Consider the following 57,671-nt stretch of genomic DNA (forward strand, 5'->3'; position numbering starts at 1 on the left):
GACTTCCTTGGTAATAAGCGAGAACGTCTGGGTGGACATCCAGGCGTTTTTTTAATGTGTTTACAACGTTTGATCCTTAGGATGTAAATTTTTTCATTTGACCAGATTTGTAATAAAAATTAAACTATTTTTTAGTCGATTAATGAACGGGTGATGCACTGTTCACCGTGCTCCCACTTTTTGTAAGATAAATTAACGTTTAACCCAAATCGAAATAGGTAAAGTAAATAGTAATTATTTACAAAAAGATGAAGTAATCAAAGTTGGAGAGGGGTTAGAAAATGGGTTTCTTAGAAAATATTCTCGGGTACCTTAATGACGCGATGTGGGGCTACATACTGATCGCCGTCCTGATTGGATTGGGGCTGTGGTTCTCCATACAGACGCGTTTCGTTCAATTCAGGTATATTCCTGAAATGTTTCGCGTCCTGTTCGATAAAAGGGCGATTACCGCGGAAGGCAGGAAAGGTACATCACCATTCCAGGCATTCACAATCAGTACAGCGTCCCGTGTCGGTACTGGTAACCTTGCTGGTGTTGCATCAGCAATCGCAATCGGTGGACCGGGTGCGGTATTCTGGATGTGGATCGTGGCACTTGTAGGTGGTGCTACAAGCTTTATCGAAAGTACATTGGCGCAGGTATATAAAATTCCTGAAAAGAATCAGTACCGTGGTGGACCGGCCTACTACATGGAAAAAGGCCTGAAAAACCGCAAACTGGGTATCGCGTTTGCGATTACGATCATTTTCACCTATGGTCTTGTTTTCAGTTCTGTACAGTCTAATACGATCCGATTGGCTTTTGAGAAGTCGTTTGATACAGACAAATGGGTGATGGCTGCGATTCTTACCGTCATCGTCGCCCTGGTCATCTTTGGAGGCCTGAAACGTATTGCGGAAGTGACTCAGTATATCATTCCGATCATGGCAATTTTCTATATCATTCTTGCGGGTTATATTCTGTCATTGAATTTTGGAGCACTTCCGGAAATCTTCGGAATGATCTTCCAGAATGCATTCGGCTTTAATCAGGCTGCAGGTGGTACGTTTGGTGCTGCCATCATGATGGGGATCAAGCGTGGGTTGTTCTCCAACGAAGCTGGTATGGGTAGTGCGCCGAACGCGGCTGCAACTTCAGAGGTCACCCACCCGGTAAAACAGGGATTGATCCAGACGCTTGGTGTATTCACCGATACACTTCTGATTTGTAGTGCGACAGCATTGATCATCATCTCTTCTGGAGAATGGATCAATAACGGCGATATGGATGGAATCCAGCTGACTCAGACAGCATTTGAAGCACAGCTTGGTGAATGGGCAGTGATTTTCATTGCTGTAGCGATTTTCCTATTCGCATTCAGTTCCATTATTGGAAACTACTATTATGGTGAAACAAACCTTGAATTCATTAAGAGTACGAAATCAGGACTAGCCATCTATCGTATTGCAGTACTATTGATGGTCATCTTCGGAGCAGTTGCTCAGTTCAACCTTGTATGGGCACTGGCCGATCTGACGATGGGAATCATGGCATTGATCAACTTGTATGCCATCACCAGATTGTCCAAAGTCGCTTATTTAACGATGAAAGACTATAGCAAGCAGAAAAAAGCCGGCAAGGATCCAGAATTCTATCAGGACCATCTGCCGGGTGTAGAGGGAATGGAATACTGGAGAAGAGACCAGACATCCATGAAGGAAGACAGTTAAGGAATAAAAGAGATACGCAACCTCAAATCCGCTATCATTAGGCGGATTTGAGGTTTTTTTGATACACTGAAGAAGGTTCACAATCAAGGATAGGAATGATGGCTATGAGTATTCTTCAAGTGGAGAATCTGACAAAGAGTTATGGAGAAAAGACGTTATTCAATCAATTGACTTTTACTATAGATGAACGACAGCGTATCGGTCTGATCGGTGTAAATGGCACAGGGAAATCTACGCTACTGAAAGTTCTGGCAGGTCTTGATTCTGCTGAAGCAGGGGAAATGAAGCATGCCAAGGACTTTCGAGTGGAATACCTGCCGCAGGATCCGGTAATGGATGCTGAGCGGACTGTGCTTGAACATATCTACTATGGGGATTCGGAAATCATGGTAGCATTGAGGGATTATGAAAAGGCTCAGAGTGCACTGGAAAAGAACCCGGACAGCGAGCAGACCCAGCAGCAATTATTGTCCATGCAGGCGAAAATGGATGAACTGGATGCGTGGGAAGCAAACACGGTTGCAAAATCAGTCCTCATGAAATTAGGCATTGGCACATTTGAGGCCAAGATCGGTGAGTTGTCAGGGGGACAGCGAAAGCGGGTGGCAATCGCCAAAGCACTGATCCAACCGGCGAATATTCTCATCTTGGATGAGCCGACGAACCATTTGGACAATGAAACCATTGAATGGCTGGAAGAATACCTCAGTCAATATGATGGTGCGCTGATTGTCGTTACACACGACCGTTACTTCCTCAACCGGGTGACGAATAAAATCTACGAACTCGATCAAGGGAATTTGTATATCTATGATGGCAATTACGAAATGTTCCTTGAGAAAAAAGCGGAGAGGGAAGAGCAGGAACGCCTTTCGGAAGAGAAGCGTCAAAATACGCTAAGACGGGAGCTTGCCTGGCTGCGTCGTGGGGCGAAAGCGCGAACCACTAAACAAAAAGCTCGCAAGCAGCGTGTAGAAGCTTTGCAAGATGAGAGTGGCCCTGCAGCGAGTCAAAACATGGACATCGCAATCGGATCTGCAAGGTTGGGGAAAAAAGTTATCGAATTAGATGGCGTTTCCAAATCGTTGGATGGGAAGTCACTGCTGGAGGACTTCAGCTACCTTGTTGTACCGGAAGAGCGTTTAGGCATCATTGGGGCGAATGGCAGCGGGAAGACGACATTGCTGAACATCATTGCCGGCCGTCAGGCACCAGATGCAGGTCATGTTGAAATGGGTGAAACGGTAAAAATCGGTTATTACACCCAGGATCATGAAGAACTTGATGGGAATTTGAAAGTCGTGGAATACATCAAGGAAACAGCAGAAGTGATTCATACGGCAAATGGAGATGTGATTACTGCAGAACAGATGCTGGAACGCTTCCTGTTCCCACGCCATCAGCAATGGACGTACATCCGGAAACTTTCCGGTGGAGAACGCAGACGTCTGTATTTATTGAAGGTGTTGATGGAAGAACCGAATGTCCTCTTGCTGGATGAGCCTACGAATGATTTGGACACAGAGACGCTAGGTGTGCTTGAAGAATATTTGGATCATTTCCCAGGTGTCGTCATCACGGTTTCGCACGACAGGTACTTCCTTGATCGCACAGTAGATCGCCTGATCGCCTTTGAAGGAGATGGACACACTCGCAGGTTCTTCGGTAATTACAGCGAATACATGGACGAGAAAAAGAAACTTGAAGCGCTCGAGAAGCAACAGAAACAAGAAGTCCAGCGTGCCGAACCCGCTCATAAGCAACGTAAGAAACAGCGGAAGCTATCCTATAAAGAGCAAAAAGAATGGGATGGGATTGAGGATGAAATCATGGCACTGGAAGCTCGTCTGGAAGAGCTGCAGGCAGAAATCGGTGAAGCTGGCAGTGACCTTGGAAAGGTTCAGGAACTGTACAAAGAACAAGAACGCGTGGAGAACGAACTCGAAGCGACAATGGAACGGTGGGAGGAGCTGGCTCAGCTGGTCGAGGAAATCGAACAGGAAAAGGAGAGTCGCCGGTAAAAGCGGCTTGGTCGCCGGAAAACTGGGAAACTCGCCGGTAAACAGAAAAAGTAGCCGGAAAATCGTAGAAGTCGCCGATAAGTACGAAAACTCGCCGGAAAAAGGATGGCCCATGCAATCATGGGTTTTCCTTTGTTTAATTTTTGAAATTGTGAAATAATATTGAGAGGAAAAACACGAACTGGAGGAATGAAGATGCCACAACAGCAAATGTTAGAAAAATATGCAGAGTTAGCTTTGAAGACCGGAGTGAATTTGCAAAAAGATCAAATGCTCATGATCAACTCAACGATAGAAGGAGCAGACTTCACTCGGATCGTTGTACAAAAAGCATATGAAATGGGTGCGAAGAAGGTACATATCAACTGGAGCGATGATGCGATTACGCGCCTGAAATATGAACATGAAACAAAAGAAGTACTTTCAGATGTAGAAGATTGGAAAGTCGCGATGTACGACTATTTCGCGGAAGGTGGAGCGGCGGTTCTATCCGTCCGTTCAACAGACCCTGATTTGCTTCAAGGGATTGATGGAGAGAAAATCGCAGCAGCGAACAAGGCTGGTTCCATGGCGATGAAAAACTTCCGCGCCTATACGATGAACGATCGCATTCAATGGTCGATCGTTTCGATTCCGATCACTGCTTGGGCCCAAAAGATTTTCCCAGATGCGAGCGAAGAAGAAGCAATCTCCAACCTATGGGAACAAATCTTCAAGATTGTCCGTGTCGACAAAGAAGATCCTATCGCAGCATGGGAAGAGCACAACTCTGTTCTTTACCAGGCGAAGGAATTCCTCAACAAGAAAAAGTACAACAAACTGATTTTCACAGCACCTGGAACTGAATTGGAAGTTGACCTTCCTGAGGGCCATATCTGGAAAGGTGGCGCTTCTGAAACCGTAGAAGGCGGTGTGGCGTTCAATCCGAACATGCCTACCGAAGAAGTGTTTACAGCTCCGCATAAATATGGAGTCAATGGTACGGTTTCAAGCACAAAACCGTTGAACTATGGAGGTAACCTGATCGATAACTTCTCCCTGACTTTCAAAGAAGGGAAAGTAGTCGACTTCAAAGCAGAGCAGGGAGAAGAAACGTTGAAACACCTGCTTGATACAGATGAAGGTGCACGTCGTCTAGGAGAGCTTGCACTGGTGCCGCATGAATCACCAATTTCCCAGTCAGGACTGATTTTCTATAATACGTTGTTTGACGAAAATGCTTCCTGTCACCTTGCGCTAGGGAAAGCATATCCGAACAACCTCGAAGGCGGGTCTGATATGAACGAAGAACAACTGGATCAGCACGGAGTGAACGACAGTCTGACACACGTCGACTTCATGATGGGTTCAGGCGAACTCGACATCGATGGTGTATTGGGAGACGGTTCAAAAGAAGCAGTCATGCGCAATGGCAGCTGGGCTATAACATTTGATTGAACGTTTGATCAATACGAAAAGGACCTCTTTTGAGGTTCTTTTTTTGCTTTGGGGGGATCTGGCGATTTCCGGGTGTTTACTGGCGATATGCAGGATTAATCTGTTGAAAATCTGTATAAACTGGCGCAAACCCACTTTAATCTGGCAAATAGCCATTTGTTTCATTTTTATGAGGAGGGGGAACAGCTATTAAAAGGGATAAAAGGAGAGATGTGTCATGCAACGTCCAGAGAATGAACTATTCGGGCAAAGTGGTAACCCAAATGATTTCGGTAAGTGCAGCAATTGCGGGAAATTCCTGCAATCCAAACGAGAGAAGAAAGTAATGCTGTGCAGCGAATGTCAGGAAGCTCGCGACCAAGCACAATACAATAAAGAATGAACCGAAGAATGCTGCGAAATAGGCAGCATTCTTTTATTACCTCATTGAAAAGAGGGCAGTGTATGGCGTTTGATTATGACATCGATTTTGACAATACGGATTTCAGAAAGCACCCGGAAAAATACCGCGTCGGCCGTGGAGAGCAGGGAGTACTGCTGGTTGAACCATATAAGAGCGAAATTCTTCCGCATTGGCGATTCAAGACTCCGGAAATCGCAAAAGAATCCTCTGAAAAGATATATGAGTTGTATCAGCAATACAAGGAGAAAGACGACTTTGTGGGGATGGACATGGCCCGGAAATTCATGCAGATGGGCTATACGAGGTCACGGCGCTATGCCAATTATAAAGGCGGTAAGAAATATGATAAGGTTGGGAACATCAATGAAAGGGAGATTGATGATGAAAAAGCGGAGTCCGCAAGTATTTTCGAGGAAAAGTGGAAAGTCATCCGTAATGATGAAACGTATTTGAAAATGAAAAAGAACCATCAGAAAACATATGGATAAAAGAAAGCACCCATGTTCCGGTGCTTTCTGAATTAATCATGTTTTCTCAGCATCGCTCGTACTGGACTGCCATCTGCTTCTTCCATTTTCAATGGAAAAGCGATCAGTTCATAGTTGCCAGGCTGCACTTCATCCAGCAGTAATCCTTCCAAAATCAGTACGTCATTGGCATATAAGGAGTGATGTGCAGCTAATTCCTTGCTCGTTTCTGGATCGACGGAAGGTGTGTCCACGCCTATCAGATTAATTCCATTCTCTTTCAGGAATGGTCCCAGGTCATCCCCTAAAACAGTGTAGTCTTGTGGAAACTGCGTGCGATCCTTCCAGCTGTTCGACTGGACGATCACCTTCGAGACGTCTGCCAGATCATACTCCTGTAAATCACTTGCTGCAACCACCTGTTTACCTTCCATATTGACGACCAATGCTTCTCCGATAAAGCGTTCAGGAGGTAGTTCAGCAATCTTTTTTCCGTCATTGTCATAATGGAAAGGTGCATCGACATGTGTGCCAGTGTGGTTGCTCATTGAGATGTTCCCCACATTGACAGAACCCGTGTCTTCCATTGTCCACGTAAGTCCGTAACGGTAAGGCTCATCTCCTGGCCAAGGGGGAGTCTGTTCGTTCAACATCATTGTGATATCAATCAATTTCATGCTGCATCCTCCTTTACGCGATGATTCCACGTTCGTTTTTATAATTTTTATAGAGCTTGTTTTCCATGATTTCTTTCAGGCGTACTACCATGTCAAAGATATCCTCATAGGAAGTATAGAGTGCGATTGGTGCCAACCGGATTACATTCGGTGAGCGGAAATCAGGAATTACATTTTTTGCTTTCAGCGCTTTACATATGCTTGCTGCCTCATCATGTTCCAGGCTGACATGACCACCACGACGCTCATCATGGCGCGGGTTTGCGATCGTGAAACCATAGGAATCAAGCTCCTGTTCAATCAGTTTCATCATGAAGTTCGTCTGAGCGAGTGATTTTTTGCGAATGTTCTCGATGCCTGCTTCAAGAAATATCTCCAATGATCCCAGCAACGGCGCAGAACTCAAGATGTGCGGTGTGCCGATTTGAAACGCACTTGCCGTTTCGGCAGGTGTCAATGTATGGTCCATATCGAACTGTTTGTCTTTTCTCGAACTGAACCAGCCAGCGAGACCAGGGCTTGTCCCTAAATGTCTTTCATGGACGAATAAACCTCCGACTCCACCTGGACCACTATTCAAATATTTATACGTACACCATACCGCAAAGTCGACGCCCCAGTCGTGCAGCTGATGTGGGAGTGCACCGATAGAATGAGCAAGGTCGAACCCCACGATAATCCCCTTCTCATGGGCAGCTTCGGTGATTTTTTTCATATCAAGTAACTGACCACTGCGATAAAGCACAGAAGGAAGCAGAACCAGTGCTACATCATCTGCTAAGTGATCGATGATTGTGTCTTCGTTAAGTGTCCGGCCGTCTTCGCTTTGAACTTGGATCAGATGTTCAGCAGGATCAAATCTGTGCAGCTGCAGCTGACTTTTCAATGCATAGATGTCGGAAGGGAAGTTAAGGGCGTCCGCAACGATCTTCGTTCGGTTTCCTTCCGGGCGGTAAAAGGTTGCGATCAGTTGATGCAGGTTCGTCGTAATCGAGCCTGTATTGATGACTTCTTCAGGGGATGCGCCAACGAGTGGTGCAGTAGATTCCCCGATTTTTTCCGACATATAATACCATGGCTGTTCGCCGTCCATCCAACCTTCAATTCCGTGCTGCTTCCAGTCTTCAAGGGACGTCAGCAAAGTTCGTTCTGCTCGTTTTGATAGGAGGCCGAGCGAATTCCCGTCCATGTACAGCAAATCTTCTTTTATGTAAAATTCCTCTTTATATTGTGCAAGCTTATCCTGACTGTCGAGTTTCTGTGCATCATTTTTAGATAGTACTGAATGTTCCATCAAATCCCCTCCTCTGTTCATTATATCCCTCCTAAACGAGGACTCCAAGTTTTTCAATGAATCTTCCGGAATGCGTATGGTAAGCTGAAGGGAGTTCAAGGAGGGAGAGGGATGGAGATACTCTTTTTGATAGGATTGGGGCTTGCTTTGATTGCTTCAATGGGAGCATGGGTCAATACGCATATACATAACAAAAGAAGACCCGTTCACATTCGCTTGAATGAATCGGGTCTCCTTATAATAGTTATTGATTTTTCGTCAACACTGCACGGATCGTCCGGTAGGAAATCGCTTCAGGAAGTGCTTCCTTCAACGGTTTCAGCTTATCATCGTCCATCTCTTTGTAAGTGGATAATATAAGCGTTTCCGTGTCCTCATCAAACCACTCCGACCAGTCCACGTCTTTTCCTTCACTTGCGGCTTTGAAGATGTGATTTTCAATCGTCATGACGTTCATCCCGCGTTCTTCCGCGATCTCTTCGATTGATTGTCCTTGTTTCCAAGTTTCATAAGTGAGGAGGTGGCTAGGGTGCTGATCCTTTTCTGTCTTCTTTTTAAATGAAGAAGGGGCAGCAAGCCCTTTCGTCGGCATTGCATCAGAGTGGTCCTTCCAAAGCGAAATCCGCTCGAGGAACTTTGCACCATATTGGTCATATTTCTTTTCACCGACACCTTTGATTCGGAGCATATCCTCCTTCTCTTCAGGCAGATATCGGGCGAAGTCTTTCAGTGTCGCATCGGAGAAAATGACATAAGGCGGAAGTTCATGCTGAGCTGCTATATTCTTACGGAATTCCCTCAGTTCATCGAATAGCTCCTCATGATAGTCTACCGTTGTAACTGTATGGGTAGCTTCGACCTTCATCCATACGTTGCGCTTCCCAGTCAGCACTTCCAATGACTTCGGTGTCAACTGCAATGACGGGAACTTGCCTTGTCCTGGATTCAGCAGGTCTTCAGCAGTAAGGAAGTGGATGAAGCTGCTGATTTCTTTTTCAGTGTACTGACCCATCAGCCCATACGTACTCAATTGGTCAAAACGGAACTCCTTCACACGCTTATCGGATGAACCTTTCAACACTTTAGCGGTCATACCGGCGCCGAAGCGTTCACCCATCCGCTTCACGCAGGACAGCACCATTTGCGCTTCCTTCGTCATGTCTTCCTTTTCACCTTCATACTGGCAGTTGGAGCACTTTCCGCATACTTCCCGTTCGGTCTGGTCGTGGAAGTAATCGAGAATGTATTCCTGGAGGCAACGGTGGGTGTGGCAGTAATTCACCATCGCCTGCAGCTTCTCATATTCGACCGCTTTTTTATCTTCTGCCATCTCGGATTGCTCGATCAAATATTTCTGCAGACCGACATCCTGTCCTGAGAAAAGCAGGATACACTCACTCGGTTCTCCATCACGTCCTGCACGACCGGCCTCCTGATAATACGATTCGATGTTCATCGGGACTGCATAGTGGAGTACATACCTGACATTACTTTTATCAATCCCCATCCCGAATGCATTGGTGGCAACCATGATCGTCGTCTTATCCTGGATGAAATCGTTCTGGGCCTGTTTTCGTTCGAGTTCATTCAAGCCTGCATGATACTTACCGGCCTGAAATCCTTTCCTGATTAGAAACTGGTGAATGTAGTCGACATCTTTTCGTGTTGCAGCGTAGATGATCCCGGATTCACTGCTTCTTTCTTTCACATAGCGGCTGAGAAAATCACGCTTGTCCTGACCCTTTACAATACGAAAGGCGAGGTTGTTCCTGGCGAATCCGGTATTGACGACCGCATCATCCTGCACATGGATCAGTCGTTGGATATCTGTAATCACTTCCGTCGTAGCGGTAGCTGTCAATGCCATCACGACAGGGAGGTTGTTCAGTTTATTCAGTGTCGGCACAATCGAGCGATAACTCGGACGGAAGTCATGGCCCCATTGTGAAATACAATGTGCTTCATCAAAAGCGATCAATGATAGCTTGATCGATTGAATAGCCTGTAGAAAAAAGCCGGAATCAAAGCGCTCTGGTGCAACATAGACGAAGGAATAGCGGTTTCGTTTCATATCCTGCAGCCGCTGCCGTTGTTCTTCATTACTTAATGAGCTGTTTATATAGGTTGCAGGAACACCAAGGGCAGTCAAGGCATCCACCTGGTCTTTCATTAAAGAGATTAAAGGGGAGATGATGATTGCTGTTCCATCCATCACCATGCCGGGAATTTGATAACAGATGGATTTTCCTCCACCGGTCGGCATTACGGCAAGTGTGTTCTGCTTATTCATTGCGTGGGATATGACCTGTTCCTGTCCAGGTCTGAAAGAAGGGTATCCGAAATAGTGCTGTAATTGTTGTCTTGCCTGTTCAATCATAAGGATTCTCCTTTGCTTTTCATTATTATATGGTATCACGATTAAAGCCGATGAAATAGATGGAATCTATTTGTTATTTAAGCTTTTTCATAGTATAACTATGGTATAGATAGATTTGAGAAATTTCTGACTACTTTCATTTATTTAGGGAATACACACACTATATTCTAAAATGGGGAGAGGTCCTATGTTGAAAGATTATCAAATCGGTTCATTTTTTGATGAGATGATGAAAGACAGTGATCAACCGAAAGCCCACTACCATCGCTTCCACCAACTGCTTCACCAATTTTCCATCGAACAATTGAAAGAGAAAAACGAGACTGCCCAGCTGAGCTTCCTCAGACAGGGAATCACCTTCACCGTCTATCACGACACCGTCGGCACAGAACGGACGATGCCGTTTGATTTCATACCGATCATCCTTCCTTCAGAAAAATGGCAGAAAATCGAAAAAGGGATCAAACAACGTGTAAAAGCGTTGAACATGTTCTTAGAAGATGTTTATGGAGAACAGAAGATTGTTGAAGACGGCGTCATCCCGAGAGATTTGATCGAACAAAATCCTTATTATTACAAGGAACAAGCCTCCGGTTATTCCATTCCTCATGATAACCACATCTTCCTTGCGGGGATTGACCTAATCCGTGATGAACATGGCGAATATCGAGTTTTGGAAGATAATTTGCGTAATCCTTCTGGGATGTCGTATGTGTTCCAAAATCGATATGTGATGCGTCAGGTTTATCCGGAATTGTTCTTCAAACATTCGATTCGTACCTTGGAGCAACAGCTTTCCGAGCTTCATGCAGCACTTATTTCCCATGTGCCGAAAAACTCAAAGAATCCACATCACCCTTGTGCGGTACTTTTGACACCGGGAGCCTATAACTCCGCCTATTACGACCATGTCTTCCTCGCACAGCAAATGGGAATCGAACTTGTAGAGGGGAGGGACCTCGTTGTCGAAGAGGATGTCGTCTATATGAAAACGATCCGTGGATTGAAGCGGATCGACATCATCTATCGCAGAATCGATGATGACTTCCTCGATCCAGAAGCCTTCCGTCCGGATTCCGCTTTGGGGGTCAAAGGTCTGTTGAGAGCTTATAAAAAAGGGAATGTAGCAATTTTGAACGGAATCGGGAATGGTGTTGCGGATGACAAAGCAATGTATGCCTATGTACCGAAGATGATCGAATATTACCTAGGCGAGTCTCCAATCATACCTAACGTGGAAACCTATTTCCTGAGAGATGCGGATCAGTTGGATTACGTATTGGAGCATTTAGAAGAACTTGTTGTTAAAAATGTCGGGGCTTCCGGTGGGTATGACATGCTGATCGGTCCTCATGCCTCTGCAGAAGAAATTGAGATTTTCCGAGAAAAAATCATCGAAAATCCGAAGCAATACATTGCGCAGCCTACCATCAAGCTGTCGCGTGCACCATCCTTTCAGAGCGATCGTTTCTATCCATGTCATGTCGACCTACGTATTTTTGTCATGAGTGGCGAAGACAGCCACGTCTTGCCCGGCGGGCTTTCGAGGGTTGCTTTGAAAGAAGGATCGCTCGTCGTCAACTCATCACAAGGCGGCGGCGGGAAGGATACATGGGTGTTACAGGAAGGGGGAGATGGGCATGCTTAGTCGTGTAGCGGATGCACTATATTGGATGGCGAGGAACCTGGAACGAGCAGAGAACAACTCCCGGGTATTGTCGGTTCAGCTCATCAGTATGCTGGAGGCGGATGAAGCGACGATGCTGGATCAGGACTGGGAGGAAATCATCGAAATTTCAGCATCTCTTGCTGATTATCATACCCGTTACGGGAAGCTTGAGGCAACGGATATCATCCAATATTTAGCTTTTTCGGGGTCGAATATGAACTCCGTTGTCAACTGCATGACCTACGCAAGGGAAAACGCCAAGGCGACCAGGGACATGATTCCCGAGCAGTTGTGGGAGGTCATCAATGGGTACTACCTGGACTTGGCCGCAGTACGAAAAGAAAATGCAACAATTCAGGAAGTGCAGCAGTTCCTTAATGATACGAATCACACATCAATGGCGGCGCAGGGAGTTGTCGAATCTACAATGACACGTGGTGTCCCTTACACCTTCATTAAAATAGGAAAGTGGATGGAACGTGCAGAAAAGACTGCCCGTATCCTGAATGTCGTTTGTGAAAAGGCATTGAAGGAGAACGATACGAATAAGGAGATGCACTTTTATAATTGGCTTACCGCACTTCGGATGGTGAATGGTCATGATGCATACATCAAAGAAAACCCGCCGACGATGCATTCGAAGGATGTTTTAGCGTTCATCATCAGTGAAGCTACTTTTCCGAGATCCATCAAGTACTGCATGGACCATGTGATGGAAGCGATTGAGAACCTGGAAAGAGGGAAAGTGAGTCATTATTCCGAGCAATTATTCGAGGAGTTATCTTCTATTCATCAGACGTTTTCTGAAATGGATATTGGAGAACTTTCCTTGCAGGAACTGATGGCGTTTCTGGATCGTTTTCAGAACCAGTGCTTGGAGGTCAGCAGGATCTTTTCTGAAACCTATTATTTGATCGAACCTCTTGAGATGAGGTAAGTCACCAAGGGAGACGGAGGAAAAGCAGTATGAAGTATCAGATTGAACATACGAATATTTTCCATTATGAAAATTTCGTCGATCAGAGCATGAACCATATCCGGTTGAAACCAAGAACAGATGAATGTCAGCGCCTTTTATACTATTGGACGACGATTACACCTGCTTCTGTTACGAAGGAGCATACCGACTTATGGGGCAATAACGTCGAGACATTTTTCATTCCGGAAAAGCACCATCATTTGACCGTAACGACAAATGCCACGGTCAGCATCCAGAAGAGTCCATTGATTCACATGATCCAGTACACTGATGAAATGAAGGAAATCTTTCACTCGGAACTGTTCAAAGGTCATTATCTAGCTTATTTAAACGAAACACCATATACCTTCCTTTATAAAAGTCAGATCAAGGATATCGTCGAAGCAGTCGGAAACCCCGAGGACCCTGTGCGTTTTCCGATTGACCTGATGGCATATATCCATCAATCAGTCGGGTATGATACGATTGCAACGCATGTGAATACGAAAGCATACGAATCATGGCCACTAAAAAAAGGCGTATGCCAGGATTATGCCCATGTCATGCTTGGAGTGCTTCGGGCCCAGGGAATCCCTGCCCGATATGTCAGCGGCTATTTGTACGTTGGAGAAAGTTCTGCGCTTATCGGTGATGCAGCTACCCATGCATGGGTGGAAGTGATGATACCGGGAATTGGGTGGGTAGGTCTCGATCCGACGAATAACGTGGAAGCGCTCGAAAATCATATCCGGATTGGAACCGGACGGGACTATGCCGATGTAAGCCCACTGCAAGGAGTGTACCGCGGCGGTAAGCATACCCTCGATGTCAAAGTCAGTGTCAAGCTGCTGCAGCAATAAATGGTGTAGGGAGTACCGGCGACTTTTTTGGGTTTCCGGCAACTTTTCCGGTTTATCGGCGAGTATCGTGATTTTCCGGCGACTTTGTGTCGAATACCGGCGCCATTACGGATTTTCCGGCGACCAGCCGAAGCATAAGAAGCCAGGAAAGGAATTGCCCTTTCCTGGCTTCTTTTCAATTACTTTCTACAGTTTTTGGCTGAAGGAACAAGTGGAACATTCCGCCGACCAAAGCTCCTACGAACGCGGGAACAATCCAACCCAGTCCCACACCGAAGAATGGCAATTGAGCCATCATCGGCTCATAGGCAGTCATATCGATTCCGAATGCAGCCAAGCCATCATAGATGCTTACAAAGGCTGTCGTAAGAATTGCTCCACGGTAAACGTAAGGAGAACCATTGAACAGACGATGCGCAAACGTAAGAATGATCAGGACAATTGCAATTGGATAGATGAACACAAGCACCGGTACAGAATAGGCGATGATCTGGTTCAATCCGATATTTGCAATGGAAAAGCTTATTAAAGTAATAACGGTGATGACAAGACGATATGATAATGCAGGGAAAATTTCATGGAAGAACTGGCCACACGCAACCGTCAGTCCGACACAGGTCGTAAAGCATGCGAGTGCAACAATGATTCCTAATAGAAGCGTGCCAGGCTGTCCATACATCAATGATGCAGCACTGGAGAGAATTTCTCCTCCATTTGCATATTCTCCATTGGTTGCCATCTTGGCACCGATCCATCCGATTGATGCATATACGGTGGTCAATCCGATTGCCGTGACTGCTCCAACTTTCAATGTGAACTTCGTCATTTGCTTAGGATCACTGACGCCGCGATCCTTCAATGCTTGGATGACGATGATACCGAACGCCAATGCTGCAATGGCATCCATCGTCAAGTACCCTTCAAGAAAACCGGTAAAGAAAGGGGAGGACTCGTATTTTTCTGTCGGTGCCTGCAGGGAACCATCAAGGAAAAAGAAGCTTCCGATCACAAGACCTATTATTGCCAGCAAAAGTGCTGGTGTAAGGAACTGACCGACGCGGTCCACAAGCTTCGATGGGTTCAGACTCACCCAGAAGACCAAAAGGAAAAAGATGATCGAATAGATCAGCAACGTGCCAGTGGAAACATCAGTGAAAGGGACAACACCCATTTCATAAGCGACATTAGCAGCTCTCGGAATTCCGAAAAATGGTCCGATTGCTAAATATACGATAGAAGTAAAGATGATTCCGAATAATGGGTGGACCCTGCTTCCTAATTCTACTGCCCCATTCTTAACGAATGAGATAGCAGCAACTGTAATCACCGGGATGCCTACACCGGTCAATACGAACCCGGCGATCGCTGCCCAATAGGAAGTACCTGCTTCTATGCCAAGAAACGGGGGATAGATTAAGTTTCCTGCCCCGAAAAATAACGCAAATAACATGAATCCGATAATCACTGTATCTTTCGTTCTCATATGTTTTCCTCCTCTGTCAAATGATGGATGAGCAAATAAAAAAGCCCATCCCTAAATCAAGGGACGAGCACTGCTCGCGTTACCACCCTAGTTCAGACAATACGTCTGCACTCTGTTCACATCACGTGTGCATTGATAACGGGATACCGCCCGTTCTGGTCTACTGAAATTCAACCGGAAATCTCGGAGCTGATCATTCAAGGATCACAGCTGTTGGCTCGCACCATCCGCCAATTCTCTGATGTCTGATTCGATACTTGAAAAGGCTCGTCATCGATGTATTTGAAAGGATTGTTATGTGAAATTACCTTCGTAATCGTATCAATGTCAAAAAATTTTGTCAACGGAATTTTTTAAAATTTTCGATGTTAGTAATTCCCATATAGGAAACGCTTACAAATAAAGAGCATTATAACAGTTGAATATTCAGTGAACAATATAGTTTACATTCTATAGGGTGACAGATAGAATGATTCTATATCCATGGAAAATACGTGAAAAAAGCTATATATACAACGTTAAAGGGAGTTGTCACATGATCGATTCCATCTTGTTAGTATTCATGATCATCGGCCTTTTGGGGATTGGTTCGCAGTGGGTTGCCTGGAGGTACCGTTTGCCTGCAATCGTCATCATGTCCATTGCCGGGCTATTGGCTGGTCCCATCTTGGGATTCTTCAACCCTGAACAGGACTTCGGTGATTTATATAAACCGATCATATCCATGGCAGTCGCCATCATCCTTTTTGAGGGGAGTTTGAACCTCAACTTCAAGGAGATTAAGGGACTTGGTCGTCCGGTGTTCCGGATTGTGACATTGGGCGCATTCATCAGCTGGATCCTTGGTTCGCTTGCAGCACACTATGTTGCAGGCTTGTCATGGCCGGTCGCTTTCGTCATCGGGGGCTTGTTCATCGTTACAGGTCCGACGGTCATCCTGCCGCTATTACGACAGGCAAAATTGAAACCTCGTCCTGCAAAGATTTTAAAATGGGAAGGGATCATCGTAGATCCGATCGGTGCGTTATTAGCCGTGTTCGCTTATGAAATCATTGTATTTCTGATGGGAACCGAGCTGAACCCATCTGTCCTGATCCTTTTCTTCCTTGCTTCCGCGTTTGCAGTCCTCCTTGGATGGGCTTGCGGTAAAGGGGTTGGATGGATGTTTGAGGTCGGCTATGTGCCGGAGTTCCTCAAATCACCATTTGTATTTGTCGTGGTCATCGCATGTTTTACAATTGCAGATGAAGTCACGCACGAAACAGGACTGCTTTCTGTCACAGCGATGGGGATGACCCTTGCGAATATGCGCGTCTCTTCTGTTGCAGAAATGCGTCATTTCAAAGAAAATATCTCATTATTACTTATTTCCACCATCTTTGTCATGTTGACCGCTTCATTGACTTGGGACACATTGATGGAGATATTCAATCTTGAAATCATCGGCTTCGTGTTATTGATGCTGTTCTTTGTAAGGCCATTATCCATCTGGCTTTCCACAATCGGAACCGACTTGAGAAAATCTGAAAAGCTGCTTGTAGGCTGGATTGCACCAAGAGGAATAGTCGCACTCGCTGTTTCCAGTTATTTTGCTGCGGTACTGTTGGAGGAAGGGTTTGAAGACGCATCGATTCTGACTTCACTTACTTTCGCACTGGTGTTCTTTACTGTTGTAGCACATGGATTTTCGATTGAATGGCTGGCGAAAAAACTCAATCTTTCAATGGAGGGGCCACCTGGAGTAGTAATTACAGGAGGGAGTACCTTGTCAGCTGAGCTTGGCAAGACGTTTAAGGAAATCGATGTACCAGTCGTCATTGCTGATTCTTCATGGGAGCGACTGCATAAGGTCAGAGGTGTAGGCATCAAATCCTACCATGGAGAGATATTATCCGAACAAACCGACTATCACCTAGACTTGACGCCTTATGAATATTTGATTGCTGCTACCGAATACGATTCTTATAATGCACTCGTATGTACGACCTTCATTCCTGAATTCGGAAGGAATAACTTGTATCAGCTTAGTCTGCAGAACCGCCAGGGTGACGACCTTGGAGATATGGGCCACACTATCGGCGGCAGGATCTTGTTCAATGAAGCTGCTACTTGGGAAAGCCTTAACCAGAAAATTGAAAATGGTTATGTTTTCCGTAAAACGAACATTACAGCACAGTACACATTCAAGGACCATGAAAAGAATATGGATGAAGAAACCATTCTGTTGTTTGTGAAAAAGCCGTCCAACAAACTGCAATTCTTCACGACGGAGATGAGCCCTCGAGTAGAAGAGGGGGACATCATCGTCAGTCTGATGCCACCAAGCAAGGAATTTGGCAGGATTCAGGAAAAATTGGAAGAACAGCGGAATAACCACTCATAACAAAGAAAAAGCGGACCTTCGGAAGGTCCGCTTTTTTACACTTTAAGAAAGTTTAACTTTATTAAAGGAATAAAGTATAAGAAAATACTAAGGCTTTCGCCATAAGTACTAGGCGACAAGCCAAGTTTTATAATCGCTTATTCTTTTTTGGCAAGCTCTTCATTCAACTCTTTCAGCTGCTGTTCCATCCTTGCCAGTTGTGCTTCAGCTTTGGCAACGTTCCCGCCAGCCGCTTCAAGCTTATCTAAATCTCCCTGAATCCGGATATAATCGAATTTCAATTCTGCAATTTCATCTTTCAGTTCCTGCTTTGTCATGCGATCACCTCGAAAAAAATCTATTGTAGTACTTCCTTTCATTGTGATATAGTAATTTCAATTTATCAAGTGGAGGGGGAGGTAATATGAAAATTATTGTTCACGAAGATCCTGTAGCCTTTTTGAGAAAAGTCGAGCCGATGCTACTGGAGGAAGAAGCATTGAATAATCTTCCGTTAGGTATTGTTGGCAGAATGAGGGACTCAGCGGGAGGGGCACATTTACTGACGGTGGAAGATGAAGGTGAAGTCGTCTTCATGGCGATGCAGACACCTAATCACAATTGGATTTTACCAGCAGGTAATGGAAATGCGGAGGCTGTAGAGAGGTTAGCAGACTACATTCACGAACATAGCTTTGAAGTGCCGGGAGTCATTGGTGATGAGGCTTCAGCTGGGCTGTTTGCAACCAAATGGAATAAGCTCTCCGGACAAGAGCCGCAACTACATATGAACCAGCTTATCTACAAACTTACGGCACTTAAGAGTCCATTGAAAGCACCGGGGTTTCTTCGGGTGGCTGCACCAGCAGACAAAGCATTGATCATCAATTGGCTCGATTTATTCGGAGTGGAGACAGGTGAAATCTCCATCAGAGAAAATGCCGATGAAATGGCTGAACGAATGATCGATCAACAGACGATGCATCTCTGGGTCGTGAAAGGGGAACCAGTGTCCATGGTCAATCAGTCAAGAAGTACGAAGCATGGTGCGACGATCAATGCTGTCTATACCCCTGATAAACATAAACGGAAGGGTTATGCCTCCAATGCAGTCCATGCCCTGACAGAGAAGCTGCTCAATCAAGGCTATGCCTTCTGCAGTCTCTACACCGATGCTGCGAATCCTACATCCAACTCGATTTACTCCAAAATCGGTTACGAACCAATCGGAAAATCCATCGTTTATCGGTTCTGATTCCAAGTCTTGTCTATACTAAAGGTTTTGGAATAGTGGTAATTTTAGTTTTCAAGGGGATAAATTTGGTGTAGCGTAGTAAATATACGAAGACTCCAGCGGGAATAGCACGAGTCCGAAGACCCCACAGGGAAGCGTTTTTTGCTTCCTGAGGAGGCTGAGGCCGTGCCCGCGGAAAGCGGAGTATATTGACGAAGCGAAATTTTTCTATATGAAAGACCCGATCAAATTCGACTGAATTGATCATGTCTTATTTGAATTACTATTCTTTTTTAATCCTTTAGTTTAGTGGCTCCCATTTTTCCGTCTGCTTTCTGAAATCATTCAGCGTCAGGAAGAAAACTAGGATGAACAAAGCACTTGAAAGCTTGAACAAGGTTGCCGTTTCAACAAAGTTATAAACAAAACCGAGCAGGAACGCACTCAGGCCAATTCCAAGATCGATGGAAGAATAAAACATACCATTTGCGATTCCACTGCGTGCTGTAGTTGTTTTTGAGATGACCCACGCTTGGAATGCAGGCATCATCGAACCGAATCCTAAGCCGAACAATGCTCCTGCAATCACTAGATCCAAGTTGCTGTCGGCGAGCGCCAGCACCCACATGGCAATGAAAGTAAGTGTTGTACAAGCCATGATCAATTTCCAAGGACCGTGACGATCGAAATATTTCCCTGTCATCGGACGGGAAGCGGTAGCGAGTAATGCATTGAACAGGTAGAAAAGGTAGGTGCCTTCCAGCCCTTGTTCATTTCCGAAAATGACGATGTAGGTCACAATCGCTCCGTATCCAAAGGTCGCAAAGAACGTGACCATCGCAGGATACCAGCTTCTTTTTTCAATCAACGAACCCATAAATGAAAAGCGCTGCGGGCTTTTCCTGTTTTCAAGGACGCTTTCCGGGGTGTGGAACTTGGTTAACGAGAACATTCCGAGTGCGATGATTCCAAGCGCCGCCGATACCCAAATCAGCGTATTGAAGGTGTAATTTTGATAAATATAGATTCCGAGACTCGGTGCAATGATCATCCCTACCGTTACGGAAAGACTGAAGTATCCCATTCCTTCTCCAACACGACGGCGGGGCACAATGTCCACTGCTGCAGTTCCGTTCGAAGTTGTACTCCATCCCCAGGCAAGACCATGTGCGAACCGAAGAATCAGAAGAATGACGACAACTTGGGTGAACGGGTAAAGCACTGTCATGACAAGTAAGGAAAAGGATCCGATCATTACCATCCATTTCCTCGCTTGCGTCATCAGAATATGACCGATGAAAGGCCGGATCAGGATGGCAGCAATTGAAAACAATGTAGTGACAAGCCCAATTTGAACCTTACTAGCACCGATGGATTCGATGTAGGGTGGAAGGTTCGGTAAGATCATTTGAAAACTCATGAATGTGAACAGATTGGCAAGTAACAAAAAGATGAACGGCCACGTCCAAAGTTTCGGTTTTTGTAGTTCCATATATGTTTCTCCTTTGATGACAACTCTAATAAACTCTCATCATTCTATCAGACCAATGCATTCCAAACCATTAAACGGCTTGAAACAGAAAAGGTGCGTCACGGAAAGGTAACGCACCTGAATTCTATGCTTCCTGATGTTTGCGGTTCTGCCATTCATGATAAAAGTGGCTGACAATCGTCTTGAACACTGCATAAGCCGGGATGACAAACAGTAGTCCAAGAAAGCCTGCAATGCTTCCAGCCGCCAGGATCAAAGTAATGATCGTCAACGGATGGATGCTTAAAGCCTTCCCCATGACGTTCGGAGAAATGAAATTCCCTTCGATTTGCTGGGCGACGACCATGATTATGACCACATATACGGCCATGATTGGTTCTTGGAAAAGCGCAACAAGGATTGCCGGAATCACCGCCAGGAATGGACCAATAAATGGAATGATATTTGTCACCATCGCAAAAAGTGCCAAGGTCAGTGCATAGTCAAGTTGAATGATCAGATAGCCCACTAAAAGCAGCACACCTACAAAGAAGCTGACGAGCAGCTGCCCCTGTATGAAAGACTTTAACGTATGGTCGACAGCTTTTGCTAAACGCTCGAAGCTGTTACCTACCTTATCACTCAAATACTGACGGATGAATGGGACAAGCTTTTCTCCATCTTTCAATAGGAAAAATAAGAAAAATGGAATCAGTACCAGTGCAAATACAAATCCGACCAGCTGGCTGATGAACATGATGATCATGGATGTAGCATCCTGAGCATACTTTTCTACATTGTTCATGATGTTATCGACATTCACTGATTCGGTTATCTGTGAAGGGATGATATTCTGGTTGCTTTGCCAATACACAATCAGGTTCTGGACGGCATCCACCATTTTCGGAAGATTATCGATCAGTCGAGAGAATTGCTGTTGTGCAATCGGTGCAATGAAATTCGCTATGATGAATCCGACAAGGACTAAGAGTAGGAAGACTCCCAGTATTGCTGCAAGTCGTGGAACTTTATAACGTTCTAGAAAATACATGACAGGTCTTGTGATGTAGTATAGGATCCCCGCGCCTATCATCGGAACTGCAACTGCACCAATGTAGGCCCACAGTGGGTCAAAAATGAAGTCGATGGCCGAAAGCAGATAAATGAACAATGCGATCAGAATGGCCATGACCAATAGTTGAAACGAACGCTTATGTACCAAAAACAACACACACCTTTTTTAAGAATTTATCACTCTTTGTAATACTGAATTCAATTAATAAAGGAATTCGACCTCTTTAATAGAATTATATACCAAAAAGCTAAGTGGGGAGAGAGAAATGATGCAATTTTTATACCGTTTGGAACTATTACCCGAATTTGCGGATGAGACAACATGGTCAGCTAAAGAAGAGGAAGTTGTGGGAGATCATTTTAACTATTTAAAATCGTTGAATGAAAAAGGGACAGTGGCTCTTGCTGGTCGCACGCTTGTGGAAGGGGACGGGAAGTTCGGCATCGTCATCCTCCAAGCGGAAACAGAGGAGGAAGCCAACGAAATTATGGAAAATGATCCTGCTGTTTCAGGAAGGCTGATGCAGGCGACACTTTATCCATTCCAGATCGCTCTTTCATAAAATGTGGAAAAACACGCATATTTTTTTTCTGAATGGGAATACCAAAAGTATAGCAGCTATCAAATGAATAGTACGTCATGTGGTGGGTTCACATTTTTATTGACTTTCCCGACCATCATGGTATGATGATTTCAATCATATTTCCTTACTTAAAGGGGAGTAGCTTGGAACAGTAAAGTCGTCATTTCGGGAATTTCCCCGGCTTTACTGGCAACGGATGTTGTAAGCGAGACCTTTACCACCGTGGTAAAGGTCTGTTTTTTTGGTCTTTACCGTGCAGGTGGAGACCATTTTTTATTTTCGAAGGAGAGAGAACGAATGGATGCACAACTGTTATTGGAATACGGATGGGTCTTGATTGTACTCGTAGGATTGGAAGGGATATTGGCAGCAGACAATGCCCTCGTCCTGGCGATCATGGTCAAACATTTGCCGGAAGAAAAACGAAAAAAAGCACTTTTCTATGGACTATTCGGAGCTTTTGTCTTAAGGTTTGGATCCTTATTCATCATTTCCTTCCTCGTCGACGTCTGGCAGGTGCAGGCGATCGGAGCAGCATACCTGTTGTTCATCTCGATCAAGCACTTGTGGGACAAATGGCGTAAAGGGGATAAAGGGCATGAAGATGAAGAAAAAGAAGAAGGAGATGGTCCAGGATTCTGGACTACCGTTTTCAAGGTCGAACTTGCTGACCTTGCATTCGCAGTCGACTCGATCCTTGCCGCAGTAGCACTTGCGGTTGCATTGCCTGAAACAGCATTACCTAATGTAGGAAGTCTTGATGGCGGACAGTTTGCGGTAGTGTTGGCAGGTGGTATGATTGGAATCATCATCATGCGTTATGCAGCGAACATTTTCGTCAACTTGTTGAAAACCCGTCCCGGGCTTGAAGTTGCTGCATTCGTCATCGTCGGATGGGTTGGTGTGAAACTGCTAGTCCAAGTATTGGCACACCCGAATGTCCAAGTGCTGGATGAGCATTTCTCCCATTCAGCAGGATGGAAAATCACCTTCTACGTAATTCTTGTATTGATTGCATTAGGTGGCTGGTTCCTATCTCCTAAAAAAGAAGTGGAACAAGAAACTAATAGCTGATCAAAGAAGTCGTGCCGAACAGGCACGGCTTTTTTTATTCTTAGTAGGTACTTGGCGACACTGCAGTTTTTTAAATGCAGGAACAATGTCAGTAAAGGGAGAATGTATTTAGTAAACAGAGGAGGGAATACGATGAAACAAGAAACGATAAATAATTACCGTCAATTAGAGAACTGGCTGAGTGAATTGAAGCAAATCCCTGAAAAGGAATTCTACGCTCCGATGGAGGAAGGAAAATGGTCGTTGGCAGCATTAGTTTCCCACTTTAAATATTGGGATGACTTCGTCCTGCAGTATCGCCTTAAACCAATTGTTGAGAATCGCCCGATTGAAGATGTTCGTGTGACGGAAAAGGAAATGAATGAGAAGGCAGAGGCGCATGCGCATAGTGGGATTGATCAAGATGCGCTTGTTGACGAGGTCATCGCTAAAAGACATGAAGTGGTCGGACTGCTGGAGGAGATCACTGAAGATAAATTTGGTGAGCCTGTCTCGTTGGGGGACCGTTCCATTACAGTCAAAGAATATATCGATGGCCTGACTGAACATGATGACCATCATCGAAAGCAAGTGGAAAGCATCACTAGTGTATCGTAAATTGGTTTGCAATGTTCGAGTAAGGGAAAACTATAGGAAATAAAGGGGTGGAGGTGTTAAAGGATGGGGAAAGCTGTAGATAATCCTGCTCAACAGTTCCATTACATCAAAAATCGTATTAAGATGCTGAACCAGGTTGTGGAAACGATGGATGAAGAGATTAGTGAAGATGATTTTGACAGACTGCTTGATATGATCGGTCAGCTTCATCAAAAGATGGAGCGCTTTAAAAAGGATTGGAATGGTTCGTGAAGAAGTCCAGGGCTTTTCTTGCCATTGTGTGGCTGGCTTTTATCGGGTATGCGGTATGGTTTTCGCCGGAAGGGAATGGGCCATACTTAAAGCAGCTGCTGTCAATGGATTCTCCAGACCCATTACTTCTTGCAGTTTTCAGCCTATTAGGGGTATTCCCTATGCTGTATGCCTCATTGTTGCTTCGGATGGATAATGGGGCAGTACCTGCATGGCCTTTTGTCGCTGGATCCTTTTTCTTAGGAGCATTTGCACTCCTTCCTTACTACATAATAGCCTCAGATCAGCCGAAACGAACATTGCGGACGCCATCATGGTTGTTGACTATCATTACAAGCAGCGTATTTCTAGGACTCCTTACGTTAGCAGTTCTGGCTCTGGTCGGTTATGGAGTGACGACTGAAAGTTTCGTTGTTTATCAGGAAGCTTTCCAGACATCCCAGTTTGTCCATATCATGACGATTGATTTTTTTGTGTTGTACCTTCTGTCGATTTATGGAGCTTACTTTCATGTACAGCAGAGCGGCCAAAGGGCAGCTTCACCATTTCTTGCAATCATCCCTATTCTTGGTCTGATCGGTTACTTGTTCCTCCAAAATAGAAAGAACAACGAATAAAAACTCGCCGACAGGGCGAGTTTTTATTTTTAATCCTGTTTCAAGTAACGTTCGTCCTTCAGGAACAATCTCCAGAAGAAAATGAAAGCTGGCACAAGAATGGTCAGCCCTACACCATAAGCAACGAGCAGGGAGTAGAACATTGATGGATTCGTGAACCCTGCATTAGCTGTCAGATGAGGATAAATCATATAAGGAAGGTGAGCAGATCCGTACGCGTAGATTGCGAACCCGTATTGCAGGATGACGAAAACTACGGCATAGCGAAAAAGTCCGCGATTACCGGATGAATCTTTGAGGAACAATGCGAGATAACCTAATACGAAAAGAATGAATGACATTCCGAATCCATAACTGTTGGCTTTCACATTGTCCAGGAACCATGAGGCTTCAGGCACCAAAGTGAAAAGGGTGATGACTGCAATGACAATGGTGATCGGTCCCAGCCATATGGCGTGCTTCCGGTACGTAGCTGTCGCTGTCTTATCTCCGGATGCATGCGCATAATCAGCCAGGAATAAAGCAGATAGGAACAGCTCGGTACATAATCCGAACAGGATATGCGAGTAGGTGGTGAAACTTGTTAGAAGCTTACCGTACAACAAATTTGGAGTATCGACTTCCATGATGATGAATCCACCAAGCGTAACCGGCAGGATGCTGACGAGCAATGCCGGAATCAGCAGTCCGGTAATTCCTGAGATGATCTGGAGCAGACGTCCGAACCGTTTAACGGAATGGGAAAACACCATGAATGTCGTACGGATGGTCAGCAGGATCAACCCTAAACCGATCGGTAGGATGAAGAGCACACCAAGCATCGACGCTGCAAATGGGAAGAAGCTGAATAACGCGACGACAAATAGGACAAGGAAGACATTCGTCACTTCCCACGTCGGTGAGAGGAAGCGGTTGGCAATCAAGGAAGCACGCGAATTGTCCTTACCTCCATAAATCATCCCCCAAAATCCAGCCCCAAAGTCGAGGGAGCCCAACATGGCGTAGATATAAAGGAAAGTCCACAAGATCGTAATTGCAATAATCGATTCCTGCATCCCATCACACCTCCTTCAAATCTGCCATTACAGGATTCCGCTTGAAATAGAACCGCATCACGAAACTTGTGATGAACAGCAGTACGACATATAGAATCAAAAACAAGAAGAATAGAATGCCGACGTGCTCAGAAGTGGTAGCAGCTTCTGTAGTCCTTAATACATTCGTGATCGTCCATGGCTGCCTTCCGATGCAGCTGAAGCACCACCCTGCTTCAATCGCGATGATTGCAAGTGGACCTCCGCTGGTCAAGGCACCGAGCATCCATGGCTTGAAGGCTTTCTTCAGCAAAAATCTCCACGCAAGCAGGAAGAAGGAATAGAGTAACAATAGCGTTCCAATGCCGACCATGACGTTAAAGAGTGTGTGAATGAATAATGGCGGCCAGTCCTCTTCAGGGAATTCATTCAATCCCTTTACTTCGGTATCAAAACTATTTCCTGCAAGAAAGCTCAATGCCCACGGGATTTCAATAGCGAACTTCACTTCCTGGGTCTCCCGGTCGGTGAATCCTCCGATTGCCAACGGGGCATGTGTCTGAGTTTCGAATAACCCTTCTGCTGCTGCAAGCTTTCGAGGGAGGTATTCGTGCAGCATTTGAGCGGTCTCATGCCCGTTGATTGCTGTAGCAAGAGACATGGTACTTCCAAGGATGAGTGAAAGGATCAACCCTTTCATATGATATGCTCTTTCTTCCTCCGTTTTGTTTCTCTTCAATAGCTTGAATGCAGCAACAGACGCAATGACGAATGCGCCAGTCATATATGCCGACAAGGTGACGTGCATCGCAGTAATGAAGAAGCTCGGATTGAAAAACGCGTCCCAGGGCCGAACATCCACTATCTGTCCATCTACGACTCGGAAGCCATCAGGTGTATTCATCCATGCATGCGCATCGGTGATCAGGATGGCTGAACCTACTGCCCCGAGTGCCACGAAGAATATACTGATGATACGCAATACTGGGGAGAGGCGGTCGGCAGCATATAAATAGATGGACATGAACACTGCCTCGATCAGAAATGCGAAAATTTCAATCTGAAAAGGCAATGAAATGACCTGGCCGACAATTTCCATGAAGCCTGGCCAAAGAAGTGACATCAATACACCAACAATGGTGCCTGATGCGATGGATACGGCAATAAGGATGGCGAAGCCTTTTGTGATCCTGCGTGCCATTACTGCATAGTGTCGATCTTTTGTGATTAGATGCATGATTTCACACAGGATGATGATCAATGGTAAGCCAACCCCAAGCGTTGCGTATATGATATGAAAGCCAAGTGAAGTACCGAATAAAGCACGTGCAAGCATAACTGTATCCATTTCCATCACCTCCGTAAAATTCCTTTTTTAGTAACCCCCTAACATGGCGATTCTATTCATCAGATAGTGATCTTTGAAGGGAGGAAAACATCTAAAAATCAGATTTTCTGCATGCAAAAGGCACAGAGCAAATACTCTGTGCCTGGTTCAATCTTTTATCAGTCTTTTTGTATCCGTTCATAGGATCTTAACTGGTCGATTGCTTCAAGCGTTAGGATGGCCGACCATTCCATTTTTGCTTTTTCCCAATCCTCCTTGTAATCGTTCCATTCCCACGTTGGTTCGATGCAATGGGATTCTTTCAGGCGATCAGCCAGGAAGTCAAGATTCTTATTGATTTCCTCTACTGGGATGCCAAGCAACGATTCACCAGGATGTTGAATGAACTTCATTGGACTCGGTACGTAATCCTTCCATGCTTCCTGATCGTATCTTATTTGCTGCTTTACTGCACGTTCCAATTGCTCGTCAATTGTTGGAGAGCGAAGCTCAGGATGGAGTCGGAAAAAACGAAGGTAACAGTAGATTTCATGCTCGGATTCGAATGTTTGTAAATTCATTAAGTGATTTAGTGCAATGCGTTCCAATTCATCGATCGGAAGCTCTGTCACCATGTTCTTATAGCGCAGAAGGTAGCCGATGATCTCTGCAGAAGGATTCCCCCAATGAGCATCAATCCATGACATCCCATTTTCATGTACTGTCCACCAAAATGCGTGAGGATAGTCATTGACCTCAGGTGGTACAGCATACCAGCCGCTGCGATCAGCATGGAAACTTCGTTCAAGGTAGCGGATTGCCTCTTTGATCATTATCCGAGCGGAAGGGAGATGGTCATGATGGATAAGGGTTTGCAGTGCCACAGATGTTGCTAGTGGAGACGAAGCTGGCAGCCGGAAATCAGGTTCCAGTCCATGGCCGAACCCACCATCTTCATTTTGATAGCTTGCTAATGCACGGATGATTTCTTCTTCCCTTTCTCCGTGAAGCAGATGCTTCGCTTTCATTTTCTCTAAGGTTCGTCCCTCTTTGATAATGAATTGGAGACTTGCGTGATAGTCTTCTTCGGGTAGTACCTTCATTCGACAACCTCCTTCAAGTCATTAAGGATAATTTCGTGGAAAATGCTAAAATTCCTACCTCAAATGCAAACCATTTCGAAAATCGAGTGCTTTTCTTTAAAATAGAGTCGACAGAAAGTATAGGAGCGTGGATAAAATGGCAGAACATCATTTTCATTTAAAAGCAGATTGGCCGGGAGGACGGAACAATGTAGGGTCTATTAATGCTGGGAATTTACAGACGAAAATATCGATTCCCCCAGAAATGGATGGACCGGGAGTAGGCACGAATCCTGACGAAATGCTGCTTGGAGCTGCTGCAACGTGTTACATCATCAGCCTGGCTGCGATGATCGAACGGGCGGATTTGCCAATGCAGCGGATGGAATTAACCTCTGAAGGAATTGTAGAAGTAGTGGAGGGTGTCTTCACTTATAAAAAAATCATCCATCGACCTGTAGTAGTGCTTAAAAAAGGTGCTGCAATCAAAGATTTGACGAAACTTCAAAGGCTGGTGGACAAGGCAGAAGAAAGCTGCATGATCTCTAAAGCATTAAGAGGTAATGTGGAGTTGGAATTGGAAGCTGACCTTTCAATAGAAACATGAACATGCTACGCGTTTAAACTACACCGAAAAAGGTTATTACATCTTTAGAAGCGCAAGAGGAGGGTCGGCTGTGAAGTTGAAAGATCAATTGTTAGAAAAAGGGTACGATGTCATCGATATTCTGGTCATCGATGAAAATCAAGAGCAGAATACGATACCTGATATTACTCTGCACAAGGTGAATGATTTAGAATATAAATTATTCATTGAACCCGAATCCATCGAGTACCATCTTGAGGAAGAGAATCCATACTTCACCGCAAAGCAGCGAGAGGAAGACGGAGAGTCTCTTTTAGTGAAATGCTTTGTAATTGAATGGTAAGAAGGAGAATGTGTAGCGATGAAAAGCTGCACATTTTTTGTATAGAAGAAGGTATCACACTGTTAAAGGTTATGGGTCACATCATCAATCATCCTTACTGTATGGAATCCGTTTATTCCATTCGTTCAAACGTTTGTCCAACTCTTGTGAAATCTCAAGTACCTCAGCATGGGAACGGTTTTCCTTATAATATTTGTACATCTTTTTCCTTAATGCCTCAATTTCTACTTCTAAATTATTTCGTTTGGTCATATGTGATCTCCTTAGTGAATGAATCCAGTTCTGAAAATTTCCAATACTGTTGTCGAATAATAGTATACTAGGGAAATAGTCATGCAAAAATAGGTCCTAATGCTTATATTGTCTGTCTTGGTATGCTATCTTGTATATCCTTCTCCAAACTTTTTAAACGGCACCCTAAAATTTTTCATTCATTTGTCATTTAATTGAAATGTTGTGCATATATGTTAAACCGACAAAATCAGACAAAATGGTGGTAATTGTAAAAGAATTTGGTATAATATTCAGAAAATAGGATTTTTACCTGGAAAGGGTGTTTTTCATGGAAATGATGGAAGAACACGAAGCAAAAGTAGGCGATATCATTGCTTTCGAATTGCTTGGAGATCAAGTGAAGGGGAAAGTGATTCCTTCTTCCTGCAAAAGATGCATCATGGTAGATCTATCGATCATGGAAAATTTCAATGAAATTGAGTTCGAACATCAAAGGACGATTGTAGCGCCTGGAAAATACAAAGTATTGGAACAACGATAATAGTGCGACTACATAGAGATGGATAAGTAGAAGGAGACCGCTCACTGGTGAGCGGTCTCCTTTCCTGTTGATATCAGCTGACCTTGAATTTTCGAAGATTTTCTTTAAGATTATGAGCCAGGCGATTCAGATTCACAGAAGAAGACGTGACTTCCTCCATTGTCGCGGTCTGTTGTTCAATCGAAGCTGCGACTTCCTGCGTACTGGCCGATGTCTGTTCGGTAATCGCAGCGATTTCATTAATTAATTCGGTCATTTGTTTCGAGTTCGCATTTACACTTTCAGAAGTCTTCGAAACATCGTGAAGCTGCTTTGTGACATTCTGAATATCTTTTACGATAGCGTCGAACGAAGTTCCTGTCTCGTTGACCATGATGATTCCTTTGTTCACGATTTCAGTACCATCGTTCATTGACGCTACTGCTTTTGTCGTATCCGTCTGGATTTCAGCAATCAATTCATGGATGGTACCGGCTGCTTGTGCAGATTTTTCTGCAAGCTTTCTAATTTCATCTGCTACTACTGCGAAGCCTTTCCCGTGTTCACCAGCCCGGGCTGCTTCAATTGCAGCATTCAGACTTAAAAGGTTGGTCTGGTCGGCGATTTGTGTGATCACTTCGATGATATTTCCGATCTCATTCGATTTTTCTCCTAAAGCATTGATATCTTTGGAGGTCTGGCTGACCGAGCGTTGAACGAGGTTCATCTGTTCAATGGTTGCTTCTGCTTTTTGAATGCCTTCGCTTGCATTCTTACTTGAAGTATTAGATAAAGCTGCTACAGCTTGAATCGCCAGGGAGGAGCTCTCCATCTCTTTGGATATGTGAAGTGCGGAATCCCTCAGCTTCAATGCGCTTTGTGCCTGATTATCTGATCCCGCCACAACATCCTGGACAGTAGTGGAAATCTGTTCGATTGCACTGCTGTTCTGTTCTGCTCCCAGTTTAAGTTCTTCAGAGGAGGTTGATACCTGGGAAACTGTCTTATTTGCACTCTCAATCAATCCTCTCAGTTTAACAATCATTGTGTTGAACGCTTCCGATAATTGGCCGATTTCATCTTTCGAGTTCTTTTCGATCATGGTTGTGAGGTCCCCGTCTGCAGCATGGGAAGTGGCTTCCACCACTTTTGAAATTGGACGGATCACAAGTAGATGGATGAACAAGCTGATTATGACTGTCGTAATCAGCAAGGTTACCCCCGTGTTTATGTACACCCCGTAAATGCTGCTGACATTTCCATCCATGAGCGCATTCACATAGGAATTGATGAATGCTGAAATCGGTGAACTGATCAATAAGCTCAAAATTACTGCTGCAACTGTTTTGGTACGTAAGCTTATACCACCTGGTATTTTCATGCGTAGTCGCCTTGCTGGCTGCAGTGGGGCAGGTGCAGGATGAACGTTAACTTTTTCCATTGAATCAACCTCCATATTCATACTTTATTACTGGTTCTTTATACCCTCATTCTAAGATGAATAACCCACATCTTATATATCGACAATATTTTTTCAGAATAGATATAAAATAATGAATATTATAGTGGTAATAGATTCAATCACTTGAGAGTCGAGCGTTTCAAATTGCGAATCTTGAATTTTTCCTTTATATTGAGGGTAGACAATTGAATAATTCCTTCGGGGCAGGGTGGAAATCCCGGCCGGCGGTAATGAGCCATTCGCTCTCAGCCCGCGACGGGGAGGTTCTCAGCATAGATTTGTTGAAAAGGATGCAGCTTGCATCTGGATCTCCCCCTGATTTGGTGCAACTCCAAAGCCGACAGTGAAAGTCTGGATGGGAGAAGGAAACTGCGCATGTTTTTATAACTAAGGTCTGATTTTCTGGAAGTATGACCTTTTTTAAGCTTACGAAAAAACAAGAACATGACGATGCCCTGGAGAAGTATGTCTTCTTCAGGGTTTTTTTATACTTTAATAAAGTTTAACTTGCTAAGGGATAAAGTATAAGAAAATACTAAGGCTTTCGCCATAAGTTCTTGGCGACAAGCCAAGATTTTCTAATATGCTTTTTGTGAGGTGAGGGCATGAATCGTGATGAAAATTATATGCAATTGGCGATTGATATGGCCGAACGGACAATCGGGCAGACCTCGCCAAATCCAGCAGTGGCTGCGATTGTCGTCAACAACCTGCAGGTGGTCGGAGTAGGAGTCCATGTAAAGGCAGGTGAACCGCATGCAGAGGTCCATGCTTTGCGGATGGCAGGTGATAAAGCAAAAGGAGCAACCATTTACGTTACCCTTGAGCCGTGCAGTCACTATGGAAGAACCCCGCCATGTTCGAAGGCAGTCATTGATGCAGGGATTGAACGGGTAGTGATCGCTACTCAGGACCCTAATCCGAAGGTTGCTGGTAAAGGGGTTGAAATGCTGAGAGAAGCAGGGTTGGAAGTGGAAACCGGTATTTTGAAAGAGAAGTCTGACCGTTTGAATGATGCTTTTTTTCACTATATCCAATCTGGTGAGCCGTATGTGTATTTGAAAACGGCGATGAGTCTCGATGGAAAGATCGCTACTTCTACTGGTGAAAGCCAATGGATTACAGGAGAAGAAGCCAGGCAGGATGGACACACCTATCGTCATCGCAGTGATGCGATTCTTGTGGGGATCGGAACTGTTTTAGCCGATGACCCTTCGCTAACGACAAGGCTTGATGGTGAAGGTGCAAATCCTGTCCGAGTAATTATGGATACAAACTTGAAGACGCCTCTTCAATCGAAAGTGTGTAAGGATGATGCCGCCCCGACCATCCTATTTACAGGTAATGAGGTTGATCCGGATAGAGTGGAGAAGTATAACGAAATTCCCCACGTGGAAGTAATTCAGTTGTCTACTCCAACTGTCGAGGTATCTGAGGTGCTTAAGCAGTTAGGGCAAAAGAGGATCACCTCGCTTCTGGTAGAAGGAGGAGGCACCGTCGCTGACGCTTTCGTCCGAGCCGGAAAAGTGAATCAGCTCATTTCCTACATTGCTCCAAAATTAATTGGAGGGAAAGAGGCATTGACGCCACTTGAGGGAACAGGGTTCCAACGATTACAGGATGCAATGAATTTGAAAGTTATTTCTACTGAAATGCTTGGTGAAGATATAAAGATCATAGCAATCCGTAAGGGAGGTTGATTCTATTGTTTACAGGAATCGTAGAGGAGATCGGGAAGATCAAAGAGATCAAGGCAAAGAGTGAAGCGATGGAACTGGCTGTCGAAGCGGACATGATCGTCGAAGATGCCCATCTTGGAGACAGTATCTCCATCAACGGTGTATGTTTGACGATAACGAAATTCGACCGGAAGGTGCTGTTTTTTGATGTCATGCCGGAAACCTATCATGCGACTAATCTGAATGAACTTGCTAAAGGAAGCAGGGTCAATTTGGAGAGAGCGATGGCAGCGGGCGGACGGTTCGGTGGGCACCTTGTATCAGGCCACATCGATGGGACAGGTGAAATAAAGAAAAAAACCAAACGATCTAACGCTGTCTATTATGAAATTGAACTGTCCGATGACCTCGCTGGATTCTTCGTATATAAAGGTTCGATTGCAGTGGATGGTACCAGCCTCACGGTTTTCGGTGTCGAAGGGAATACAGTGACAATTTCACTTATTCCGCACACCATGGAGTACACAGTGCTCGGTGCCAAGGATGCTGGGGATAAAGTGAATATCGAGTGTGACATGATCGGCAAGTACGTTGCCCACTTCCTTTCGAAAGGGAAGGATCGGGGAAACAGTAGCAGCACGATGACGAAGGCTTTTTTGAGTGAAAATGGATTTGCATAAACATCAAAGAGGTGATGGAGAATGTTTGATACGATTGAGCAGGCATTAGAAGATTTGAAACAGGGGAAAGTGGTCATCGTCTGTGATGATGAAGATCGTGAGAATGAAGGTGATTTGATCGGTCTTGCAGAATATGCGACTCCTGAGATGATCAACTTTATGATCACATATGGAAAAGGGCTGGTGTGTACACCGGTAAGCCAGGAGATTGCAGACCGTTTGAACCTGTTTCCGATGGTAGAGCGAAACACAGATTCTCATGAAACTGCCTTTACGGTAAGTATTGATCACAAGCGTACTACTACCGGAATTTCTGCTGCAGAGCGCGCGCTGACAATCAACGAATTGCTGAACGAAGCTTCTACTGCGGATGATTTCAATAAACCTGGCCATATTTTCCCGCTGTTAGCCAAGCAAGGCGGAGTACTGCGTCGTGCAGGCCATACCGAGGCTGCGGTTGATCTCGCGAAGCTTTCGGGTTCAGAGGAAGCTGGTGTCATCTGTGAAATCATTAAAGATGATGGAACGATGGCTCGTGTACCTGATTTAAGAAAAATGGCCGATCAATTCGGTTTGACGATGGTCACGATTGCTGACTTGATTCACTACCGTAACCAAAACGAAACCCATGTGAAACGTGAAGTGGAAATCAAACTTCCTACTGCATATGGTGATTTCAGAGCTGTGGGCTATTCCAACGATATTGATTATCGTGAACATGTTGCACTTGTGAAAGGTGAGATCAAAGAAGGTGAACCTACGATGGTCCGCGTGCACTCAGAATGCTTAACCGGGGATGTATTCGGCTCTTATCGATGCGATTGTGGACCCCAACTTCATGCAGCGCTGAGCCAAATCGAAGAGAACGGCAGTGGCGTTCTGCTGTATATGCGTCAGGAAGGCCGTGGAATCGGATTGTTGAATAAGATGCATGCGTATAAGCTTCAGGAAGAAGGGCTCGACACCGTTGAAGCCAACAAAAAATTGGGGTTTGCACCTGACTTAAGGGATTATGGCATTGGTGCACAGATTTTGAAGGATTTGGGCATCACTAAGCTGCGTTTGTTGACGAACAACCCTAGGAAGATTTCCGGTCTGGGCGGTTACGGCCTTGAAGTTGAAGAAAGACTTCCTATTCAAATGCCAACTCGTGAGGAAAATGAAAAATACCTGAAAACGAAACAATCCAAACTAGGCCACCTTTTCCATTTTTAAATTGTGATCACACTTGATTTGCATAGGATGATTTCAATCGTTTGGGAGCTTTAAGGAGCGTTGGGAAAGGACTCGCTTTCCTGTGGGGGAACTGGCAAGCCTCCTCAGGCTGTGCCTTCCGGGGTCTTGCCTAGCTCCTTATCCCACGGGAGTCTCGACCTTTCCCAACGCTCCTTACCATATTAAGAGTTCGAAATCTCTTTTGAAATTACTAATGTTAATTATGGAAAAGTAGATCAAGTTTACCTTTGCAACATTTTATTCTGGGGTAGTTTCGAGTAACTTAATCTTGTATGATGGTTGGCAAAACGGTGAGACTCCCGCGGGAATGGATTGGCTGGCAAGACCCCACAGAGCGTAAGCTCGAGGAGGCTTGACGTCATCCCCGCAGGAAAGCGAATCGTTTTGCCGACCCTCATCCACTCAATCAATGTCTCGAAACTAATAGAACTTATAATGAATCAACTAAAGAAACAAATATTAAGGAGGATCATTCATGGTAAAACATTATGAAGGACATTTAGTAGGAACGGATCTTAGAGTAGGGATCGTTGTCGGGCGATTCAACGATTTCATCACAAGCAAACTATACGAAGGAGCACTGGATGCATTAAAGCGCCACGGTGTTAACATGGATCAAGTGGAATCCGCTTGGGTACCGGGTGCTTTTGAAATCCCGATGATTGCAGATAAGATGGCAGCATCCGGGAAATATGATGCAGTGATCACGCTCGGGGCAGTCATCCGAGGATCCACTCCACATTTCGATTACGTGTGTAATGAAGCTGCGAAAGGCGTCTCCCAGGCGTCTTCGAAAAACGGAATCCCTGTCATTTTCGGTGTCATCACGACTGACACGATCGAACAGGCGATTGAACGTGCTGGAACAAAAGCAGGGAATAAAGGCTGGGAAGCTGCAACCGCAGCTATTGAAATGGGTAACCTTACAAAAATGCTCAGCGAATAAACGAACTTGGAGCTCATGCTTATAGCATGGGCTCCTTTTTAGCACTTTAAGAAAGTTTAACTTTTTTAAAGGGATAAAGTATAAGAAAATACTAAGGCTTTCGCCATAAGTACTTGGCGACAAGCCAAGTTCTAACCTATCCAAAGTTTAATATGCTCCTGTTTGGATATAAAATCATGGATAGAAGGAAGGTGGGACAATGGGAACAATCGCTGTCTGGTTTCGAAAGGATCTAAGGCTGAATGATCAAACGGCACTTTCCCAAGCACTTCAAACGTTAGATAAAAATGATCAGATTCTTGCTGTTTTTCATATTCATCCTGCATTGACCGAGAATTTCTCAATACGCCATGATTACTTTTTCCAAACACTACGAACATTCGTAGAGGCCTGTAATAAAGCTGGGATGCCGGTTCACTTCATCAATGGGTCTCTAGAGGAAGGGTTCACACATCTGACCAGTGAGGTTGAGGACCTCGAAGCAATCTACTTCAATGAAGATGAAGTCGGGTACGGGAAAAAGCGCGACGAAGAGGCAATGAAATGGCTTGATGACCATGAAGTTCCTTATCGCACCTTCATTGACCACCATATCCATGGTGCAGGTGAAATTAAGAAGGCGGATGGAGATCCTTATCTAGTATTCACTCCATACTTTAAGAAGTGGAAAACCAGGAAAAAGCCTTCCATCCAAAAGGTCGATCATCAAAAGCTGAAGAAACAAGGTGCTGATCTGACAGAAGCCTTCAAGGATGGATACGATACTTATCAAAAGATGCTGAAGAAATGTACACATGATTGGAAAGCCTTGGGCGAAACGTGTGCAATGGAACGACTGAAGCAATTCATTGATGAGAGAATTTATGACTATGAGAAGAAACGAGACTTTCCGGCTTTGAATGGAACGAGCAGGCTTTCACCTTATCTAAAGACAGGAGCACTTTCACCGAGAACCATCTATCACCAGATTGGGGAGGAGGTAGACCATCGGAAGAACCTTGAAGGGGTGGACACCTTTGTGTCTGAACTGGCATGGAGAGATTTTTACTCGATGGTCTACCACTACCATCCTGACTGCAAAGATAAAGAAATCATCGAAAAGTATCGTGGACTGGATTGGAACACGGATGAAGCAATGTTTGAAAAGTGGAAGGATGGACAGACAGGCTTTCCGTTGATTGATGCTGCCATGACGCAATTAAATGAACGAGGGTGGATGCATAATCGCCTGCGGATGGCTACGGCTTCCTTTTTGACAAAGGACTTGTTGATGGATTGGCGTAAAGGGGAGCGCTACTTTGAAGAGAAGCTGATTGATTACGATCCTGCATCCAATATCGGTGGATGGCAGTGGGCCGCATCCACTGGTACCGATGCCGTGCCTTATTTCCGAGTCTTCAACCCGGTTCGGCAGTCTGAACGTTTTGATCCCAAAGGTGCATTTATCAAGCGTTATCTTCCTGCACTGGAAAAAGTTCCTGAAGCATATATACACGAGCCTTGGAAGATGTCGGATGAGGAACAGCGGGAAGCGGAGTGCATCATTGGTGAGGATTATCCAAAGCCGATGGTGGATCACAAGACGATGCGGAAGCGGGCAATCGAAATGTTCAAAGGAGAATCGTAGATTAGATCTCTTAAAAAGAGGACGGGAAACCGTTCTTTTTTCTTTGTTACACTTTCTCACGCAGGTGACAGTGGCTTTACATTTTGTTGACAACCTCCATAAAGCGTTTGAGAGGCGAGAAAATTGTATATGTAAATAGTAGAGAACATCTTGTTTCATATACAACGTGAGTGAGAAAGGAAATGAAAGAAATGAAGCGTGAGGCTTATTTCGATAATGCAAAAATCATCCTGATCTTTTTAGTCGTCTTCGGACACATGATCCAGCCCTTTACGGATGGATCAAAACCGATGTACACGTTATACATGTGGATCTATACCTTCCACATGCCAGCATTCATCTTCCTTGCTGGCTTTTTTGCGAAAGGCTCCGGAAATAAAGGATACATTGCCAAACTGGCAAAGAAATTGATTTTCCCTTATATCGTTTTCCAGGTCATCTACACGATTTTCTATTTCTTTATCGGTAAAGACGGCTGGATGACGACACCATTCCATCCGCATTGGTCACTTTGGTTCTTGTTCAGCATGTTCTGCTGGCATGTACTGTTGCAGCTGTTCAGCAAGATTCCTCCAATGATCGGATTGGCGCTGTCTGTCACTATCGGTATTGTAATCGGCTATGCTAGTGATATCGGCCATACGTACAGTCTATCTCGTACGTTCGTTTTCTTCCCGTTCTTCCTGGCAGGATATTGGTTGACGAAAGATCAAGTAGCCAAATGGCGTACGAAGCAGGTGAAAGTAGCTTCAGTGATTGTAATGGCCATTGTAGCAGGGGTCATTGCCTATGCACCTGAATTCAGCTCCGGCTGGTTCCTTGGATCAAAATCCTATGCAGTGTTAGATTTGCCTAACAGTGGCGGGCTGGCCCGTTTAGGTGTCTACATGCTGGCTGGAATCATGACCGTGGCAGTGCTTGCCTGGATACCTGTGAAAGGAAGTCGGATTTCCGTGCTTGGTCAGCGAACGCTGTATGTGTATTTGCTCCACGGTTTCTTAATCCAGTTCTTCCGCCAGGCGGATGTCTTCCATGTGGACAATGTCATCGATGTGATCGGTCTGGCAGCAGTATCTGCAATCATCGTGCTGTTATTGTCTACAAGAATCGTACTGACGATTTCCCAACCGTTGATTGAAGGACAGATGAAGCATCTGAAACGATATTTTTCTTCAAAAAATGTACAGGAAAACAACTGAATCGAATAGACAAAAAGGAAAACCCTCCTATTACAGCGAATGCTACAAGTAGTTGTTTAATAGGAGGGTTTGTTATGCAGTTGAAGGCGTTGATGGAATGTTCCTTTCATGATGCAGTAGCCGCTTGGAATGCGGGGTTCCAGGACTACCAGGTGAATCTGACAATGACGGTCCGTCCCTTTCTTTCAAGGATGGTGCATGAAGGGCTGTCTCCGGAATATTCTTTTTTAGCTTATGATGGAGATCGGCCAGTAGGGATTTTGCTGAGTGGTATTGTAGAGCACGAAGAGGGAAAGGAAGCATACAACGGCGGGACAGCCGTCGATCCGGATTATCGTGATAAGGGAGTTGGCTATCTTCTGGTTAAGGCTGCGCTCGATAAATATGAAGAAGAAGGCGCCGATATTGCCACGCTTGAAGCGATTTCCACCAATGATCGGGCAATTCACATGTACGAGAAGCACAACTATGGTATCGTCGATCATTTGGCTATGATGGGGAAAAAGGGAGAGCGAACAAAAGGGGATGGAACGTTAAGAATGGCAAAGCTCACCAACAGTCAGCTGGATGGCATCGATTTTCATGATGAAGATATTCCGTGGCAGACGAGGATTCTGCATATTAAAGGAGCCGAAGCTTTTGCATTTTATGATGACCATTTAGTAGGGTACACCGTCATTACTCAAGCATTCGGAGAGTCCGGAAATCGGGAAAGAGTGTTGATCTATCAACTCGAAGCCGCAGATCTGAATGAGACAAGCTATGCTTCCTTATTGCAAACCTTGTATCAGGAATTCCCAGCGGACCATTACAGCGTCGTAAACATAAGAAAATCCCATCCCCTCTACGAAGTCCTCCTCCAGGAAGGCTTCGAAACCAAAATCGAACAAGTATGGATGAAACGAAAAATGAATCTTACGTGAACAAGGAGGAGCTGAAAAAGCTCCTTTTTTATTGAATATATAGTAATGTGTATAATCTACAATTAGCACTAGAATGATTCACTTGAAATAGAAGAGATTTCTATTAAGAGTAGGTCAATAAATACATTTTGATAAGGGGAAGGGAAACAGGGAGACTCCGACAGGAAGAGTAAGACAGGCGAGACCCCGGAGGTCGAAAGACCGAGGAGGCTTGCCGTCTTCCCTGCGGAAAGCGGACTGTTTCCCTGGACCGGTAATCTTTAAAACGGAATTGACCAATCGGTTACTATAATTTAACGTTTGCAAAGTCTTTCGTTTTAAAATACCAATAATGTGAAATAGTAACAAGAGAGCATTTTTGATAAAAGGAGGAAATACAATGTCTGAGAAAATCCTTATGATTGTTACGAATACATCCACGACGGAAAATGGCCTTGAAACTGGTTTATGGTTATCCGAATTCGTAGAGCCACTGATGGAATTCACACAGGCGGGATATGTCGTCCACACCGCAAGTATCAATGGAGGAAAGATCCACATCGACCCGAACAGCTACTCCAATGAGCTGCCAAAGGAATGGGAAGGAGTAATGGACCCATTGGATTCAACGGACAAGCTTAGTGATCTGAATCCGGAAGATTATGTAGGTGTGTTCCTACCTGGTGGGCATGGAACGATGTTCGACCTTCCAGGAAACGAAACGGTACAGAACACATTGCGTCATTTCGTGGATAGCGGCAAGCTTGTTGGAGCAGTCTGCCACGGGCCAGCAGGTTTTGTAGGTGTGAAGGACAAGAATGGGGAGCCGATTGTAAAAGGCAAGACGATCACCGGCTTCACTGACTCTGAGGAGAAAGATACAGGACTAGATGACAAGATGCCTTTCCTATTAGAATCCCAGCTGCGTCAGGAAGGTGCCGAATTCGTAGTGAAGGACGACTATGAAGATCACGTCGAAGTAGACGGGAACTTCGTCACTGGACAGAACCCACAGTCAAGCTTAAGTGCAGGAAAAGCCTTTGTGAAAGCATTGAAAAAATAACACACCAAAAAACGCAGGGAATGCTTTTCCCTGCGTTTCGTGTGTCATTAAAAGATGATGTGTGCGACTAACGTGATGACTGGTAATGTGATGAGTGTCCGTTCAAGGAAAATGATGAACAGCTCTTTCAAACTTACAGGTACTTTTGATGCAAGCAGTAAGCCACCAACCTCTGACATATAAATCAGCTGGGTTACAGAAAGGGAGGCAATAATGAACCGTGTCATTTCACTTTCGATTGAAGCTCCGATGATCGCTGGAAGGAACATATCAGCAAAACCTACAAGAATGGTCTCCGATGCTTCTGCCGCATATGGAATCTGCATCAGTTCAAGCAACGGTATGAAAGGGTAGCCGAGCCAAGTAAAGAATGGCGTGGATTCAGCAATCACAAGTGCAATCGTACCAAGAGCCATTACAATCGGTGCTACTCCCATCCACATGTCGAGGATATTTTTCCCGCCATCCTTGAAGAATTTACTTACACTGGATTCCTTGCTTCCTCTTGCTACCGCCTGCTGATACCCGAAGGTGAAAGCGTTATGGTGCGATGGAATCTCTTCGTCCGTTTTTGCTGGTTCTTCCGTGACATAGGTATCTTTCTTTCTTGATAGTGGCGGAATGCGTGGCATGATCAATGCTGCAACAAATCCGGCTAATGCGACGGTCAGATAGAAAGGCACGAATAGACGGCTTAGGCCGACCTGGTCGATGACGACCAAACAGAACGTGATGGAAACGACCGAGAAAGTCGTCCCGATGACAGCGGCTTCCCGCTTCGTATAGTAGCCTTCCTCGTACTGTTTACTTGTGAGTAAAACTCCGATCGTTCCATCACCAAGCCATGAGGCAAGGGAATCGATTGAGGAACGCCCAGGTAAAGTGAAGAGTGGTCGCATGATTCTTGTCAGCAATACGCCGAACAACTCGAGTAATCCATAGTTAAGCAATAATGGTAAGAACAGTCCTGCAAATAGAAAGATGGCGAACAGTGTATGGAGCAGGTCACCAAGGAGCAGGTTTCCGGTTGCATCAGATGTGATGGCTTCAGGCCCGATCTGATAATAGGTCATGATGGCAAAAATCATACCAAGTACGCGTGCCACCACCCAAATTGGAGACACTAAAAATAAGGATTGAAAGAAAGGATAGCGGTTTAAAAGGGCAGGCTTTGCCACTTTCGCTACAAGAGTCGCCAGAGCAGTGATTGTTATGATGAGCATCATGATGAAAGATAGCTGGTCTGCCAGCAGATCCTTCAACCGGTTGGCCATGATGGCGACAGGGATGGTCCACGCTTCTTCTTTAGAATCATATACGGGAACCATGAATAAAAATATTCCCAATAAAGAGGGAAGAATGAATTTTAAATGACTGATAATCGAAAATTTCTCTCTTTTCATGTATGTTCAACTCCTGATGACTATTAAATAAATATACAACAAAATTCATTTTAATACAGACTTACTCAAATTCCAAGCTTTTTTTCATTACGTGATGTGTCAGATCGTGTTTACCCTATTTCGACAAAAGGAATGCATTAAATAATATTAGACATAAAAGCCTTCATTATAGGATTAGCTTTTAAAGGTGTACATACGCATATCAATGGACAAGAAAAAATTAAAAAGGAAGGGTCAGATGATAATGGATCACTTTCCAAGACCACGAGTAGTAGTAAGCAAATGCTTAGGGTTCGATCAAGTCAGGTACAATGGGGAAACGATTCCGGATAAAGTCGTGAAACGTCTGGAGCCATATGTGGAATTCATCCCTGTGTGTCCCGAAGTGGAGATCGGGCTGGGCATCCCAAGGGACGTCATTCGGATTGTGAAGGATCAGGAAGTGTATCAACTTGTCCAGCCTAAGACTGGGAAAGACCTTACAGAAAGCATGCGGACATTTTCCGAGCAATTCATGCAAGCACTCCCGGCGGTTGACGGCTTTCTCTTGAAAAATCGTTCTCCGACATGCGGGGTCAATGATGCTAAGGTGTATGCAGATGTGGAAAATTCCCCGGTCATCGAGAAAACAGATGGACTATTTACACAGGCAGTACGTGAATATTTCGGAGGTGTAGCCATCGAAGAAGAGGGAAGGTTGAAGAACTTCACCTTACGCGAACATTTCCTCACGAAATTATTCACACTGGCATGGTTCCGCCAAGTGAAAGAAGAAGGGACGATGAAACTGCTTGTAGCATTTCATTCAAAAAATAAATACCTGTTTATGGCTTACAATCAGACGCTTCTTACGGAAATGGGGAGGTTGGTTGCGAATCCACCTGAAATGACGAAAGAAGAGATTATGGATGCATATGAAGCGAAGCTGCAGGAAATGTTGGATAAGCCTGCTGGAGCGGGAAGGCATATCAACGTATGCCAGCATATTTTTGGCTATTTCAAAAATGGATTGAACAGTCAGGAAAAGCAATATTTCCTGCATGAACTCGATCAATATGAAAAAGAAAAAATCCCCTTAAGCGCAGTGCTGGGGATTTTAAAAGCATGGGCAGTAAGGTTCGAAGAGAAGTATTTGCTGCAACAATCTTATTTTGAACCTTATCCGATCGATTTAGTTGAAATTTCCGACTCAGGTAAAGGGAGAGCATATTCCTGATTCAGGCATACCGATCAAGAATACGATCGACAGATGAGCCATATGTCTCCCCGAAGATATTCAGATGTACGAGTAAATAAAAGAGCTGATAAAGTTCTTTCCGGTCTTCATACTCGGGGTCCAAAGGATACGTCGCTTGATAGGCATCGTAAAATGAAGCAGGAAATCCTCCGAACAGATCAGTAAAAGCCAGTTCAAAGCCATGGTCTCCATATAGGACCGATGGATCAATGACATAAGGGGTTCCGTCCTCTCCAGCCATCCAGTTCCCTCCCCATAAATCTCCATGCAGGAGGGAAGCATTCGGTTTTGGTGGCAGCCAGCGATCAAACTGCTGAATAACTGCTTCAAGCTTGGTCTGGCGGGTGGCACCCATATGTCCTTTTTCCTTCGCGAGCTTCATTTGCGGAAGGATCCTTTGATCACGGTAATAATCAATCCAGTTATCCATAAGCTGATTATGCTGATCCAACGTTCCAATGAAGGTGCGCTTGTGATAACCGAACTTCTCATTTGACTGTGCATGCATCTGCGCTAATCGTTCTCCAAGAAGAGCGGCTGTATCGGGAGTGGTCTCACCCTCGATCCATTCCATGACCATCATCCCTGTTTCTCCATTTGCAGGATGATCATACCTATAAACTTCAGGTACATGAAGGCTTTCTGTATTTCGGATTGCCTCAAGCCCTGTTGCTTCGACTTCGAAAAAATGCGAAGGCACATCCTTGTTGGCTTTGACGAAATACTGCTGTGCTTCAGTTTCTACATAATAGGCTTGGTTGATATCGCCACCATTGATTGGTCGTATAGCAACAATAGATGATGCATCTCCTAAGTTCCGTAGTCGTTGCTGGATCAACGCATTCATACCTGAACCTCCTAAACTTCTGCTTTTACCATTGTCGTATGCTGTTCCCTGTATTGTTTCGGAGTAATCCCTACATGCTTTTTGAATACCGCCGTATAGTAGCTCTGGTTGCAGAACTTGAATAAGGCAGCAATATCTGAAATCGATGTCGACGTATGAAGAAGGAAGTATTTCGATTCTTCCACCCGTTTTTCATTAACGAAATGGATGATCGACTTGCCGGTTTCCTTCTTGAAAAGGTGAGACAGGTAGCTTGGACTGACAAAGCACTCTTTGGCGATGACCTCCAGCTTCAGATCGTCAAGGATATGGTCATGAATATAGCTGACTGCTTTGTTCGTGACTGGACTGTAAGGGTTGCTTTCCGCATCGTCGACCAGTTGGATGAAATGTTCCAGCATCGTAAATTCCAACTGGCTCAATTCTTCGATGCTGATCAAGCGCTCGATCTCAAGGATATATGTATCACTTAGATTAAAGGCAGTTTCCGGATCGACCCCACCTCGAATCGCAGCCCGCGTGAAAAGTGTGCAGGAGCAGATGAGTGAATTCTTCAGGGAACGAAGAGGGGTGGTCGCCAGAGGAGGCTTCTGGTCTTTATTGATACTTTTCAGAATGGCACTGGCTTCCTGCCTGTTTTTATTGATGATCGCTTCCATGATCTGCTGCTCCAATAAATACGAAGGATGGAGATAGTGGTTTTTTTTATTATTCATCCGGATTTTCATAAAGTGCGTGATCATATTGGATTCGATAGATTTTGTCATGATGTTCACCTCTTAAATGCTTAAATATTTAATAGATATATAAAGATTTTAGTATAATTGTAAGCGATTACATTATAAAATGAAACCCATAGATAGAAAAATATTATTAAGGAGGAACATAACTATGAAAAAATGGTTATCACTATTTCTTATTACATCAGCGCTGCTTCTATTAGTCGTTGGATGTAGTGGAAACGACTCCGATAGTAGTGGAGACGATACGAATAATGACAGTGAACAGACAGATGGGGAAGATGCTGCTTCCGGGGAGAAGACAGTCATCAACTTCGCTGCACAAAATGATAATACACCTGCAACACAAGCAGTCATCGATGCATTCAACGAAAGCCAGGATCAATATGAAGTGAAATGGGAGCAGATGACGAATGACTCCGGTCAGATGCACGACCAGCTCCTGACTACGCTATCCAGTGGCTCAAGCAAATATGATGTCATTTCTCTTGATGTTGTATGGGCAGGAGAATTCGCTGGCGGTGGCTATATCGAACCGATCGATGTAATGATGAGTGAAGACGAAATCAGCATGGATGATTATAATGCTGGCTCCATGACATCCGGTAATTTCAATGGGAAGCAATATACACTTCCGTTCTTCCCTGACCTTGGGCTTCTTTATTTCCGTAATGATATTGTATCTGAGGAAGATCAGGCTACATTGGTTTCAGGCGACTATACTTATGAAGACTTGCTGGCTATGTCTGAAAAATATGCCGGCGAAGGTGACACACAGACAGGAATCGCTTATCAGTCCAAGCAATATGAAGGTCTGACAGTTAATGCAACAGAATTCACGAACCAGTTCCAGGATACAGAGAAAGGCTTGGAGATGATGTACAACTTTACATCTTCAGATGCTGTTCCTGACGATATCCTGAATTACACAGAAGGTGAAACACATACAGCATTTGAAAATGGCAATGCCGTATTTGCCCGTAACTGGCCGTACATGTTCGGACGGTTGAAAAACCCTGAGGAGAGCGGTGCTACTGTAACTGCGGATCAGGTCGGAGTTGCGCCACTTCCGAACGGTGGAGCAGTAGGTGGATGGTTGCTCAGTATTTCTGCAACTTCTGAGAACAAGGAAGGCGCATGGGAATTCGTCAAATTCCTTTCTGGTGAAGAAGGTCAGAAGATCATGGCAACAGAAGGTGGCTACCTTCCTGGTTACCAGCCATTACTTGATAACGAAGAAGTAAAGGAATCCAATGAACTTCTTGCATACGAAGGTTTCCAGAACGCATTGAAGGAAACAATCGCTCGTCCAGTATCTCCTGAGTATTCGAAAGCATCCAACGAAATCCAAATCGCAGTTCATAAATACTTGAGCTCTGGCGAAGGATTGGATGAAGCCGTTGAGAAAGTGAATGCTGCAGTAGGAGAACAGTAAGCTTCGATAATAGTCTATCAAATTCACAGGTCATGCTTACTACACGTCAGCATGACCTGTGCCTTTTTAAGGAATGGAACCACTTTTACTCTTTTAGAATAGGAGGAAATGCACCATGAAGAAAATGGGCTTTCGTGGGTCATTATTCATCATACCGATCTTGATATTGATCGCTGTCTTCTCGTTGTGGCCTGTCCTGCAATCATTCACTTATACATTTTTCGATTACCAGCTGAACGATCGCTCGAAAGCGGGACTTTATCTAAACGAGCGTTTCAATGTGGATCTATATACGGAATCATCCACTTACATCGACCTCTTTTTAGATCGTGATGCAGAAAACATTACGGAACAAGAGGATCAGCAAAAGGTGGAACAGCTGAAGAGTGAGCTTGATGAGCTGGATACTGCATTTGAAGGGGAATCCGGTGTCATCGAAATCGATGATGAGACGACAGATGATATCAATAGCGTATATAAACAGGCGGATCAATTGGTAGCCTCGCTCAATGACAAATACGAATTACAGAATGCAGAGAGTCTGCCGCAAATCGTCAATGACATCGACCGTAGTCTGATCGAATCCAATTTTGTCGGACTAGATAACTATAAGAAGGTATTCTCTGATTCTTTCATCGGAGTAGCTTTGAAAAATACATTGATTTTTACCTTTGTTTCGGTAGCGATCGAGCTTGTCCTTGGTCTTGGGATGGCGATGATCATGAACAAGGCGATGCGAGGGCAGGGGTTCATCCGTACCTCATCACTGATTCCATGGGCAATCCCGACTGCAGTGGCAGCTTTAATGTGGAGTTACCTTTATGATGGCAGTGCAGGTGTCGTTGCAGAACTATTTGCAAACATAGGACTGATCGACAGGCCCACAGATCTGCTACAGACCGGTGCGGGAGCAATGACGGCAGCGACCTTAGCTGACGTTTGGAAGACGACGCCGTATATGGCGCTGTTACTGCTTGCAGGATTGCAGACGATTCCGAAATCCTTGTATGAAGCAGGTTCGATTGATGGGGCATCAAAAGTGCAACAGTTTTTCCAGATCACCTTGCCGTTATTGAAGCCGGCAATGCTTGTGGCACTGTTGTTCCGTACATTGGATGCATTCCGCGTGTTCGACCTGATCTACGTATTGACTGGTGGGGGGCCTGGTGGATCGACGGAAACGCTGTCCATCTATTCCTACAAAGTCATGTTCAGTCAGACGAATTTCGGTTACGGCTCTGTCATCGTCATGGTCATGTTCGTCTGTGTGGCGATCATTGCTACGATTTATGTGAAAATACTTGGCGCTAACGTCATGGAAAAAAGCTGAAGGAGGTCAATACTATGGCAAAACAGACACATCCCAATACAGCAAAGAGCAAATGGCTGTTCTGGGTCATCCTTGCATTTTATCTTGTAGTCGTCGTGTTTCCGTTTTTCTGGGTGTTGATCACCTCCTTCAAAAGTACGGGGGAGATCTTCGGGAATAACCCGTTCAACATCATTCCAGAGAACCCGACCATCGGGCATTACGCAGATGTTATCCTCGAAAAAGGAATTTTCGGGGCGATATGGAACAGCCTTGTCGTTTCAGGAGTTACAACAATCTACATCGTATTTGTTGCGACACTGGCGGCCTATGCGATTTCAAGGTTTGAGTTTTTCGGTAAGAATCTACTGCTTGGTATCGTGTTGGCAGTTTCGATGTTTCCACAGATGATCGTAATTGGCCCGATTTATAACTTGTTTGTCGACTTAGGATGGACGAACAGCTACTGGATCACGCTTCCTTATTCTTCAATCACACTTCCGATGGCTGTATGGATTCTGGTTACGCATTTCAATCAGATTCCGATGGCTTTGGAGGAATCTGCGAAGATGGACGGAGCGAACCGGTTCCAGACGTTGTTCAGAATCGTGTTTCCACTGGCGGCACCTGGGGTATTTACTACGGCAATCATCGTGTTCATTACCGCCTGGAACGAATTTGTGCTGGCGATCACGATCAACTCGGATGCAGCTTGGCACACCGTGCCTGTTGCGATTTCGTTCCTGCGTACCCAATTCGAAATCCTTTGGGGACAGGTGGCTGCAGCTACTGTGTTAGTGACGATTCCGACGCTGCTGATCGTACTGTTCTTCCAGAGACAGATTGTGTCCGGTCTGACAAGTGGCGGTGTAAAGGAATAATTGGAGAAGGGAGATAGGCAGATGACTTGGCAAATGACAACAAATGAGATGAATAGAGAGAATCTGCTCACTGAAGAAAGCCTATTCTTTCTTGGAAATGGATATATAGGTGTAAGAGGTAACTTTGAAGAAACGTATGGAAAAGCTTCAACATCCATTCGCGGAACTTATATCAATGCGTTTCATGATGTCATTGATATTTCTTATGGAGAAAAGCTGTTCGCTTTTCCGGACACCCAGCAAAAAATGCTGAACGTCCTCGATGGACAAACGATCCACATATCGATTGGTGGGGAGCACTTCTCGATGGATGAAGGAGAAGTGCTGGACTTCCAACGGGAATTGAAGCTCGATGAAGGAATTTCTGTGCGGAATATCCACTGGAGATCCCCTTCCGGAAAAGAAGTGAAGCTTACGTTCAAGAGACTTGTATCGTTTGTTCATCGGGAATTGTTCATGATTCAAGTGGGGATAACGCCATTGAATTTTGAAGATACGATTACCGTCCTTTCTTCGCTTGAAGGGGACGTGCAGAACTACGTTAATCCTGACGATCCGCGTGTGGCAGCGGGCCACGCGAAGCGGCTTCATGTACAGGAAAGCAAGGTTGAAGGAAAGACGGGATATATTCGAAGCCGTGCACAAACTTCTGAATTGGATGCCGCCTGTCTGACGTATCACAGAGGAATGGAAGATGCGCGTGTAACTGTGACGGAGGAAAGCGGACAGCGTGTTCACTTCCAGTTTGAAGTAGAAGGTAAAAACGATAAGACGTTGCAGTTCACGAAGTATAACTTATATGGAGATAGCATGAGGCAGCCAGAAGGCATAGAATCCCACCTCCGGAGCGTCAAAGAAGAATTGGATGGCTTGAGTGATGGAGAACTGTTTGCAGAACAGAAGAAATACATGAACGATTTCTGGAAACATAGTGATGTCAGGATTGAAGGGGAAGAGGAGCTGCAGGAAGGGATTCGCTTCAATCTTTTCCACCTGTTGCAGTCTGTCGGTAGAGATCGTTTCAGCAATATTTCTGCAAAAGGACTGTCTGGTGAAGGCTATGAAGGGCACTACTTCTGGGATACTGAAATTTATATGTTCCCTGTCTTCCTGATGACTGCGCCGGAACTAGCGAAGCAATTGCTCATCTACCGCCATTCAATTTTGGATGGAGCCCGAAAAAGGGCAATGGAGATGGGGCATAGGCAAGGAGCATTATTCCCATGGCGAACAATCAACGGCGATGAATGTTCCGCATTTTTCCCAGCGGGAACAGCTCAATATCACATCAGCGGGGACATTGCCTACAGTTACCTGCAGTATTATCATGCGACGAACGATGTTGCATTCATGAAGAACTATGGGGTTGAAGTGCTGATTGAAACAGCCCGTCTATGGATTGACATGGGTCATTACAGGAAAGACGGCACGTTTGCTATCGATGACGTCACTGGACCTGATGAATACACGTGTATCGTCAACAACAACTACTTCACCAATGCAATGGCTAAGAACAATCTTGAAGGTGCTGTGCAGATGTATCGTGAGATGAACGAACTTCACCCCAAAGAAACTGCTGCACTGATGGAGTCATTGGAAGTCAGTGATAATGAATTGAGCAGTTTTGAAAAGGCAGCAGAGGCGATGTATCTTCCATATGATGAGGAGCTTAACATCAATCCTCAGGATGATACGTTCCTGAATAAAGCGGTTTGGGATTTCGAAAATACGCCGAAAGAGAACTACCCGCTCTTGCTGCACTATCATCCGCTGACATTGTATCGTTATCAAGTGTGCAAGCAGGCAGATACGGTCTTGTCCCACTTTTTACTGGAAGATTATCAAAGAGAAGATACGATCCGTAATTCCTATCACTATTATGAAGGGATTACGACTCATGATTCATCCTTGTCCACCTGTGTATTCAGCATGATGGCGGCGAGGCTTGGCGAGCTCGACAAAGCCTATGATTACTTCAAACAGACCGCTCGTCTTGATTTGGAAAATACAAAAGGGAATACGAAGGATGGACTCCACATGGCCAACATGGGAGGGACCTGGATGGCAATCGTGTACGGCTTTGCCGGTTTACGCATCAAACAAGACGGCCTCCATCTCACCCCGAAACTGCCGAAGCAATGGGATTCCTATACGTTCCATATCCACAACCAAGGACACCCGATTAAGGTGGCAGTCACTAAAGGGAAAGTGAAGCTCACATTGCTTGAAGGAGAAGAAACAAACCTTCATGTGAACGGGGAAAAGATTACGTTGCATGCAAATGAACAAACAACTATAAAACTTTAACAGATGAAATATGAAAAAAGTGCACTGCTTATTGGCAGTGCACTTTACTTTTTAATGGAATGGATTTTGCAGGATCGGTTCCTGGAACAGCTTTTCGTAAGCGTAGATCGTATTCAGTTCTCTGAAATCGAACTGGTGATACAATTTCTCTGCACCTTCATTAGTCGTACGAACCGAAATCGTAACCGCATCCAGCTCTTCTACCATGAACGCGTGCTGGAGCGCATGGTCGATCAACGTGGATCCGATTTTTTGGTTCCTGACCTCAGTGTCGACATTGATGAAACAGATTTCACCCTCACGCCCGGGAAGAACCGTTTCAAAATATAGATAGCCGACGAGCTTGCCGTCATGCTGGTACGCCCACAGCTTGTTACCAGGCTGATGTGCATTTGTCATCATTTCTTTCGTTGTATAGTAGGCTGCATTAGGATGCAGTGCATCGATAGCTTCACGATCTTCTTCTGTTACATCCACAACTTTTGCAGCATCCAATCCTTTAGGTGAATAGCTGCTTGTATCAAGGAATAAGGTCTTCTCGATGTTGTATAGGTGGAACTGATGGCGTTCGCAGAATTCCACAAGTTCGGTGTTCGCGCGAAAACTGGCTACTTTTACCGCATCAAAATGGACCTGTACAGTTAAAGAGGCCTTCTCCCATAACCCTTCCATTACTTCCTTAGGGTTTTCGCTTGCAAATGGACCAAGCAATCGGCATAATTTCTGATCGAAAAACGGCAACAGACCTAAGAAGCCAATGATTCGATCGTCGTCCCATGCGATATAGGCAAGTGGGTCTTTGAACTGGGTAAGCGTCCAAATCTGTTCGTAGATCGTGTTCTCGTCGGAGGCAAGCCAAGCGACGAAGTGCTCATCTTTTTCGTTCATATTATGTAGCCATTCTGATACGGCCGTTAAGTCTTTCACTTCCAACTCTTTCAATTGCATGTTCTCCACCACCTGCGCTTTCATTTCTTTAAGAATGCCATATAAACAGAAAAAAACCAACCAGGAAGGTGCCTGGCTGGTTTCGTATCGTACATTATTTCTTTTTCTTAGGTCCTTTTTCTTTGAAGTCAATATCATATTCAAAAGGAACCGGGTTCAAGCTGTCCTGTGGTGCAGCATAGTACGTATTCATATACGTTTTACCGCTCTTGAACAACTGTTTCAGCTGTAGCGCATCTTCTTCAGTAACGTTGAATGGATCGACGTGAAGGACACGGTGCTTACCATTTTTCTTCTCATTGATGAACGTTACGCCATACTCGACATAGTTTTCAAGTAGTTCATCTTTAGATTGGAAAGCATCCATGCTGGATCCGTCATAAGAAAGACCGATTTCCGGTACTTCGATATTATCGACGAACCATCCAGTGTCATTGTATCCCCAGTCTGTCAAGTAGCGGAAGGAGATATGGACTTCCTGTCCAGCATACGCTGAAAGGTCGAATGTTTCCTGCTGCCAGTCTTCATAATGACCAGTGAATCCAGGAACGTTGTCCTTGATTTTAGGGTAACCTTCTTCGACTACGTCAGAACGAGTGTTTTCATTCTCAAGAGAGTTCCAAGTCATACCGTTGTCTGTTGATACTTGAACAACTCCATAATCCCAAGACTCTTCAATATCGATGTAGTTATCGAATTTCAATGTAGCTGCATCTACATTAGTTAGGTCCGCCTTGAAAATCATGTTGTTATCCAGTTCATCACCTTCGCTTCCCCAGTAAACCTGGTTATCGGAACCTAATGGATCCTGAACAGTTTCCCAAGGAACAGGCTGGAAGTCTATTCCGTTAAAGTTGAAGTCTTTGATTTTAGCATTCTTTTCGAAATCGAATACTTTGAAGTCTGTACCCCAAGCAGGTACACCATCTTTTTCGTATTCTTTCGCTTTTTCAAAATCTACTGTTTTACCACGTGGTTCGCCATCGCCATCTGGGTCGAAGTCACGAAGGTCAGCGTTCTGGAATCCATAGATTCCACCTTTGAACTTATCGTCATCAATTGCCAGAGCAGTAGAGAAGTCGCGATATACTTCATTGAACGACTTGTCGATGCCAAAGTGGTCATAAGCATCCTCAAAGCTTTCAATGCTGTTCAATTCACTTTTAGCTACGTAGCGGATCAGTTCCTGACCGAACTGCTCATAGTTATAAAGCGTGAATAGCTGAACTAGGCCGTAGTCAGCAATTGTCTCTGGACCTGTCTCAGCAGATTGATGTTCATCCCAGTTTGTAAGGGAATTCTCTGGGTGATCAAGCAGGAAGCTGATAGACCCTTCGTCAATGCCGTATCCACCAAGATACTCAGAGAAGGTGGACATTCCTTCATTCAACCAGGAAGTTTCATCTCCATCATTGTCCGCATGGATCAAGTGTTGCAATTCATGCATTGTAGTGGAGTAGAACGTAGATTCCAATCGAGTTTCCCAATCAGCAGAGTCGATTGTTACAATATTTCTATCCATGTAATTTTCTAGAGTCTGCCAGAAGAAACCAGCAACAAAGAATGGGTAGGTTGGATCTGCATAGTTCTCATCCTGAACGTTATCAATTAACAGGATGACATTGTCGCCTTCACCACTGTAATAACCCTCAGGTACAATGCCAAGGTCTTCTAGTTGTGCATTGCTGCCGTCCAGGCTATCCGGGCTACCGAAAAATTCGGTAGTTTTATCGTAAATGTTGTTATCGAATTCAGCTGCTAATTTGTCAGCTTGTTCTTTCGTTACTACATGAGGATCGCGGGGATCTCCTTCTGGGAAGGAAAGGTCGTTAGCAACCCAAACTTCCGCATGCTCTCCTAAGCTTTGAAGAGTGAATTCCTTGAATGCAAGATCACGCGTCAAGAATTGTTTTGTTTCTCCTTCAGCAGCGGATGTTTCACTGTTGGAGCCTGCTTCATTACTAGAAGAAGCTTCTTCACCAAAACTTACACCACTTGAATTCTCCTTAATCTCTTCTTTTGCTTTTCTCTGAAACTCTGGATCCTTCGATTGATGATCTAAGTATGGGTCAATCGAGAGCGTGTCACCATAACGCTCTATGTCAAAATTCTGGTACTTGCTGCTTGCATCTACTGAACTAGTAGCTGCTGGCGCAAAAAGTGAAACTGTAAGTGCAGCTGTGGAAAGCAATGCTGTAAATTTCTTATTCACTTTGAAAGACCTCCTAAATAAGTATTGTTTTTCCAGTACGGTTTCTATTATCCTAAAGATTCTGACATTTTTGAATGGTAGATTATGAGGAAATTTGGCATTTTAATTAGTAGAATAGTCCTTTTATGACTGATTCTTTTGAAATATGTCTAATTATCCACCTGTACTTGTCGACGGTGATTTTCCCTTTAAAACGATGATTGACCGGTTTGAAAAAGGGTAAAGATAACGTAGAAAGATAAAGGGGGGATGACGATGCGGAATCGGCTGAAATACATATCCATCTACAGGATCAGTGTGATTGTCTGGATGTCTGCGAAGTTCCTGTGGCAGATCTTTTGGTTCCAGCGTTTCCATCCGATTTGGGATGAAGAAACGAAGAGGAAGTGGAATCGTCTATTAGCCAGACAGGCAAAAGAATACAGAATTACCTCGATCCGCCTTGGTGGGATGCTGATCAAGTTCGGGCAGTTTCTCAGTTCGCGGGCGGATTTGCTGCCGGATATTTTCATCAAGGAGCTGGAGGGGCTTGTGGATCGAGTGAAGCCGACTCCATTCGAAAATTCCAAGCAGACGATTGAAAAGGACTGGGGTGCAGATCTTGAGGAGTACCTTGAATCGATCGATGAAAAAGCCGTCGCCTCTGCATCAATCGGTGAAGTGTACAAAGCCCGCCTGAAAGACGGAACGACAATTGCATTGAAAGTACAACGGTATCGGGTGAAGGATATCTTCCATATGGATTTCAAGGCGTTGCGTATTGTCTTCTGGATGCTGGATAAATTCACACCATATGGAAAGAAGGCTGATTTACCTGCGCTCTATCGTGAATTGGTAACCGTAATGAGTAATGAACTGGATTTCAGGAAGGAACTTGAAAACGGAAACTACTTCAAGCGGAGGTTTCAGCACATCCCTAATGTCTATATTCCGGAATACTTTGATGAATTGAGCACCGAGCGAGTGCTGGCGATGGAATGGATTGAAGGGGTAAAGGTTACGGATATCGAGTTCATGAAGGAACATGGCATCGACCGGGAAGCGGTAGCCAGGACTTTATTCGATTTATGTGTCGAACAATTCCTCAACAATGGGACGTTCCACTCGGATCCGCATCCAGGTAATCTGATGCTGAAGCAGGATGGCACACTTGTTGTCATTGACTTTGGCATGGTTGGGGACATCCATAAACAGGATGCAGGTTATATCAGGCAAATGATTCAAGGGTTTATTCTTGATGATTATGACCGCGTGATCGATGCCCTTCAGAAAATGAACTTTCTTCTGGAGAATGCGGATACCAATAAAGTGAAAAAACTGATGCGGGAAACGACTGTGATGTATCTGGATGGAGAGTTCGAGAAACTGGATGCTGCGATGATGCAGCAGATCATGAAGGATATTCAGGAGTTCGTCAATGAACAGCCGATCCAACTGCCGGCAGACTATGCATTCCTTGGAAGAGCGACATCGATCATTGTCGGTGTACTGACAGCTGTCTATCCGCAAATCGACTTGATTGACTGGGGAAAGCCGGTCATCAAAAAATGGATGACTGGAGAAGACTCACGCTTTTCTATTTATAAAGAAGTTGCATCTGACGCTGCACGCCCATTGTTATCCCTGCCGAGAGCGCTGGTAAACTACCTGGAATCTGGAGAGCGTGACCGGGAGTGGGAAGCTGAAAAACAACAGCAGACGATGTTCCACCACTACTACCTGTTCTATGCATTGCTTTCATTCATATTTTTAATGGTGGGAATCGCTCTCGGAACATATGGCCAATTAGCAGCCGTCCAATTTTTGTTGATTGTTGGTTATATAGCTGCGGGTGTTGGATTTATTTTACTGATTATTTTTGCTTTCAAGCACATGTCTATGATCAAATCATTGAATAGGAGGATGAAGTGATGAGTGATCTTTTAAAACGAGGGTTCTATTTAGGCTTAGGAGCGGCACTGAGTGGTAAAGAACGTTTGGAGAAAGTGTTAGATGAACTGGTACAAAAAGGGGATGTAAGTCCTTCGCAGGCAAGAGAAATGTTCCAGGAGTTCGTAGCTAAAGGGGAACAGAAAGATAAGGAATGGACGGAACAAGGGAAAGCTAAGATGCAGGCGAGAATCAAGGACTTAGGATTCGTAACGAAAGAAGAATATGAACTTTTGGAAGCAAGAGTGAAGCGTTTGGAAAAACTTCACGATGACGAATCTCCCCAATTGTAAAACTGTCATTATGAAGCAAGTGGACAAATATCCACTTGCTTTTATATTTTTCAAAGTGCATAATCGGATTTTTTGAATTATCCTAGATATATTGATTTAAAAGGGGGACATGAGATGGAGAAAAGTAAGCACTTATATAAAGAAGGAAACTACCGCTTCTGGCTCAATACAGAAACAGGGGCGCTTCAGCTTAAGCTGGATGGGGAAAAGGAATTGTATAACATCTCCAAGAAAACGAAGCTCTATGAACGTCTGATGAATGATTTATTTGAACCGTCAGAATCTGAATAAAAAAAGGGGGAATCAGCAAATCTGATTCCCGCTTTTGTATCACTTTAATAAAGGTTTCTCAAGCAGCTCGATTGCCTGCTTCAATGATGATCTCGTGATGACTTTTTTCTTGGAAGTCGATAATCCTAGTTTTGCAGCTTCCATAGTCAAGTCCGGACGCATTCCTGAAAGGATGGGTGTAATCCCGAGCAGTTCAAGCGAATCGATCAATCGATACAGGTGTCCCATAAAGCTGTTATTCACGTCATATACACCTGAGAGGTCGATGATCAACAAGTCAAGGTTGAGTGCACTTGCTTCTTTCAATGTTTCGTCCATGATGACATCTGCACGTTTCTGATCAATGTCGCCGATGATCGGAAGGATAGCTGTATCGTCTTTGATAGGGACGATTGGTGTAGACAGTTTCAAGTATTTCTCTTCATATTCTTTAAGTATGCGATCTTCTTCCTGTGCGAAGCTCAAGCTGAACCCGTAGATGATATGGTTGAAGATGTCATCGATACGTGTGATCACTTCAACGATCTGCTTGAATTCGTAATTAGTTCCGCGTGATTTTTCTTCAATGTACATCCACAAGACTTCTTTGTAGATGCTGATATTGGAAAGTGCTTCTGTCAGGTCACCGCCTTGCGCAACGGAATGCTTCCCGATCTGTTCGCCCCATTCTTGCGCTACCTCGTTCGACTTCTCGATATATAGCATCGTTTTGGCAATCGTTTCAAACAGCTCGCGAACAATGAACCTGCTCTGTTCCAGTTGCTCATCTGTCAAAGCTTCCAGTTCTTCCTTATAGCGATCTTCAGAAAGCTTGAAGATTCGATCTGTTAGTTCATCTACATCCTCTGCTAGGCATTTCTGGAAGAATACGAAGTACTCCAGTTGAACCATCATCTTCATCCCTTTTCTAGTAAGCTAACCCTATTATATAGAGTCTTACAAAAGAAGTAAATAACATAAGGGTGGGGGTATAACGTCCTAACTGTGAAATATTTTTTCAAATATTGCTGAAATCAATTGAAATGAAAAGGGTATGATTTATACTGAATGTAACGATAACTAATACCAACCACGTAATCGTGTGCATCGTATTGGAGGCGAAAGTTTTGGGAAGAACACGTGCAGGAATTTTTATGATCGAAGAAATGAAACAGAAATTACCACCTTCAGAGAGGAAAATAGCTGAATACATACTTGAACATCCGGAGCAGGCGATACGGATGACGGCAACTGAATTAGGAAAGGTTAGTCAGACGAGCAGTGCAGCTGTAATCCGGCTATGCAAGTCATTGAATA

The 57,671-nt window shown here is 44.5% G+C and carries 54 protein-coding genes, 1 riboswitch and 1 other annotated feature (2 of these 56 running past the window's edge); of the genes, 36 read left to right on the forward strand and 18 right to left on the reverse strand.

Annotated elements, in window-relative coordinates:
• The 6 genes from ACFQ2J_RS12340 to ACFQ2J_RS12365 all read left to right on the forward strand — a co-directional run.
• Window positions 1-14, forward strand: the 3' end of a protein-coding gene (locus ACFQ2J_RS12340; protein WP_386060747.1) for an acyl-CoA thioesterase. Its footprint begins 496 nt before the window's first position; 14 of the gene's 510 nt are visible here — the last part of the coding sequence; its start codon lies off the left edge, out of view; it ends in the stop codon at window positions 12-14.
• A 267-nt stretch (window positions 15-281) separates the two neighbouring features.
• Window positions 282-1,712 carry an alanine/glycine:cation symporter family protein gene (locus tag ACFQ2J_RS12345; RefSeq protein WP_386060750.1) on the forward strand — a complete coding sequence of 477 codons (1,431 nt, stop codon included), beginning with the start codon at window positions 282-284 and terminating at the stop codon, window positions 1,710-1,712.
• A 104-nt stretch (window positions 1,713-1,816) separates the two neighbouring features.
• The gene (locus tag ACFQ2J_RS12350; protein ID WP_386060753.1) at window positions 1,817-3,733 is read left to right on the forward strand and encodes an ABC-F family ATP-binding cassette domain-containing protein; all 1,917 of its coding nucleotides are present in this window, start codon (window positions 1,817-1,819) and stop codon (window positions 3,731-3,733) included.
• Between the two features lie 189 nt (window positions 3,734-3,922).
• Complete coding sequence (locus ACFQ2J_RS12355) at window positions 3,923-5,170, forward strand: aminopeptidase (protein ID WP_386060756.1); 1,248 nt, start codon at window positions 3,923-3,925, stop codon at window positions 5,168-5,170.
• Window positions 5,171-5,387: 217 nt separating this feature from the next.
• On the forward strand, window positions 5,388-5,552 hold the full coding sequence (locus ACFQ2J_RS12360; RefSeq protein ID WP_386060759.1) for a hypothetical protein: 165 nt from the start codon (window positions 5,388-5,390) through the stop codon (window positions 5,550-5,552).
• Window positions 5,553-5,614: 62 nt separating this feature from the next.
• The gene (locus ACFQ2J_RS12365) at window positions 5,615-6,061 is read left to right on the forward strand and encodes a DUF4385 domain-containing protein (RefSeq protein ID WP_386060762.1); all 447 of its coding nucleotides are present in this window, start codon (window positions 5,615-5,617) and stop codon (window positions 6,059-6,061) included.
• 32 nt (window positions 6,062-6,093) lie between these two features.
• Here the strand turns inward: ACFQ2J_RS12365 and kynB are convergent, their stop codons facing one another.
• The 3 genes from kynB to recQ form a co-directional block, all read right to left on the reverse strand.
• Window positions 6,094-6,717 carry an arylformamidase gene (gene kynB, locus ACFQ2J_RS12370; RefSeq protein WP_386060765.1) on the reverse strand — a complete coding sequence of 208 codons (624 nt, stop codon included), beginning with the start codon at window positions 6,715-6,717 and terminating at the stop codon, window positions 6,094-6,096.
• Window positions 6,718-6,730: 13 nt separating this feature from the next.
• Window positions 6,731-8,011, reverse strand: a complete 1,281-nt coding sequence (gene kynU, locus ACFQ2J_RS12375) for a kynureninase (protein WP_386060768.1) — start codon at window positions 8,009-8,011, stop codon at window positions 6,731-6,733.
• 244 nt (window positions 8,012-8,255) lie between these two features.
• A complete protein-coding gene (gene recQ, locus ACFQ2J_RS12380; protein ID WP_386060771.1) occupies window positions 8,256-10,388 on the reverse strand; it encodes a DNA helicase RecQ in 2,133 nt (710 codons plus the stop codon).
• 187 nt (window positions 10,389-10,575) lie between these two features.
• On the opposite strand from recQ, the gene ACFQ2J_RS12385 reads away from it, so the two are divergent.
• Genes ACFQ2J_RS12385 through ACFQ2J_RS12395 form a run of 3 tightly spaced genes read left to right on the forward strand, consistent with a single transcriptional unit; the run spans window position 10,576 to window position 13,875 of the window.
• Window positions 10,576-12,036, forward strand: a complete 1,461-nt coding sequence (locus ACFQ2J_RS12385; RefSeq protein WP_386060774.1) for a circularly permuted type 2 ATP-grasp protein — start codon at window positions 10,576-10,578, stop codon at window positions 12,034-12,036.
• Window positions 12,029-12,994 (forward strand): alpha-E domain-containing protein, encoded by a 966-nt coding sequence (locus tag ACFQ2J_RS12390; RefSeq protein ID WP_386060776.1) that lies wholly within the window; start codon window positions 12,029-12,031, stop codon window positions 12,992-12,994. The genes ACFQ2J_RS12385 and ACFQ2J_RS12390 overlap by 8 nt, the downstream gene beginning before the upstream one ends.
• Window positions 12,995-13,023: 29 nt before the next feature.
• Window positions 13,024-13,875 carry a transglutaminase family protein gene (locus ACFQ2J_RS12395; RefSeq protein WP_386060779.1) on the forward strand — a complete coding sequence of 284 codons (852 nt, stop codon included), beginning with the start codon at window positions 13,024-13,026 and terminating at the stop codon, window positions 13,873-13,875.
• A gap of 175 nt (window positions 13,876-14,050) precedes the next feature.
• Here the strand turns inward: ACFQ2J_RS12395 and brnQ are convergent, their stop codons facing one another.
• Window positions 14,051-15,358, reverse strand: a complete 1,308-nt coding sequence (gene brnQ, locus ACFQ2J_RS12400; protein WP_386060781.1) for a branched-chain amino acid transport system II carrier protein — start codon at window positions 15,356-15,358, stop codon at window positions 14,051-14,053.
• 56 nt (window positions 15,359-15,414) lie between these two features.
• Window positions 15,415-15,641 (reverse strand) — a binding site (T-box leader).
• A 252-nt stretch (window positions 15,642-15,893) separates the two neighbouring features.
• Between brnQ and ACFQ2J_RS12405 the strand changes: the two genes are divergently transcribed.
• On the forward strand, window positions 15,894-17,741 hold the full coding sequence (locus tag ACFQ2J_RS12405) for a cation:proton antiporter (RefSeq protein WP_386060783.1): 1,848 nt from the start codon (window positions 15,894-15,896) through the stop codon (window positions 17,739-17,741).
• Between the two features lie 137 nt (window positions 17,742-17,878).
• Here the strand turns inward: ACFQ2J_RS12405 and ACFQ2J_RS12410 are convergent, their stop codons facing one another.
• Window positions 17,879-18,058, reverse strand: coding sequence for an SE1832 family protein (locus tag ACFQ2J_RS12410; RefSeq protein WP_386060786.1), 180 nt, complete (start codon window positions 18,056-18,058; stop codon window positions 17,879-17,881).
• An 86-nt stretch (window positions 18,059-18,144) separates the two neighbouring features.
• On the opposite strand from ACFQ2J_RS12410, the gene ACFQ2J_RS12415 reads away from it, so the two are divergent.
• Complete coding sequence (locus ACFQ2J_RS12415) at window positions 18,145-18,975, forward strand: GNAT family N-acetyltransferase (RefSeq protein ID WP_386060788.1); 831 nt, start codon at window positions 18,145-18,147, stop codon at window positions 18,973-18,975.
• A gap of 280 nt (window positions 18,976-19,255) precedes the next feature.
• Here the strand turns inward: ACFQ2J_RS12415 and ACFQ2J_RS12420 are convergent, their stop codons facing one another.
• Both ACFQ2J_RS12420 and ACFQ2J_RS12425 read right to left on the reverse strand, forming a co-directional pair.
• Window positions 19,256-20,446: an MFS transporter gene (locus tag ACFQ2J_RS12420; RefSeq protein ID WP_386060791.1), complete on the reverse strand. Its 1,191-nt coding sequence runs from the start codon at window positions 20,444-20,446 to the stop codon at window positions 19,256-19,258.
• A gap of 124 nt (window positions 20,447-20,570) precedes the next feature.
• A complete protein-coding gene (locus ACFQ2J_RS12425) occupies window positions 20,571-21,656 on the reverse strand; it encodes an AI-2E family transporter (RefSeq protein WP_386060794.1) in 1,086 nt (361 codons plus the stop codon).
• Between the two features lie 109 nt (window positions 21,657-21,765).
• On the opposite strand from ACFQ2J_RS12425, the gene ACFQ2J_RS12430 reads away from it, so the two are divergent.
• The 5 genes from ACFQ2J_RS12430 to ACFQ2J_RS12450 all read left to right on the forward strand — a co-directional run bounded on the left by ACFQ2J_RS12430 (window position 21,766) and on the right by ACFQ2J_RS12450 (window position 24,623).
• Window positions 21,766-22,062 carry a YciI family protein gene (locus ACFQ2J_RS12430; RefSeq protein WP_386060797.1) on the forward strand — a complete coding sequence of 99 codons (297 nt, stop codon included), beginning with the start codon at window positions 21,766-21,768 and terminating at the stop codon, window positions 22,060-22,062.
• Between the two features lie 318 nt (window positions 22,063-22,380).
• A complete protein-coding gene (locus ACFQ2J_RS12435; RefSeq protein ID WP_386060800.1) occupies window positions 22,381-23,157 on the forward strand; it encodes a TerC family protein in 777 nt (258 codons plus the stop codon).
• Window positions 23,158-23,289: 132 nt separating this feature from the next.
• On the forward strand, window positions 23,290-23,754 hold the full coding sequence (locus ACFQ2J_RS12440) for a DinB family protein (RefSeq protein WP_386060803.1): 465 nt from the start codon (window positions 23,290-23,292) through the stop codon (window positions 23,752-23,754).
• 63 nt (window positions 23,755-23,817) lie between these two features.
• A complete protein-coding gene (locus ACFQ2J_RS12445; protein WP_386060805.1) occupies window positions 23,818-24,006 on the forward strand; it encodes an SE1561 family protein in 189 nt (62 codons plus the stop codon).
• Window positions 24,003-24,623, forward strand: coding sequence for a hypothetical protein (locus ACFQ2J_RS12450; RefSeq protein WP_386060808.1), 621 nt, complete (start codon window positions 24,003-24,005; stop codon window positions 24,621-24,623). The genes ACFQ2J_RS12445 and ACFQ2J_RS12450 overlap by 4 nt, the downstream gene beginning before the upstream one ends.
• A 29-nt stretch (window positions 24,624-24,652) precedes the next feature.
• Here ACFQ2J_RS12450 and ACFQ2J_RS12455 read toward each other — a convergent pair whose 3' ends face one another.
• From ACFQ2J_RS12455 to ACFQ2J_RS12465, 3 genes are all read right to left on the reverse strand, one after another.
• Window positions 24,653-25,678, reverse strand: coding sequence for a cytochrome d ubiquinol oxidase subunit II (locus tag ACFQ2J_RS12455; RefSeq protein WP_386060810.1), 1,026 nt, complete (start codon window positions 25,676-25,678; stop codon window positions 24,653-24,655).
• 4 nt (window positions 25,679-25,682) lie between these two features.
• Window positions 25,683-27,005, reverse strand: coding sequence for a cytochrome ubiquinol oxidase subunit I (locus tag ACFQ2J_RS12460; protein ID WP_386060813.1), 1,323 nt, complete (start codon window positions 27,003-27,005; stop codon window positions 25,683-25,685).
• A gap of 158 nt (window positions 27,006-27,163) precedes the next feature.
• Window positions 27,164-28,087, reverse strand: coding sequence for a hypothetical protein (locus ACFQ2J_RS12465; RefSeq protein WP_386060815.1), 924 nt, complete (start codon window positions 28,085-28,087; stop codon window positions 27,164-27,166).
• Between the two features lie 136 nt (window positions 28,088-28,223).
• On the opposite strand from ACFQ2J_RS12465, the gene ACFQ2J_RS12470 reads away from it, so the two are divergent.
• On the forward strand, window positions 28,224-28,673 hold the full coding sequence (locus ACFQ2J_RS12470) for an OsmC family protein (RefSeq protein WP_386060818.1): 450 nt from the start codon (window positions 28,224-28,226) through the stop codon (window positions 28,671-28,673).
• Between the two features lie 70 nt (window positions 28,674-28,743).
• Window positions 28,744-28,995: a hypothetical protein gene (locus tag ACFQ2J_RS12475; RefSeq protein ID WP_386060821.1), complete on the forward strand. Its 252-nt coding sequence runs from the start codon at window positions 28,744-28,746 to the stop codon at window positions 28,993-28,995.
• Window positions 28,996-29,079: 84 nt separating this feature from the next.
• Here the strand turns inward: ACFQ2J_RS12475 and ACFQ2J_RS12480 are convergent, their stop codons facing one another.
• Window positions 29,080-29,247: an aspartyl-phosphate phosphatase Spo0E family protein gene (locus tag ACFQ2J_RS12480; protein ID WP_386060824.1), complete on the reverse strand. Its 168-nt coding sequence runs from the start codon at window positions 29,245-29,247 to the stop codon at window positions 29,080-29,082.
• A 310-nt stretch (window positions 29,248-29,557) separates the two neighbouring features.
• Here ACFQ2J_RS12480 and ACFQ2J_RS12485 point away from each other — a divergent pair, with 310 nt between their 5' ends.
• Window positions 29,558-29,770 carry a DUF2187 family protein gene (locus tag ACFQ2J_RS12485; protein ID WP_386060827.1) on the forward strand — a complete coding sequence of 71 codons (213 nt, stop codon included), beginning with the start codon at window positions 29,558-29,560 and terminating at the stop codon, window positions 29,768-29,770.
• Window positions 29,771-29,843: 73 nt separating this feature from the next.
• Here ACFQ2J_RS12485 and ACFQ2J_RS12490 read toward each other — a convergent pair whose 3' ends face one another.
• Entirely contained in the window at window positions 29,844-31,190 is a 1,347-nt protein-coding gene (locus tag ACFQ2J_RS12490; RefSeq protein ID WP_386060830.1) for a methyl-accepting chemotaxis protein, read from the reverse strand.
• Between the two features lie 211 nt (window positions 31,191-31,401).
• Window positions 31,402-31,582: riboswitch (FMN riboswitch) on the forward strand.
• 234 nt (window positions 31,583-31,816) lie between these two features.
• Between ACFQ2J_RS12490 and ribD the strand changes: the two genes are divergently transcribed.
• The 8 genes from ribD (at window position 31,817) to ACFQ2J_RS12530 (ending at window position 40,543) form a co-directional block, all read left to right on the forward strand.
• On the forward strand, window positions 31,817-32,911 hold the full coding sequence (gene ribD, locus ACFQ2J_RS12495; RefSeq protein WP_386060833.1) for a bifunctional diaminohydroxyphosphoribosylaminopyrimidine deaminase/5-amino-6-(5-phosphoribosylamino)uracil reductase RibD: 1,095 nt from the start codon (window positions 31,817-31,819) through the stop codon (window positions 32,909-32,911).
• Between the two features lie 5 nt (window positions 32,912-32,916).
• The gene (gene ribE, locus ACFQ2J_RS12500) at window positions 32,917-33,570 is read left to right on the forward strand and encodes a riboflavin synthase (RefSeq protein ID WP_386060835.1); all 654 of its coding nucleotides are present in this window, start codon (window positions 32,917-32,919) and stop codon (window positions 33,568-33,570) included.
• 21 nt (window positions 33,571-33,591) lie between these two features.
• Entirely contained in the window at window positions 33,592-34,785 is a 1,194-nt protein-coding gene (locus ACFQ2J_RS12505; RefSeq protein ID WP_386060838.1) for a bifunctional 3,4-dihydroxy-2-butanone-4-phosphate synthase/GTP cyclohydrolase II, read from the forward strand.
• A gap of 496 nt (window positions 34,786-35,281) precedes the next feature.
• Window positions 35,282-35,752 (forward strand): 6,7-dimethyl-8-ribityllumazine synthase, encoded by a 471-nt coding sequence (gene ribH / locus ACFQ2J_RS12510; protein WP_386060841.1) that lies wholly within the window; start codon window positions 35,282-35,284, stop codon window positions 35,750-35,752.
• Window positions 35,753-35,951: 199 nt separating this feature from the next.
• The gene (locus tag ACFQ2J_RS12515) at window positions 35,952-37,379 is read left to right on the forward strand and encodes a cryptochrome/photolyase family protein (RefSeq protein ID WP_386060844.1); all 1,428 of its coding nucleotides are present in this window, start codon (window positions 35,952-35,954) and stop codon (window positions 37,377-37,379) included.
• 182 nt (window positions 37,380-37,561) lie between these two features.
• Window positions 37,562-38,578, forward strand: coding sequence for an acyltransferase family protein (locus ACFQ2J_RS12520; protein WP_386060846.1), 1,017 nt, complete (start codon window positions 37,562-37,564; stop codon window positions 38,576-38,578).
• 74 nt (window positions 38,579-38,652) lie between these two features.
• On the forward strand, window positions 38,653-39,501 hold the full coding sequence (locus ACFQ2J_RS12525) for a GNAT family N-acetyltransferase (RefSeq protein ID WP_386060849.1): 849 nt from the start codon (window positions 38,653-38,655) through the stop codon (window positions 39,499-39,501).
• A gap of 379 nt (window positions 39,502-39,880) precedes the next feature.
• Complete coding sequence (locus tag ACFQ2J_RS12530) at window positions 39,881-40,543, forward strand: type 1 glutamine amidotransferase domain-containing protein (protein ID WP_386060852.1); 663 nt, start codon at window positions 39,881-39,883, stop codon at window positions 40,541-40,543.
• A 47-nt stretch (window positions 40,544-40,590) separates the two neighbouring features.
• On the opposite strand, the gene ACFQ2J_RS12535 is transcribed toward ACFQ2J_RS12530, so the two are convergent.
• A complete protein-coding gene (locus tag ACFQ2J_RS12535; RefSeq protein WP_386060855.1) occupies window positions 40,591-41,946 on the reverse strand; it encodes a YjiH family protein in 1,356 nt (451 codons plus the stop codon).
• A gap of 244 nt (window positions 41,947-42,190) precedes the next feature.
• Here ACFQ2J_RS12535 and ACFQ2J_RS12540 point away from each other — a divergent pair, with 244 nt between their 5' ends.
• Window positions 42,191-43,162, forward strand: a complete 972-nt coding sequence (locus ACFQ2J_RS12540; RefSeq protein WP_386062493.1) for a YbgA family protein — start codon at window positions 42,191-42,193, stop codon at window positions 43,160-43,162.
• Between the two features lies 1 nt (window position 43,163).
• Here the strand turns inward: ACFQ2J_RS12540 and ACFQ2J_RS12545 are convergent, their stop codons facing one another.
• On the reverse strand, window positions 43,164-44,030 hold the full coding sequence (locus ACFQ2J_RS12545) for a fructosamine kinase family protein (RefSeq protein WP_386060858.1): 867 nt from the start codon (window positions 44,028-44,030) through the stop codon (window positions 43,164-43,166).
• 11 nt (window positions 44,031-44,041) lie between these two features.
• Window positions 44,042-44,797 carry an AraC family transcriptional regulator gene (locus ACFQ2J_RS12550; protein WP_386060861.1) on the reverse strand — a complete coding sequence of 252 codons (756 nt, stop codon included), beginning with the start codon at window positions 44,795-44,797 and terminating at the stop codon, window positions 44,042-44,044.
• Window positions 44,798-44,921: 124 nt separating this feature from the next.
• Between ACFQ2J_RS12550 and ACFQ2J_RS12555 the strand changes: the two genes are divergently transcribed.
• The 4 genes from ACFQ2J_RS12555 to ACFQ2J_RS12570 all read left to right on the forward strand — a co-directional run bounded on the left by ACFQ2J_RS12555 (window position 44,922) and on the right by ACFQ2J_RS12570 (window position 50,702).
• Window positions 44,922-46,205, forward strand: coding sequence for an extracellular solute-binding protein (locus tag ACFQ2J_RS12555; RefSeq protein ID WP_386060863.1), 1,284 nt, complete (start codon window positions 44,922-44,924; stop codon window positions 46,203-46,205).
• Window positions 46,206-46,320: 115 nt separating this feature from the next.
• Window positions 46,321-47,535, forward strand: coding sequence for a carbohydrate ABC transporter permease (locus ACFQ2J_RS12560; protein WP_386060866.1), 1,215 nt, complete (start codon window positions 46,321-46,323; stop codon window positions 47,533-47,535).
• Window positions 47,536-47,549: 14 nt separating this feature from the next.
• Window positions 47,550-48,395 carry a carbohydrate ABC transporter permease gene (locus ACFQ2J_RS12565; protein ID WP_386060868.1) on the forward strand — a complete coding sequence of 282 codons (846 nt, stop codon included), beginning with the start codon at window positions 47,550-47,552 and terminating at the stop codon, window positions 48,393-48,395.
• 21 nt (window positions 48,396-48,416) lie between these two features.
• Window positions 48,417-50,702, forward strand: coding sequence for a glycoside hydrolase family 65 protein (locus tag ACFQ2J_RS12570; RefSeq protein ID WP_386060870.1), 2,286 nt, complete (start codon window positions 48,417-48,419; stop codon window positions 50,700-50,702).
• 51 nt (window positions 50,703-50,753) lie between these two features.
• Here the strand turns inward: ACFQ2J_RS12570 and ACFQ2J_RS12575 are convergent, their stop codons facing one another.
• Window positions 50,754-51,650 (reverse strand): GNAT family N-acetyltransferase, encoded by an 897-nt coding sequence (locus ACFQ2J_RS12575; RefSeq protein WP_386060873.1) that lies wholly within the window; start codon window positions 51,648-51,650, stop codon window positions 50,754-50,756.
• Between the two features lie 94 nt (window positions 51,651-51,744).
• On the reverse strand, window positions 51,745-53,862 hold the full coding sequence (locus ACFQ2J_RS12580) for a choice-of-anchor J domain-containing protein (protein WP_386060876.1): 2,118 nt from the start codon (window positions 53,860-53,862) through the stop codon (window positions 51,745-51,747).
• A gap of 255 nt (window positions 53,863-54,117) precedes the next feature.
• On the opposite strand from ACFQ2J_RS12580, the gene ACFQ2J_RS12585 reads away from it, so the two are divergent.
• The 3 genes from ACFQ2J_RS12585 (at window position 54,118) to ACFQ2J_RS12595 (ending at window position 56,375) form a co-directional block, all read left to right on the forward strand.
• A complete protein-coding gene (locus ACFQ2J_RS12585) occupies window positions 54,118-55,773 on the forward strand; it encodes an ABC1 kinase family protein (protein ID WP_386060879.1) in 1,656 nt (551 codons plus the stop codon).
• Complete coding sequence (locus tag ACFQ2J_RS12590; protein WP_386060882.1) at window positions 55,773-56,084, forward strand: phasin family protein; 312 nt, start codon at window positions 55,773-55,775, stop codon at window positions 56,082-56,084. Before ACFQ2J_RS12585 ends, ACFQ2J_RS12590 begins: the two co-directional genes overlap by 1 nt.
• Window positions 56,085-56,198: 114 nt before the next feature.
• Window positions 56,199-56,375: a hypothetical protein gene (locus ACFQ2J_RS12595; RefSeq protein ID WP_386060885.1), complete on the forward strand. Its 177-nt coding sequence runs from the start codon at window positions 56,199-56,201 to the stop codon at window positions 56,373-56,375.
• Between the two features lie 39 nt (window positions 56,376-56,414).
• Here ACFQ2J_RS12595 and ACFQ2J_RS12600 read toward each other — a convergent pair whose 3' ends face one another.
• A complete protein-coding gene (locus ACFQ2J_RS12600) occupies window positions 56,415-57,269 on the reverse strand; it encodes an STAS domain-containing protein (RefSeq protein WP_386060888.1) in 855 nt (284 codons plus the stop codon).
• A 212-nt stretch (window positions 57,270-57,481) separates the two neighbouring features.
• Here ACFQ2J_RS12600 and ACFQ2J_RS12605 point away from each other — a divergent pair, with 212 nt between their 5' ends.
• A protein-coding gene (locus tag ACFQ2J_RS12605; RefSeq protein WP_386060890.1) for a MurR/RpiR family transcriptional regulator crosses the window boundary here: on the forward strand, window positions 57,482-57,671 show its 5' end (the start). 689 nt of this gene lie beyond the right edge of the window; only the first 190 of its 879 coding nucleotides appear in the window; the start codon lies at window positions 57,482-57,484; the stop codon falls past the right edge of the window.

The sequence above is a fragment of the Thalassobacillus hwangdonensis genome (genome assembly GCF_042675915.1).
GTDB classification, from domain to species: Bacteria; Bacillota; Bacilli; order Bacillales; family Halobacillaceae; genus Thalassobacillus_A; species Thalassobacillus_A hwangdonensis.

Excerpts from the sequence above, each read along its gene's own strand:
- ACFQ2J_RS12520 (WP_386060846.1), top strand. The coding sequence starts at position 37,562 with ATGAAAGAAATGAAGCGTGAGGCTTATTTCGATAATGCAAAAATCATC.
- ACFQ2J_RS12555 (WP_386060863.1), top strand. The coding sequence starts at position 44,922 with ATGAAAAAATGGTTATCACTATTTCTTATTACATCAGCGCTGCTTCTA.
- kynB (WP_386060765.1), bottom strand. The coding sequence starts at position 6,717 with ATGAAATTGATTGATATCACAATGATGTTGAACGAACAGACTCCCCCT.
- ACFQ2J_RS12385 (WP_386060774.1), top strand. The coding sequence starts at position 10,576 with ATGTTGAAAGATTATCAAATCGGTTCATTTTTTGATGAGATGATGAAA.
- ACFQ2J_RS12480 (WP_386060824.1), bottom strand. The coding sequence starts at position 29,247 with ATGACCAAACGAAATAATTTAGAAGTAGAAATTGAGGCATTAAGGAAA.
- ACFQ2J_RS12355 (WP_386060756.1), top strand. The coding sequence starts at position 3,923 with ATGAAGATGCCACAACAGCAAATGTTAGAAAAATATGCAGAGTTAGCT.
- ACFQ2J_RS12360 (WP_386060759.1), top strand. The coding sequence starts at position 5,388 with ATGCAACGTCCAGAGAATGAACTATTCGGGCAAAGTGGTAACCCAAAT.
- ribH (WP_386060841.1), top strand. The coding sequence starts at position 35,282 with ATGGTAAAACATTATGAAGGACATTTAGTAGGAACGGATCTTAGAGTA.
- ACFQ2J_RS12560 (WP_386060866.1), top strand. The coding sequence starts at position 46,321 with ATGAAGAAAATGGGCTTTCGTGGGTCATTATTCATCATACCGATCTTG.
- ACFQ2J_RS12470 (WP_386060818.1), top strand. The coding sequence starts at position 28,224 with ATGGCAGAACATCATTTTCATTTAAAAGCAGATTGGCCGGGAGGACGG.
- ACFQ2J_RS12430 (WP_386060797.1), top strand. The coding sequence starts at position 21,766 with ATGATGCAATTTTTATACCGTTTGGAACTATTACCCGAATTTGCGGAT.
- ACFQ2J_RS12345 (WP_386060750.1), top strand. The coding sequence starts at position 282 with ATGGGTTTCTTAGAAAATATTCTCGGGTACCTTAATGACGCGATGTGG.
- ACFQ2J_RS12550 (WP_386060861.1), bottom strand. The coding sequence starts at position 44,797 with ATGACAAAATCTATCGAATCCAATATGATCACGCACTTTATGAAAATC.
- ACFQ2J_RS12445 (WP_386060805.1), top strand. The coding sequence starts at position 23,818 with ATGGGGAAAGCTGTAGATAATCCTGCTCAACAGTTCCATTACATCAAA.
- ACFQ2J_RS12530 (WP_386060852.1), top strand. The coding sequence starts at position 39,881 with ATGTCTGAGAAAATCCTTATGATTGTTACGAATACATCCACGACGGAA.
- ACFQ2J_RS12455 (WP_386060810.1), bottom strand. The coding sequence starts at position 25,678 with ATGCAGGAATCGATTATTGCAATTACGATCTTGTGGACTTTCCTTTAT.
- ACFQ2J_RS12565 (WP_386060868.1), top strand. The coding sequence starts at position 47,550 with ATGGCAAAACAGACACATCCCAATACAGCAAAGAGCAAATGGCTGTTC.
- ACFQ2J_RS12410 (WP_386060786.1), bottom strand. The coding sequence starts at position 18,058 with ATGACAAAGCAGGAACTGAAAGATGAAATTGCAGAATTGAAATTCGAT.
- ribD (WP_386060833.1), top strand. The coding sequence starts at position 31,817 with ATGAATCGTGATGAAAATTATATGCAATTGGCGATTGATATGGCCGAA.
- ACFQ2J_RS12505 (WP_386060838.1), top strand. The coding sequence starts at position 33,592 with ATGTTTGATACGATTGAGCAGGCATTAGAAGATTTGAAACAGGGGAAA.
- ACFQ2J_RS12405 (WP_386060783.1), top strand. The coding sequence starts at position 15,894 with ATGATCGATTCCATCTTGTTAGTATTCATGATCATCGGCCTTTTGGGG.
- ACFQ2J_RS12440 (WP_386060803.1), top strand. The coding sequence starts at position 23,290 with ATGAAACAAGAAACGATAAATAATTACCGTCAATTAGAGAACTGGCTG.
- ACFQ2J_RS12415 (WP_386060788.1), top strand. The coding sequence starts at position 18,145 with ATGAAAATTATTGTTCACGAAGATCCTGTAGCCTTTTTGAGAAAAGTC.
- ACFQ2J_RS12465 (WP_386060815.1), bottom strand. The coding sequence starts at position 28,087 with ATGAAGGTACTACCCGAAGAAGACTATCACGCAAGTCTCCAATTCATT.
- ACFQ2J_RS12390 (WP_386060776.1), top strand. The coding sequence starts at position 12,029 with ATGCTTAGTCGTGTAGCGGATGCACTATATTGGATGGCGAGGAACCTG.
- ACFQ2J_RS12490 (WP_386060830.1), bottom strand. The coding sequence starts at position 31,190 with ATGGAAAAAGTTAACGTTCATCCTGCACCTGCCCCACTGCAGCCAGCA.
- ACFQ2J_RS12595 (WP_386060885.1), top strand. The coding sequence starts at position 56,199 with ATGGAGAAAAGTAAGCACTTATATAAAGAAGGAAACTACCGCTTCTGG.
- ACFQ2J_RS12515 (WP_386060844.1), top strand. The coding sequence starts at position 35,952 with ATGGGAACAATCGCTGTCTGGTTTCGAAAGGATCTAAGGCTGAATGAT.
- ACFQ2J_RS12535 (WP_386060855.1), bottom strand. The coding sequence starts at position 41,946 with ATGAAAAGAGAGAAATTTTCGATTATCAGTCATTTAAAATTCATTCTT.
- ACFQ2J_RS12435 (WP_386060800.1), top strand. The coding sequence starts at position 22,381 with ATGGATGCACAACTGTTATTGGAATACGGATGGGTCTTGATTGTACTC.
- ACFQ2J_RS12420 (WP_386060791.1), bottom strand. The coding sequence starts at position 20,446 with ATGGAACTACAAAAACCGAAACTTTGGACGTGGCCGTTCATCTTTTTG.
- brnQ (WP_386060781.1), bottom strand. The coding sequence starts at position 15,358 with ATGAGAACGAAAGATACAGTGATTATCGGATTCATGTTATTTGCGTTA.
- ACFQ2J_RS12395 (WP_386060779.1), top strand. The coding sequence starts at position 13,024 with ATGAAGTATCAGATTGAACATACGAATATTTTCCATTATGAAAATTTC.
- kynU (WP_386060768.1), bottom strand. The coding sequence starts at position 8,011 with ATGGAACATTCAGTACTATCTAAAAATGATGCACAGAAACTCGACAGT.
- ACFQ2J_RS12585 (WP_386060879.1), top strand. The coding sequence starts at position 54,118 with ATGCGGAATCGGCTGAAATACATATCCATCTACAGGATCAGTGTGATT.
- recQ (WP_386060771.1), bottom strand. The coding sequence starts at position 10,388 with ATGATTGAACAGGCAAGACAACAATTACAGCACTATTTCGGATACCCT.
- ACFQ2J_RS12545 (WP_386060858.1), bottom strand. The coding sequence starts at position 44,030 with ATGAATGCGTTGATCCAGCAACGACTACGGAACTTAGGAGATGCATCA.
- ACFQ2J_RS12540 (WP_386062493.1), top strand. The coding sequence starts at position 42,191 with ATGGATCACTTTCCAAGACCACGAGTAGTAGTAAGCAAATGCTTAGGG.
- ACFQ2J_RS12590 (WP_386060882.1), top strand. The coding sequence starts at position 55,773 with ATGAGTGATCTTTTAAAACGAGGGTTCTATTTAGGCTTAGGAGCGGCA.
- ACFQ2J_RS12365 (WP_386060762.1), top strand. The coding sequence starts at position 5,615 with ATGGCGTTTGATTATGACATCGATTTTGACAATACGGATTTCAGAAAG.
- ACFQ2J_RS12525 (WP_386060849.1), top strand. The coding sequence starts at position 38,653 with ATGCAGTTGAAGGCGTTGATGGAATGTTCCTTTCATGATGCAGTAGCC.
- ACFQ2J_RS12570 (WP_386060870.1), top strand. The coding sequence starts at position 48,417 with ATGACTTGGCAAATGACAACAAATGAGATGAATAGAGAGAATCTGCTC.
- ACFQ2J_RS12485 (WP_386060827.1), top strand. The coding sequence starts at position 29,558 with ATGGAAATGATGGAAGAACACGAAGCAAAAGTAGGCGATATCATTGCT.
- ACFQ2J_RS12575 (WP_386060873.1), bottom strand. The coding sequence starts at position 51,650 with ATGCAATTGAAAGAGTTGGAAGTGAAAGACTTAACGGCCGTATCAGAA.
- ACFQ2J_RS12460 (WP_386060813.1), bottom strand. The coding sequence starts at position 27,005 with ATGGATACAGTTATGCTTGCACGTGCTTTATTCGGTACTTCACTTGGC.
- ACFQ2J_RS12600 (WP_386060888.1), bottom strand. The coding sequence starts at position 57,269 with ATGATGGTTCAACTGGAGTACTTCGTATTCTTCCAGAAATGCCTAGCA.
- ACFQ2J_RS12350 (WP_386060753.1), top strand. The coding sequence starts at position 1,817 with ATGAGTATTCTTCAAGTGGAGAATCTGACAAAGAGTTATGGAGAAAAG.